At 68.3% G+C, this 56,426-nt stretch carries 52 protein-coding genes (2 of these 52 running past the window's edge); 25 read left to right on the top strand and 27 right to left on the bottom strand.

Annotated elements, in window-relative coordinates:
- Positions 1-495: the 3' end of a 3-phosphoshikimate 1-carboxyvinyltransferase gene (gene aroA / locus ACGFH6_RS41730; protein WP_393396339.1), read on the top strand. It extends 777 nt beyond the left edge of the window; the window shows 495 of its 1,272 coding nt (coding positions 778-1,272); its start codon lies beyond the left edge, outside the window; its stop codon occupies positions 493-495.
- Positions 495-1,496 carry a ribosome small subunit-dependent GTPase A gene (gene rsgA / locus ACGFH6_RS41725; protein ID WP_393396337.1) on the top strand — a complete coding sequence of 334 codons (1,002 nt, stop codon included), beginning with the start codon at positions 495-497 and terminating at the stop codon, positions 1,494-1,496. The genes aroA and rsgA overlap by 1 nt, the downstream gene beginning before the upstream one ends.
- Here the strand turns inward: rsgA and ACGFH6_RS41720 are convergent.
- A complete protein-coding gene (locus tag ACGFH6_RS41720) occupies positions 1,489-1,983 on the bottom strand; it encodes a DUF2231 domain-containing protein (RefSeq protein WP_393396335.1) in 495 nt (164 codons plus the stop codon). The two genes, rsgA and ACGFH6_RS41720, sit on opposite strands and share 8 nt — an antisense overlap.
- A gap of 164 nt (positions 1,984-2,147) precedes the next feature.
- Here ACGFH6_RS41720 and hisN point away from each other — a divergent pair, with 164 nt between their 5' ends.
- Positions 2,148-2,927, top strand: coding sequence for a histidinol-phosphatase (hisN, locus tag ACGFH6_RS41715; protein ID WP_393396333.1), 780 nt, complete (start codon positions 2,148-2,150; stop codon positions 2,925-2,927).
- Here the strand turns inward: hisN and ACGFH6_RS41710 are convergent.
- Together ACGFH6_RS41710 and ACGFH6_RS41705 are read right to left on the bottom strand one after the other, a co-directional pair.
- Entirely contained in the window at positions 2,911-4,125 is a 1,215-nt protein-coding gene (locus ACGFH6_RS41710; RefSeq protein WP_393396331.1) for an RNA polymerase sigma factor, read from the bottom strand. The genes hisN and ACGFH6_RS41710 overlap by 17 nt on opposite strands.
- Positions 4,118-4,474: a YciI family protein gene (locus ACGFH6_RS41705; protein ID WP_393396329.1), complete on the bottom strand. Its 357-nt coding sequence runs from the start codon at positions 4,472-4,474 to the stop codon at positions 4,118-4,120. The genes ACGFH6_RS41710 and ACGFH6_RS41705 overlap by 8 nt, the downstream gene beginning before the upstream one ends.
- A gap of 104 nt (positions 4,475-4,578) precedes the next feature.
- On the opposite strand from ACGFH6_RS41705, the gene ACGFH6_RS41700 reads away from it, so the two are divergent.
- From ACGFH6_RS41700 to ACGFH6_RS41690, 3 genes are read left to right on the top strand one after another with little or no spacing between them, the layout of a single operon-like run.
- Positions 4,579-5,865 carry a M16 family metallopeptidase gene (locus tag ACGFH6_RS41700; protein WP_393396327.1) on the top strand — a complete coding sequence of 429 codons (1,287 nt, stop codon included), beginning with the start codon at positions 4,579-4,581 and terminating at the stop codon, positions 5,863-5,865.
- A complete protein-coding gene (locus ACGFH6_RS41695; RefSeq protein ID WP_393396325.1) occupies positions 5,862-7,211 on the top strand; it encodes a M16 family metallopeptidase in 1,350 nt (449 codons plus the stop codon). Before ACGFH6_RS41700 ends, ACGFH6_RS41695 begins: the two co-directional genes overlap by 4 nt.
- A gap of 54 nt (positions 7,212-7,265) precedes the next feature.
- Entirely contained in the window at positions 7,266-7,628 is a 363-nt protein-coding gene (locus tag ACGFH6_RS41690) for a DUF4190 domain-containing protein (RefSeq protein ID WP_393396323.1), read from the top strand.
- A gap of 1 nt (position 7,629) precedes the next feature.
- Here ACGFH6_RS41690 and ACGFH6_RS41685 read toward each other — a convergent pair whose 3' ends face one another.
- From ACGFH6_RS41685 to ACGFH6_RS41670, 4 genes are read right to left on the bottom strand one after another with little or no spacing between them, the layout of a single operon-like run.
- The gene (locus tag ACGFH6_RS41685) at positions 7,630-8,307 is read right to left on the bottom strand and encodes a hypothetical protein (RefSeq protein ID WP_393396321.1); all 678 of its coding nucleotides are present in this window, start codon (positions 8,305-8,307) and stop codon (positions 7,630-7,632) included.
- A 28-nt stretch (positions 8,308-8,335) separates the two neighbouring features.
- Complete coding sequence (locus ACGFH6_RS41680; RefSeq protein WP_393396319.1) at positions 8,336-9,046, bottom strand: septum formation family protein; 711 nt, start codon at positions 9,044-9,046, stop codon at positions 8,336-8,338.
- A gap of 25 nt (positions 9,047-9,071) precedes the next feature.
- Complete coding sequence (locus tag ACGFH6_RS41675; RefSeq protein WP_393396317.1) at positions 9,072-9,875, bottom strand: DUF4190 domain-containing protein; 804 nt, start codon at positions 9,873-9,875, stop codon at positions 9,072-9,074.
- A gap of 39 nt (positions 9,876-9,914) precedes the next feature.
- Positions 9,915-10,340, bottom strand: coding sequence for a CBS domain-containing protein (locus ACGFH6_RS41670; RefSeq protein ID WP_131516222.1), 426 nt, complete (start codon positions 10,338-10,340; stop codon positions 9,915-9,917).
- A gap of 154 nt (positions 10,341-10,494) precedes the next feature.
- Here ACGFH6_RS41670 and ACGFH6_RS41665 point away from each other — a divergent pair, with 154 nt between their 5' ends.
- A complete protein-coding gene (locus ACGFH6_RS41665; protein WP_393396314.1) occupies positions 10,495-11,502 on the top strand; it encodes a hypothetical protein in 1,008 nt (335 codons plus the stop codon).
- Here the strand turns inward: ACGFH6_RS41665 and ACGFH6_RS41660 are convergent.
- Together ACGFH6_RS41660 and ACGFH6_RS41655 are read right to left on the bottom strand one after the other, a co-directional pair.
- Positions 11,492-12,304, bottom strand: coding sequence for an aldo/keto reductase (locus ACGFH6_RS41660; RefSeq protein ID WP_393396312.1), 813 nt, complete (start codon positions 12,302-12,304; stop codon positions 11,492-11,494). The genes ACGFH6_RS41665 and ACGFH6_RS41660 overlap by 11 nt on opposite strands.
- Before the next feature lie 53 nt (positions 12,305-12,357).
- Positions 12,358-13,353, bottom strand: coding sequence for an aldo/keto reductase (locus tag ACGFH6_RS41655; protein ID WP_393396310.1), 996 nt, complete (start codon positions 13,351-13,353; stop codon positions 12,358-12,360).
- A gap of 151 nt (positions 13,354-13,504) precedes the next feature.
- Here ACGFH6_RS41655 and ACGFH6_RS41650 point away from each other — a divergent pair, with 151 nt between their 5' ends.
- Positions 13,505-14,401, top strand: a complete 897-nt coding sequence (locus tag ACGFH6_RS41650) for a helix-turn-helix domain-containing protein (protein WP_393396308.1) — start codon at positions 13,505-13,507, stop codon at positions 14,399-14,401.
- A gap of 12 nt (positions 14,402-14,413) precedes the next feature.
- Here ACGFH6_RS41650 and ACGFH6_RS41645 read toward each other — a convergent pair whose 3' ends face one another.
- The 5 genes from ACGFH6_RS41645 to ACGFH6_RS41625 all read right to left on the bottom strand — a co-directional run bounded on the left by ACGFH6_RS41645 (position 14,414) and on the right by ACGFH6_RS41625 (position 20,611).
- Positions 14,414-15,922: a carboxylesterase/lipase family protein gene (locus ACGFH6_RS41645; protein WP_393396306.1), complete on the bottom strand. Its 1,509-nt coding sequence runs from the start codon at positions 15,920-15,922 to the stop codon at positions 14,414-14,416.
- Positions 15,923-16,250: 328 nt separating this feature from the next.
- Positions 16,251-17,078, bottom strand: a complete 828-nt coding sequence (locus tag ACGFH6_RS41640) for a carbohydrate ABC transporter permease (RefSeq protein ID WP_393396304.1) — start codon at positions 17,076-17,078, stop codon at positions 16,251-16,253.
- Entirely contained in the window at positions 17,075-18,016 is a 942-nt protein-coding gene (locus tag ACGFH6_RS41635; protein WP_360444609.1) for a sugar ABC transporter permease, read from the bottom strand. Before ACGFH6_RS41635 ends, ACGFH6_RS41640 begins: the two co-directional genes overlap by 4 nt.
- A gap of 27 nt (positions 18,017-18,043) precedes the next feature.
- On the bottom strand, positions 18,044-19,432 hold the full coding sequence (locus tag ACGFH6_RS41630) for an extracellular solute-binding protein (protein ID WP_393396301.1): 1,389 nt from the start codon (positions 19,430-19,432) through the stop codon (positions 18,044-18,046).
- Positions 19,433-19,615: 183 nt separating this feature from the next.
- A complete protein-coding gene (locus tag ACGFH6_RS41625) occupies positions 19,616-20,611 on the bottom strand; it encodes a hypothetical protein (RefSeq protein WP_393396299.1) in 996 nt (331 codons plus the stop codon).
- Positions 20,612-20,717: 106 nt separating this feature from the next.
- Between ACGFH6_RS41625 and ACGFH6_RS41620 the strand changes: the two genes are divergently transcribed.
- The 3 genes from ACGFH6_RS41620 (at position 20,718) to ACGFH6_RS41610 (ending at position 24,680) form a co-directional block, all read left to right on the top strand.
- The gene (locus ACGFH6_RS41620) at positions 20,718-21,314 is read left to right on the top strand and encodes a TetR/AcrR family transcriptional regulator (protein ID WP_393396297.1); all 597 of its coding nucleotides are present in this window, start codon (positions 20,718-20,720) and stop codon (positions 21,312-21,314) included.
- A 100-nt stretch (positions 21,315-21,414) separates the two neighbouring features.
- Positions 21,415-22,197, top strand: coding sequence for an ABC transporter ATP-binding protein (locus tag ACGFH6_RS41615; protein ID WP_393396641.1), 783 nt, complete (start codon positions 21,415-21,417; stop codon positions 22,195-22,197).
- Positions 22,194-24,680: an ABC transporter permease gene (locus ACGFH6_RS41610; RefSeq protein ID WP_393396295.1), complete on the top strand. Its 2,487-nt coding sequence runs from the start codon at positions 22,194-22,196 to the stop codon at positions 24,678-24,680. The genes ACGFH6_RS41615 and ACGFH6_RS41610 overlap by 4 nt, the downstream gene beginning before the upstream one ends.
- 155 nt (positions 24,681-24,835) lie before the next feature.
- On the opposite strand, the gene ACGFH6_RS41605 is transcribed toward ACGFH6_RS41610, so the two are convergent.
- The 3 genes from ACGFH6_RS41605 to ACGFH6_RS41595 all read right to left on the bottom strand — a co-directional run bounded on the left by ACGFH6_RS41605 (position 24,836) and on the right by ACGFH6_RS41595 (position 27,028).
- Positions 24,836-25,441 (bottom strand): NADPH-dependent FMN reductase, encoded by a 606-nt coding sequence (locus ACGFH6_RS41605; RefSeq protein WP_393396293.1) that lies wholly within the window; start codon positions 25,439-25,441, stop codon positions 24,836-24,838.
- A gap of 57 nt (positions 25,442-25,498) precedes the next feature.
- Complete coding sequence (locus ACGFH6_RS41600; protein WP_393396291.1) at positions 25,499-26,176, bottom strand: DedA family protein; 678 nt, start codon at positions 26,174-26,176, stop codon at positions 25,499-25,501.
- A 102-nt stretch (positions 26,177-26,278) separates the two neighbouring features.
- The gene (locus tag ACGFH6_RS41595; RefSeq protein ID WP_393396289.1) at positions 26,279-27,028 is read right to left on the bottom strand and encodes an SDR family NAD(P)-dependent oxidoreductase; all 750 of its coding nucleotides are present in this window, start codon (positions 27,026-27,028) and stop codon (positions 26,279-26,281) included.
- 33 nt (positions 27,029-27,061) lie between these two features.
- Here ACGFH6_RS41595 and ACGFH6_RS41590 point away from each other — a divergent pair, with 33 nt between their 5' ends.
- Complete coding sequence (locus ACGFH6_RS41590; RefSeq protein WP_393396287.1) at positions 27,062-27,637, top strand: TetR/AcrR family transcriptional regulator; 576 nt, start codon at positions 27,062-27,064, stop codon at positions 27,635-27,637.
- Positions 27,638-27,663: 26 nt separating this feature from the next.
- Positions 27,664-27,969 carry an ArsR/SmtB family transcription factor gene (locus tag ACGFH6_RS41585; protein WP_393396285.1) on the top strand — a complete coding sequence of 102 codons (306 nt, stop codon included), beginning with the start codon at positions 27,664-27,666 and terminating at the stop codon, positions 27,967-27,969.
- Between the two features lies 1 nt (position 27,970).
- Here the strand turns inward: ACGFH6_RS41585 and ACGFH6_RS41580 are convergent, their stop codons facing one another.
- Entirely contained in the window at positions 27,971-28,591 is a 621-nt protein-coding gene (locus tag ACGFH6_RS41580; protein WP_393396283.1) for a hypothetical protein, read from the bottom strand.
- 108 nt (positions 28,592-28,699) lie between these two features.
- Here ACGFH6_RS41580 and ACGFH6_RS41575 point away from each other — a divergent pair, with 108 nt between their 5' ends.
- Positions 28,700-29,470, top strand: a complete 771-nt coding sequence (locus tag ACGFH6_RS41575) for a hypothetical protein (protein WP_393396281.1) — start codon at positions 28,700-28,702, stop codon at positions 29,468-29,470.
- Here ACGFH6_RS41575 and ACGFH6_RS41570 read toward each other — a convergent pair.
- From ACGFH6_RS41570 to ACGFH6_RS41555, 4 genes are all read right to left on the bottom strand, one after another.
- Complete coding sequence (locus ACGFH6_RS41570; RefSeq protein ID WP_393396279.1) at positions 29,467-29,817, bottom strand: VOC family protein; 351 nt, start codon at positions 29,815-29,817, stop codon at positions 29,467-29,469. The genes ACGFH6_RS41575 and ACGFH6_RS41570 overlap by 4 nt on opposite strands.
- A gap of 3 nt (positions 29,818-29,820) precedes the next feature.
- Entirely contained in the window at positions 29,821-30,651 is an 831-nt protein-coding gene (locus ACGFH6_RS41565) for a MerR family transcriptional regulator (protein ID WP_393396277.1), read from the bottom strand.
- A 92-nt stretch (positions 30,652-30,743) separates the two neighbouring features.
- Positions 30,744-32,114 carry a ricin-type beta-trefoil lectin domain protein gene (locus ACGFH6_RS41560; RefSeq protein WP_393396275.1) on the bottom strand — a complete coding sequence of 457 codons (1,371 nt, stop codon included), beginning with the start codon at positions 32,112-32,114 and terminating at the stop codon, positions 30,744-30,746.
- The gene (locus ACGFH6_RS41555) at positions 32,114-34,012 is read right to left on the bottom strand and encodes a ricin-type beta-trefoil lectin domain protein (protein ID WP_393396273.1); all 1,899 of its coding nucleotides are present in this window, start codon (positions 34,010-34,012) and stop codon (positions 32,114-32,116) included. Before ACGFH6_RS41555 ends, ACGFH6_RS41560 begins: the two co-directional genes overlap by 1 nt.
- Before the next feature lie 232 nt (positions 34,013-34,244).
- Between ACGFH6_RS41555 and ACGFH6_RS41550 the strand changes: the two genes are divergently transcribed.
- Positions 34,245-35,468: a ricin-type beta-trefoil lectin domain protein gene (locus tag ACGFH6_RS41550; RefSeq protein WP_393396271.1), complete on the top strand. Its 1,224-nt coding sequence runs from the start codon at positions 34,245-34,247 to the stop codon at positions 35,466-35,468.
- On the opposite strand, the gene ACGFH6_RS41545 is transcribed toward ACGFH6_RS41550, so the two are convergent.
- Complete coding sequence (locus ACGFH6_RS41545) at positions 35,465-36,658, bottom strand: ROK family protein (protein WP_393396269.1); 1,194 nt, start codon at positions 36,656-36,658, stop codon at positions 35,465-35,467. The genes ACGFH6_RS41550 and ACGFH6_RS41545 overlap by 4 nt on opposite strands.
- A 232-nt stretch (positions 36,659-36,890) precedes the next feature.
- Between ACGFH6_RS41545 and ACGFH6_RS41540 the strand changes: the two genes are divergently transcribed.
- The 9 genes from ACGFH6_RS41540 (at position 36,891) to ACGFH6_RS41500 (ending at position 47,202) form a co-directional block, all read left to right on the top strand.
- Positions 36,891-37,940, top strand: coding sequence for a LacI family DNA-binding transcriptional regulator (locus ACGFH6_RS41540; protein ID WP_393396267.1), 1,050 nt, complete (start codon positions 36,891-36,893; stop codon positions 37,938-37,940).
- A 163-nt stretch (positions 37,941-38,103) separates the two neighbouring features.
- Entirely contained in the window at positions 38,104-39,786 is a 1,683-nt protein-coding gene (locus tag ACGFH6_RS41535) for an ABC transporter substrate-binding protein (protein WP_393396265.1), read from the top strand.
- A 69-nt stretch (positions 39,787-39,855) separates the two neighbouring features.
- Positions 39,856-40,893, top strand: coding sequence for an ABC transporter ATP-binding protein (locus ACGFH6_RS41530; protein ID WP_393396263.1), 1,038 nt, complete (start codon positions 39,856-39,858; stop codon positions 40,891-40,893).
- Entirely contained in the window at positions 40,890-41,870 is a 981-nt protein-coding gene (locus tag ACGFH6_RS41525) for an ABC transporter permease (protein ID WP_393396260.1), read from the top strand. The genes ACGFH6_RS41530 and ACGFH6_RS41525 overlap by 4 nt, the downstream gene beginning before the upstream one ends.
- Before the next feature lie 3 nt (positions 41,871-41,873).
- On the top strand, positions 41,874-42,902 hold the full coding sequence (locus ACGFH6_RS41520; protein WP_393396258.1) for an ABC transporter permease: 1,029 nt from the start codon (positions 41,874-41,876) through the stop codon (positions 42,900-42,902).
- Positions 42,899-43,903, top strand: a complete 1,005-nt coding sequence (locus ACGFH6_RS41515; RefSeq protein WP_393396256.1) for an ABC transporter ATP-binding protein — start codon at positions 42,899-42,901, stop codon at positions 43,901-43,903. The genes ACGFH6_RS41520 and ACGFH6_RS41515 overlap by 4 nt, the downstream gene beginning before the upstream one ends.
- 25 nt (positions 43,904-43,928) lie before the next feature.
- Positions 43,929-45,326 (top strand): GH1 family beta-glucosidase, encoded by a 1,398-nt coding sequence (locus ACGFH6_RS41510; RefSeq protein WP_393396254.1) that lies wholly within the window; start codon positions 43,929-43,931, stop codon positions 45,324-45,326.
- Positions 45,327-45,449: 123 nt separating this feature from the next.
- Entirely contained in the window at positions 45,450-46,619 is a 1,170-nt protein-coding gene (locus ACGFH6_RS41505; protein ID WP_393396252.1) for an NAD(P)/FAD-dependent oxidoreductase, read from the top strand.
- A 13-nt stretch (positions 46,620-46,632) separates the two neighbouring features.
- Positions 46,633-47,202: an OsmC family protein gene (locus ACGFH6_RS41500; protein ID WP_393396250.1), complete on the top strand. Its 570-nt coding sequence runs from the start codon at positions 46,633-46,635 to the stop codon at positions 47,200-47,202.
- Positions 47,203-47,244: 42 nt separating this feature from the next.
- Here ACGFH6_RS41500 and ACGFH6_RS41495 read toward each other — a convergent pair whose 3' ends face one another.
- A complete protein-coding gene (locus ACGFH6_RS41495; RefSeq protein WP_393396248.1) occupies positions 47,245-48,783 on the bottom strand; it encodes an alpha/beta fold hydrolase in 1,539 nt (512 codons plus the stop codon).
- Between the two features lie 43 nt (positions 48,784-48,826).
- Positions 48,827-50,593 carry a bifunctional metallophosphatase/5'-nucleotidase gene (locus ACGFH6_RS41490; RefSeq protein ID WP_393396246.1) on the bottom strand — a complete coding sequence of 589 codons (1,767 nt, stop codon included), beginning with the start codon at positions 50,591-50,593 and terminating at the stop codon, positions 48,827-48,829.
- Positions 50,594-50,816: 223 nt separating this feature from the next.
- Between ACGFH6_RS41490 and ACGFH6_RS41485 the strand changes: the two genes are divergently transcribed.
- Positions 50,817-52,430 carry a beta-N-acetylhexosaminidase gene (locus tag ACGFH6_RS41485; protein ID WP_393396244.1) on the top strand — a complete coding sequence of 538 codons (1,614 nt, stop codon included), beginning with the start codon at positions 50,817-50,819 and terminating at the stop codon, positions 52,428-52,430.
- Positions 52,431-52,503: 73 nt separating this feature from the next.
- On the opposite strand, the gene ACGFH6_RS41480 is transcribed toward ACGFH6_RS41485, so the two are convergent.
- Together ACGFH6_RS41480 and ACGFH6_RS41475 are read right to left on the bottom strand one after the other, a co-directional pair.
- Positions 52,504-54,579: an NPCBM/NEW2 domain-containing protein gene (locus ACGFH6_RS41480; RefSeq protein ID WP_393396242.1), complete on the bottom strand. Its 2,076-nt coding sequence runs from the start codon at positions 54,577-54,579 to the stop codon at positions 52,504-52,506.
- A gap of 32 nt (positions 54,580-54,611) precedes the next feature.
- Positions 54,612-56,426, bottom strand: partial view of an alpha-galactosidase gene (locus ACGFH6_RS41475; protein ID WP_393396240.1) — the 3' portion only. It continues 189 nt past the right edge of the window; 1,815 of the gene's 2,004 nt are visible here — the last part of the coding sequence; its start codon lies beyond the right edge, outside the window; its stop codon occupies positions 54,612-54,614.

The raw sequence follows: 56,426 nt of genomic DNA, 5'->3' as shown, positions 1-56,426 counted from the left end.
GTGACCGGCTGGCCGGAGCAGACCACGCAGCCCGGCGGTCAACTCGGCGACATCTTCACCCGGTTCGGTGCCGAGGTGACTCGCACCGCCGACGGCCTCACCGTCCGGGGCACCGGCCGAGTGCAGGCCGTCGACCTCGACCTGAGCGAGGTCGGTGAGCTCAGCCCGGTCATCGCGGCGGTGGCCGCGTTCGCGGAAGGACCGTCGTACCTTCGGGGAATCGCGCATCTGCGCAACCACGAGACGGACCGGCTGGCGGGGCTCGAGCACGAGTTCAACGCGCTCGGTGGGGACGTGACGCAGACTGCGGACGGGCTGGAGATCCGGCCTCAGCGCTTGCAGGGTGGGCTTTTCGGGACCTACAACGACCATCGGATGGCCCACGCCGCCGCCGTGGTCGGATTGCTCGTGGACGGGCTGGAGATCGAGAACATCGGGACCACGGCGAAGACCCTGCCCGAGTTCCCCGACATGTGGTCGGGGCTCACGAGCTGATGTCGCGGTACGACGAGGAGGCCCGGTACGACCGGCCGAAGCGCCGGACCCGGCCGCGGACCAAGGACCGCCCCTCGTACGACGACGCCGTCACCGGCATCGTGATCACGCGTGACCGCGGCCGCTACACCTGCTGGGTCGACGACCGGCAGGTGACCGCGATGAAGGCGCGGCAGCTCGGCCGCACGGGCGTGATCGTCGGCGACCGGGTCAGGCTCGCCGGCGACGCGAGCGGTGACGAGGGCACGCTGGCCCGGATCGTCGAGGTTCTCCCCCGGACGACGCTGCTGCGCCGGTCGGCCGATGACGACGACCCGGTGGAGCGGCCGCTGGTGGCGAACGCGGACCAACTCGTCATCGTCGTCGCCGTCGCAAACCCGGAGCCGCGGACCGGCCTGATCGACCGCTTCCTGGTCGCGGCGTACGACGCGGGAATGCGGCCGCTGCTGTGCCTGACGAAGACCGACCTCGCCGACCCGGATCCGCTGCTGTCGATCTACCGCCCGCTCGGGGTCGAGTCGGTGGCCACGCGGCAAGGCGGCGACCTGGCTGAGCTACGTGAGCAACTCCAGGACCGGATCAGCGTCCTGGTCGGCCACTCCGGCGTCGGCAAGTCGACGCTGGTCAACGGGCTGATTCCCGGTGCCGACCGCGCGATCGGCGTCGTCAACGAGGTGACCGGCCGCGGGCGTCACACCTCGACGAACACCTTGGTCCTCCGTCTGCCGGACGGCGGCTGGCTGATCGACACGCCCGGCATTCGTTCCTTCGGCCTGGCCCACGTCGACCCGGGCAAAGTCATCGATGCCTTCCCCGACCTGGCCGAGGTCACCGAGTCCTGTCCACGGGGCTGCACCCACACCGAGTCCGCCCCCGACTGCGGCCTGGACGACGCAGTCGCCGAAGGTCGACTCGACCCCGACCGGGTGGCGTCCTTCCGCCGCCTCCTGGCCAGCCGCGAAGGCCGCACCCAGGCAGTACCGGAGCAGGACGTCACTTAGGCGGAAGCTGACCCGTCCAGACGGCCTTGGCGCCGGCGTCGCCGGTGCGGATCGTCTGGTAGATGACGAGAACGCCGATGACCACGACGGCGGCGCTGGTGACGAGCTCCAGCGGGCGGCTCTTGGTTGCCTTGGCACCCTTTCCGCTCGCCAGCGACGACGGCCCGCTCAGCACCAGGACCGCGATCACGGCGATCACCGCGAAGGCCAGGCAGAACCAGAACAGCAGATCACCCCGGTCCTCGTGCAGCTTGATCGGCTGCTGCAGCGACGGGACCGCGGCGACGAACGCCTCCCCGCTCTTCTTCGCCACGAACGCGCACACCAGCGCCCCGATCCCCAGCACCAACGCCGGCCAGCGCAGGAACCACCGCCACCGTGGCACCACCGCGAAGACGATCAGGGTCAGGGCCGCGATCGGTAGCGCCACCACGGCCAAATGGATCACGAGCACGTGTAGCGGCAGGTCCCCGAAGCGCTCGAACATTGACGCCTCCTGGCAGTCATAGAACGTGGTCCGACTCTAGTAGCCCGCACGGGCTACTTACTGCACGTTCAATCAACCGATTGGGTTCAATTCGCGTCGCAACCGATCCGCAACGTTTGCGGACAGCCCGCCCGCTGAGCGGGGGAACGGGCTAGCCTTCCGGCATGCCCTCGCACACGGATGACCTGCGGCTCGCCCACATCCTGGCCGACGACGCGGACTCGACCACGATGGACCGCTACAAGGCGCTCGACCTGCATGTGGCCACCAAGCCGGATCTGTCCCCGGTCAGCGAGTCCGACAGCAAGGTCGAGGACGTGATGCGCAAGACGCTGGCCCGGGCCCGGCCGCGGGACGCGTTCGTGGGCGAGGAGGAAGGCACCACCGGCTGGGGCGTACGGCGCTGGGTCGTCGACCCGATCGACGGCACCAAGAACTACATCCGTGGCGTCCCGGTCTGGGCGACGCTGATCAGCCTGATGATCGAGGACCAGGTGGTCGTCGGAGTGGTGTCCGCCCCGGCGCTGGGCAAGCGCTGGTGGGCGTCGTACGGCGATGGCGCCTGGACCGGCCGCGCGCTGATGTCCGCGCAGCCGTGCCGGGTCAGCGACGTGAGCCGGATCGAGGACGCGTCGCTGTCGTACGCCTCGCTCAAGGGCTGGGAGAAGATCGGCCGGAAGAACCAGTGGGCCGAGCTGATGGAGTCCTGCTGGCGCACCCGCGCGTACGGCGACTTCTGGTCGTACATGCTGGTCGCCGAAGGCGCGGTCGACATCGCCGCCGAGCCCGAGCTCAACCTGTACGACATGGCCGCACTGGCGATCATCGTCGACGAGGCCGGCGGCAAGTTCACCTCGGTCGACGGCACCCCCGGTCCGAACGGCGCGAACGCCGTCGCCACCAACGGCCGCCTGCACGACGAGGTCCTCAAGCGCCTCGAGTGATGCGCCCTTGCAGGAACTCGGCCTCCACGGCGTTGCTGGTGAACGCCAGCGCCTCCTCGTACGCCGCTCGCGCCTCCTCCACGCGCCCCGTCCGCCACAACAGCTCCGCCCGCGTCGACGCCAGATAGGGGTACGTCGCCAACGCCGGATCATCGGCCAGCTCCGCCAGGGCCGCCTCGGGGCCGGACACGTAGCTGAGCGCAACCACCCGGTTCAGCGCGACCACCGGAGACGGCCAGCGCGCCAGCAACACGTCGTACAACCCGAGGATCTCCGCCCAGTCGGTGTCCTCCCAGCGCTGAGCCTCGGCATGGACGGCAGCGATCGCCGCCATCAGCCCGAACCGTCCGACCGACCGGCTCAGCGCCTCCCGCACCAGCGCCAGCCCCTCATCGATCAGCTCCCGGTCCCACAGCGAGCGATCCTGGTCCTCCATCAGCACCAACCGCCCGGCCTCGTCGACCCGCGCTGCCTGCCTGGCCTCCGTCAGCACAAGCAGCGCGAGCAGACCCGACGCCTCCCCGCTGTCCGGCAGCAGCAACCGCATCATCCGAGCGAGATCGATCCCCCGCCGCGCCAGGTCCGGCCGCGTCAGCCCTTCCCCGTCCGCCGCCGTGTGGCCGGCCGTGTAGACCAGATGGACGACGTCCAGCACCGCGTCGATGCGCTCCGGCAGGTCCGCCCGCCGCGGGATCCGGTACGGGATCCCCGACCGCGAGATCTTGTGCTTGGCCCGGGTGATCCGGGCCTGCATCGTGGCTTCCTTCACCAGGAACGCCCTCGCGATCTCGGCCGACGACAACCCGCACACCAGCCGCAGCGTCAACGCGATCTGCGCCTCCTGAGCCAGCGCCGGGTGACAGCAGGTGAACACGAGCCGCAACCGATCGTCCGGGAACACCTCGGCCGAGAAGTCGTCGTCCACCGGGTCCGGCATCAACAGCGGGAGCTTCCGCTGCGCGACGTCGGCCCGCCGCCGCAACTCCAGCGCGCGCCGCGTCGCGACCGTCGTCAGCCACGCCCCCGGCCGCCGCGGCACGCCCTGCTCACGCCAGTGCACCAACGCCTTGGCGTACGCGTCCTGCACGCAGTCCTCGGCCAGATCCAGATCGGCCGCGACGCGTGCGGTGGCAGCGAGGACGAAGGCCCACTCGCTCGAGTGGGCCTCCGCCACCGCCGCGGAGACCGAGTCAGCCACCGTTGATGATCGGGCGTACCTCGACGCCACCCATCGGGGACGGGACCTGCTTGGCGATCGCGAGCGCCTCGTCCAGGTCGGCCGCCTCGATGATGTAGTAGCCGCCCATCACCTCCTTGGTCTCCGCGAACGTCCCGTCGGTGACGACGTACCCGCCGCTGCCGTCAGTCCGGATCGACGTCGCCGTGGTGCTTCCGTCCAGCTGCCCGCCGCCGCGCAGGGCCGGACCGTTGGCCTCCGCGAAGGCCTGGTGGTTCTTGTGGTTCTGCTCCATCACCGACGGGTCGGCCGCGTCCCACTTGGCCTCGTCGTCGTAGATCATCACCAGGTACTTGCCCACTGATGTCACCTCTCTCATGGTCTGCCGGTTCCAGCATTCACCACTCCGATGCGCGACCCCTGCGCGGATCGACACCACCGGCGGAGAATTTCCGGACCACGTAGGGTGGCGGCATGCCCTTGACCTACCCCATCGCGGAGCAGACGCTGGACAACGGCTTACGCGTCGTCGTCAGCTCGGACCGCGCCGTCCCGATCGTCGCGGTGAACCTCTGGTACGACGTCGGATCGCGCCACGAGCCGACGGGGCTGACCGGGTTCGCGCACCTGTTCGAGCACTTGATGTTCCAGGGATCGCGCAACGTCGCCTCCGGTCAGCACTTCAGCCTGCTGGAGAACGCCGGTGCCAGTCTGAACGCGAGCACGTTCTTCGACCGGACGAACTACTTCGAGTCACTGCCCAGCGGCGGCCTGGACCTCGCCCTGTGGCTCGAGGCGGACCGGATGGGTTACCTGCTCGACGCGGTCAACCAGGAGAACCTGGACAACCAGCGCGACGTGGTCAAGGAGGAGAAGCGGCAGAGCTACGACAACCGCCCGTACGGCGACTCGTACGAGCGGCTGGTCCGGCTCGCCTTCCCCGCGGACCACCCGTACGCGCACATGACGATCGGCTCGATGGCCGACCTGGACGCGGCGTCGGTGGAGGACGTGCACGCGTTCTTCCGCAAGTACTACGGCCCGAACAACGCGGTCCTGACGATCGTCGGCGACGTCTCGGTGGAGGACGCGTTCGACGCCGCCAAGCGGTACTTCGGCCACCTGCCGGCGATCCCGCGGCCGCCGGCCGCCCCGGACGGCACGATCGGGCCGCTCACCGAGGTCCACCGCGACGACGTCGTCTCCGACGTACCGTCCGACCTGATCACGATGATGTTCCGGGTGCCCATGGACGGGACGCCGGAGCTGGACGCGGCCGGGCTCGCGCTCGACGTCCTCGCCGCCGGGCAGAGCGGCCGGCTGAACCGGCGGCTCGTCCGCGACGAGCAGATCGCGCAGTCGGTCTCGGGCGGTGCGCTGCCGCTGATCGGCGGGGTGTCGTTCGGTACGCTGACCGGCATCGCCTCCGACGGCGTGGACCTGCAGAAGGTCGAGGACGCGCTGCTCGAGGAGGTCGAGAAGCTCGCCGAGAACGGCGTCACCGAGGACGAACTGGCGACCGTGCAGGCACAGGCGGAGCGGGACTGGCTGGAGCAGTTGTCCACCTGCGCCGGGCGGGCCGACGAGATCTCCCACCACGCGCTGCTGTTCGGCGACCCGAACCGGATCAACACCCGGATCGATCAGGTCCGTGCAGTGACCGTGGAGCAGGTGCAGGCGGCCGCGGCGCAGTGGATCCGCGCCGCCGGACGTGTGCAGGTCGCTTACCGCCGGTCGGAGAACGCAGGAGAGCAGGCATGAACCAGGTTCTGACCACCCCACCGGCCGTCGGTGCGCCGCGCCCGTGGACGTTCCCCGAGGCCACCACGACGACGACCAGCTCCGGCTCACCGGTGCACGTCTTCGATCGCCCCGGCCAGTACGTCGCCACGGTCCGCGTGACGATCGCGATGCCGCTGATCGCCGAACCGCGGGAGCTCGAGGGCGTCGCCACGATCATGTCCCGCACCCTCGACGAGGGCACCGAACTGCGTTCGGCCAACGAGTTCGCGGCCGCCCTGGAGCGGCACGGAGCGGCGTACGGCGTAGATGTCAGCTCGGACGCTCTGCACGTGGAGATCTCGGTCCCGGTGTCGCACCTGGCGCCGGCGGTCCAGCTGCTCGCGGAGGCGGTCACCCGGCCCGCGTTCAATCAGGCCGACGTCGGCCGGCACGTGACGATCCGGCTCGGCGAGATCAACCAGGAGCGCGCGAACGCCGGCTACCGGGCCCGTGAGGCCTTCTCGGGCCACCTGTTCGACCCGTCGACGCGGCGGTCCCGGCCGACCGCGGGCACCCCGGACACGATCCGCCCACTGACCAACACGCAGGTCGCCGACTTCTACCGCCGCAACATCGGCCCGGAGCGCGCGCAGCTGCTGTTCGCGGGCGACGCGACCGGCGTCGACGTGGCCGGCATCGTCGACGAGGCCTTCGGTGGCTGGACGTCGACCGCCGGTCCCGCGCTGGAGACGCCGGAGCCGCTGTACCTCGTGGGCAACCGCGTCGTGCTGGTCGACCGGCCTGGATCGGTCCAGAGCCAGCTGCTGATCGGCTGCGCCGGACCGGACCGTCGCGACCCCGCGTGGGGTGCGGCCGCGGTCGCGAACCACGTCGTCGGCGGCACGATCACCTCCCGGGTGGACACCGTGCTGCGCGAGGAGAAGGGCTACACCTACGGCACGCGGACCAGCTTCGCGGCGCCGCGCAAGGGTGGGACCTTCAGCCTCGGTGGCGCCGTCCGCACCGAGGTGACCGGTGCCGCGATCAGTGACGCACTGCGGATCCTGCGGGAGGCCCGCGACGGGCTGACCGAGCAGGAGGTCCAGGAGGCGAAGGACAGCCTGATCCGGACCGCCCCGCTGCGGTACGAGCAGGCCGATTCCGTCGCCCAGCAGGTCGGCAGCAACATCGCGAACGGCGTACCGATCGACTTCGCCGACACCTACCTGACCCAGATCGCCGCCACCACCGCGGCTGAGGCCACCGAGGCGTACCGGCGGTATGTGGGAACCGACGGGCTACTGGTCGTCGTCGTAGGGGAAGCCAAGGAAGTTCGTCCCCAGCTCGCCGGGCTGGACCTGGGTGAACTGATCGACGTGAGCTGAGGAGGACCGTTGCTCCTCTGCTCAGCGCCCGGCCCTGAGTAGAGGAGCACGATGATGTCGTTCGCCGAACGTCCCACCGACGCGACGGACCGCACGCACACCTTCTGGCCGGCGTACCCGGTCCAGCCTGGTTTCCCGGACCGGCCGGCGTACGGCATCCTGCAGGACCACTCGCAGGCCACCGTCTCGCTGGTCCTCGGCGCGATCGCGCTCTGCACCGGCTTCGTGTTCCTCTCGCCGGTGGCCTGGTGGCTCGGCAACCAGGCCCTTGCCGAGATCGACGCCTCCCCTGGCGTCTACAACAACCGGGGCATGGCCCAGGCCGGCCAGGTCTGCGGCATGATCGGCACCGCTCTCCTGGCCATCGGCCTGCTGTTCCTGGTGGCCATGGTCATCATGGTCCTGGCCGCCGCCTGACTCACTGCGGCACGATCAGACAGGTGACAGTCCGGTCGCCCTTCTGCCAGCCGTCCTGACTCGGCCGCAGGACGTAGACGTGCGACGGCCGATCGACCTGTTCCTTCGAGGCGATCCACCGGTTCCAGCATCCGTCCTCCGCCGGCTTGCTCATCGCCTCGTCGCTGAGCCACGGACCGTCCGGCACCGCGAACCGGGCGAACACCCGGCCGCCGTTGGGCTCGTCGCACGGCTTCACGACAACGTCCTTGACCTCTCCCTGCGGCAGGTCCTCGACACAGTCACCGACCTCGAGCTTGCTCCCCGGCCCAACCGGCTCACGCGCCGTGTGCGCCGCTGAGTCCGGATCGATCCGGTCCAGGAAATGATTGAGGATCCTCAGGTCCACGGACGTCCAGACGGCAGCGATCACGAACCCGGTGATCGCGATCCGCGCACCCTGCTCGCCTCTCTTCTTCGCCTGGTCGATCGCCTTGATCCCGAGCGGGATGCTGACCGGGACAAGCCCGAGGACGGCGAGGACGAGCGACAGCACCGCCTTCCGGTTGGTCGGCCTGAGCCCCGCCGAGACCGGCGGCATGGTCGGGAACGGCTGTGGCGGGCCGGGTTCCGGTTCCGGGTTCCCGGCCGGCGGCCGGGCACTGTATTCGGGGAACTTCGGCTCTCGCGGATGATTCATGGTCTCCCCCCAGGAGTTTGTTGTGTTCCTACCTCGGTGTGAGCAGACAGGTGACGCCTCGGTCCCCCAACCGCCAGGTCTGCTCAGTCGGTCCCAGGACGAAGATGTTCGACAGCTGATCGGCCTGCCCCGTCGAAGCGGACCATCGATCCCAGCACCCGTCCTTCACCTTCTGCTGGACTGGCTCCTGCCCGGGCCACGGCCCCGCCGGCAAGACGAACAGGGCGAACACCCGCCCACCGTTCGGCTGATCGCAGGGCGCCACGGTGACCTGCTTGACGGACCCTTCCTCCAGGTTCGCCACGCAGTCGCCGACCTTGAGCTCCTGCGGTCGCGTGGTCCGAGCCGTCGTCACCGGCCCCGACGCCACATCCCGATCCGGCGACTCGCCGTCGGTTTCGGCAACCCACACCACGATGCCCACGATCCACAGCCCGGACACCGCCAAGGCGGCGATCGCCTTGCCCCTCCCGGCCTGGTTACGGCCCGCGATCCGAACCAGCGCGGCGATCGCCATCGGGATGCTGAGCAGGACAGCGCCGAGGCAGCCGAAGACCAGCGCCACGATCGCCAACGTGCTGCTCCCACCCGGAGGTAGCCCTTCGATCGGCCGCATGTTCAGCAGGGGGCCGTCCCCGCCGCGCTTGCGTCGCGGACCGCGGTCCCACTTCGCGCCGCCGGTCTCGGCCGGCGGTCGGGCGGCGTACTCCGGGAACTTCGGCTCTCGCGGATCACTCATGTCTCCCCCCAGGAGCGTGTTGTTCCTACTTCGGTGTGAGCAGGCAGGTGGTGCCGCGGTCGCCCAGGCTCCAGCCGTCCTCGGTCGGGTGCAGGTAGAAGATGCTGGAATCCGCGGAAGCCTGCTGCTTCGACGCCTTCCAGCGGGTGGTGCAGCCGTTCTCGGCCGCCGTCTGGACCGCGGTCAGTCCCGGCCAGTCCCCCGCCGGCAGGTCGAAGACGGCGAACACCTTGCCGCCGTTCGGCTGATCGCACGGGACGACCTTGATGTTCGCGACCTCGCCCTCGTTGATCTCGCTCACGCAGTCGCCGACCCGGAGCTTGTCCGGTCGGGTGTTCTGCGTCGTGGTGACCTGTCCGGAGGCGTCCCGATCCGGCTCACCGTCACCGAACACGGCGATCGCGACCACGATGCCGACCAGCCAGAGACCGGAGACCGCCAGCCCGGCGATCGCCAGACCTTTGCCCTTCTGGCCTTTCTTCGGGATCTGGGTCAGCGCGACGATGCCGAGAATGACGCTGATCAGGATGCCGCCGAGCACCCCGAAGATCAGCGACAGGATCGCCGGCACACTCGTCTTCTGCGGCTGCCCCGGGTACGGCCCGGGACCGGGCATGCCGGGGTACGGCGGCTGCCCGCCGTACTGGGGTCCGGGGTATGGCTGGCCCTGGTACGGCGGTTGGCCCGGGTAGCCGGGCTGCTGCGGTGTGCCGTACGGGTTCCGCTGCGGTGATCCGCCGTACGGGGGTTGTTGCGGTGTGCCGCCGTGCGGGGGCTGCCCGGAGGACGGCGTACCGGAGTCACCGTCCGTGGGATGTCTCGGATCCATGCACGGACTGTAGTCCCCCGCCGGGGGCTTCCCGGTCGATCAGCTGGAGATGTAGTTGGACAGCTGCTCCCGCTCGAACTCGAGCTCGCCGATCCGGGACTTCACCACGTCACCGATGCTGACCAGTCCGGACAGGGCCCCGTCGACCACGACCGGCACGTGCCGGATCCGGTGCTCGGTCATCAGCCGCATCAGGTTGTCGATCAGTTCGTCCGGCGTACAGGTGCGGACCTCGGCGGTCATGATCGCGCTGACCCGGACGTCGCCCGCCTCCGGGGTGCCGTTCCACAGCCGGACGATGTCGCGCTCGGAGACGATGCCGGCCACCGACGACCCGTCCGGGCTGACCACGACCGCGCCGATGTTGTGTTCGGCCAGCAGTGCGAGCAGTTCGGTGACAGTGGCTTCTGGGGAGATGGTGACGACCTGGTTGCCCTTGCCGCGCAGTACGTCGTTGATCTTCACGGAGCCTCCTGCAGGATCGAAGGACCAATACCCCAAGGTAGCGAAATCCACCTCGATCCGGCAGCCCTCGCCTGTCACGCCCCGTGACAACGATGGACAACCGGTAACAGGAATCTGCCCCGGCGTGAGCTGCCCGCGCACGTAAGGTTGGGGGGTGAGCTTCATCGTGCCGGGCCAGGGGAAGAGGAACGAAGAGGTTGGGCGCTCCGAGGCCGGTGCGCCACCTTTTGTTCCTGGGGCAACGGACTTGCCGGCGTTCGAGGAGCCGCCGGAGGTTGCGGTCGCCGGGTGGCCGGAGGAGCTGCAGCAGGTGGTGCAGGACGACTTCCGGCGTACGAGCGCACTCGCCAGCTACCGCTGGAAAACGGCGGACACCGCGCTGCAGGATGTCGTCCGGGGGCTGGACGACCTGCTCGACCTCGTAGCCGAACGGATCGAGGCCGGCGAGCCGAAGCGGTCCCGGCGTCAGACCAAGAAGGCCACTCAGGGGACGGCCGCGGCCGCGTTGCTGGCCGAGCTGCCGTTCGCGGACGTGGCGGATCTGCTCGGCATCCCGGCCGACGAGATCGACGACATCCTCGTGCTCGCCACCCGCCGGTCGCGCGCGGATCGTCGTACGGCGCTGCGAGCCATCAAGCAGCTCCGTGCGCAGCTGCAGCACATCGAGATCACCAAGGACCACTCGCGCCTCAGCCGGCTGTTCAGCTTCATCGTCAGACTCTTCCTGGTGCTCGGCACCGCCGTCGGGTCGCAGTCGGTGTCCGAGTTGGTCGCGGGCGACCCGCAACTGGACGCGATGATTCAGACCGGGGTCGGCGCGCTGGTCGCGTTCGCGCTCGAACGCTCAACGGCGGCGCTGCGCGACGCCTGGCACGAACGCGAGCCCGCCACGGTCGCGGCCGAGGCCCACAAGGGTGTGCTCAAGGCGCTCGCGGATGCGGCGCCGGCCGACGACAACGAACGCATGGTCTGGGCCTTCCGGATCCTCGTGTGTTCGGCCCGCGCCTGGGTCGCGTGCTTCCAACTGGAATGGACCTTCACCGACAAACTCGAGTACTGGCAGGTGCTCGACGAAATCCCCGAAGCGATCCGCACCGACTCCGCCGACACCCTCCGGACCCTGCACCAACGCCTGGAGGCGCTCACACCGCCTAAGCCGTGATCGCAAGGTCTTCGTCGTAGGCGGTCTGGAGGTCTTCGTCCCAAGGCTCGGACTCGGCGGCGAGCGAATCGAGGACGGTCTCGGGGCGGGTTGCGCCCGAGATCACCGACAGGACGGGAGACGATGCGAGCAGGGCGCGCAGTTGCAGGCGTTGCCGGGAGACGCCGCGTGCGGCTGCCATCGCCGCCAGCCGTGGCGCAGTGGCCGACGAGCGCAGCGGCGAGTAGGCGAAGAACGGCACCTGGCCGGCTTCGCACCACGCGAGGACCTCGGCGGACTCGCGTCCCATCGCACTGTGCAGGTTCTGTACGGCGTCAACCCGAGCGATCGCGGTCGCGCGTTCGAGATCGGCCACGGTGACGTTCGACAGACCGATCCTTGCCAGCTTGCCTTCGTCGCGAAGGGCCGCCAGAGCCGACATGCCCTCTTCGACAGGCTGTTCGGCGAGGTCGACCCTGTGCAGGTAGTACAGCTCGAGACGCTCGCCTCCGAACACCCGCAGACTCGTCTCCACGTCCGACCGGATCCGGCCGGCGCTGATGTCCGCGTCCCACGTGCTCGCGCCCGTCCGCGAATGGCCGCCCTTCGTCCCGACGATCACGCCCGTACCGCGAGCCGCTTCCGCCGCCAGCTCCTCGCCGTACAACGGCGCATCGACCTGGGCGTACGCCCGCGCGGTGTCGAGAATCGCCGTACCTGCAGCGATCCCGGCCCGGATCATCGCAAGGTCAGCGGCCCGATCCCGAGCAACCATCGACACCCCGGCGACCCCAAGCCCAACCCGCCCGACAAGCTCCACCACCGCGCCTCCAACCAACCATGTCGTCTGCCGAGAGCGACAGTACGACGGATCGGCTACAGGTTGGTCTGGGCCTCGAGTTCGTCCGGGTAGCGGCCACCCTCGATCTCGATCTGCGCCGACGCCTCGGTGAGCTGAGCCAACTCGTCGGTGGACAGTGTGACGTCGGCGGCGGCGATGTTCTCCTCCATCCGATGCAGCTTGGTCGTGCCGGGAATCGGGACGATCCACGGCTCCTGCGCGAGCAGCCACGCGAGCGCGATCTGCGCAGGCGTCACCTCCTTCGCGGTCGCGAAGGATCGCACGAGCTCGACCATGGCGATGTTGTGCTGCAGGGCGTCGGCCCCGAAGCGCGGAATGCGTGCCCGCAGGTCGTTGTCCTTGTCGAAACTGCTCGACGGACTGAGGGTTCCGGTGAGGAATCCCTTGCCGAGTGGGCTGAAAGGCACGAACCCGATGCCGAGTTCTTCGCACGTGGCCAGGACCTCCTGCTCAGGACGTCGCCACCACAGTGAGTACTCGCTCTGGACCGCTGTCACCGGCTGTACGGCGTGGGCGCGACGGATCGTGCCGGCCGCTGCCTCGGACATCCCGTAACGCTTGACCTTGCCGGCCTCGATCAGCTCCTTCACCGCCCCGGCGAACTCCTCGATCGGAACGTCCGGATTGACCCGATGCTGGTAGTAGAGGTCGATCGCGTCGACTCCGAGCCGCCGCAGCGAGCCCTCGACGACGCCGGCGAGCTCCTCGGGGCGCAGCATCCGGCCTCGCGGCTTGCGTTCCACCGGGTCGATGTCGGACGCGAACTTCGTCGCGATGGTCACGCGGTCCAGGTACGGCGCGAGCGCCTCGCCGACGAGCTCCTCGTTCGCGTGCGGGCCGTAGATCTCCGCGGTGTCGAAGAAGGTGACACCGCGATCCACGGCGGCGTGCAGCAGTCTGATCATCTCCGGCCGGTCGGGCCGGCCGGAGTAGCCGCCGGTCATCGTCATACAACCGAGCCCAACGGCCGAGACCGTCAGGCCGCCAGTGCCAAGGGTGCGTTCGTGCATGGTCTGTTCTCCTGATGTGCTGGTTGGCTGCCCGGGACCTGCGCCGTACGGCGTTCAGTCAACGCGGATCGATCGCTGCGCGGGAGGTCGGGCTGAACCGGGTTCCGACAGAACCCCCCTCACCGGCCACCGGGTTCGTACGCTGGAAGGCATGGGCACCGAGAACCGGAAGCAGGCGCGCGACTTCCTCGTCAGCCGGCGGGGGAAGGTCACCCCGGAGCAGGCTGGCCTGCAGCACTACGGGGGCAATCGGCGCGTGCCGGGCCTGCGTCGCGAGGAAGTGGCGCTGCTGGCCGGACTCAGCGTCGACTACTACGCGCGGATCGAGAAGGGCAACATCTCCGGTGTCTCCGAGAGTGTGCTGCACTCCATCTCCGACGCCCTTCAGCTCGACGAAGCCGAACGTACGTACCTGTTCGATCTCGCCCGCACCGCGAACTCCAGCAGCCGGACTCCTCGCCGGGAACCCGCACGGCGAGTCCGGCCCGCCGTTCAGCGGATCCTCGACGGCATGGCGGCCACCCCCGCGCTCGTCCGCAACGGCCGCCTCGACATCCTCGCCGCCAACGCACTCGGCCGGGCTCTGTTCGCACCGGTCTTCGACAGCGCCGTCAACGCTCCCGGCCAAGCACCGAACTTCGCCCGATTCGGCTTCCTCGACCCCGGCGCCCGCGATTTCTACCCCGACTGGGCCTTGTCCGCCAACACCAACGTCGCCATCCTGCGCACCGAGGCCGGGCGCGATCCGTACAACAAGGACCTCACCGACCTGATCGGCGAACTCAGCACCCGCAGCGACGACTTCCGCACCCGCTGGGCCGACCAGAACGTCCGCCTCCACCGCACCGGCACCAAGTCCTTCCGCCACCCCGTCGTCGGCGAACTCACCGTCGACTTCGAAGCCATGGAACTGTCCGCCGATGCCGGCCTCACCCTGACCGCTTACACCCCCGAACCAGTCTCACCATCCGCCGACGCCCTCAACCTCCTCGGCAGCTGGATTTCGAGCGCTACCGCACGAGAGCAACCGGCTTCCGGTACTGCGTGAAGCCTTCGATCGTCACCGGTCGATCAGTGGGAGGGCTGGGAAAGTGTGGTGCTGCCACAGGAGGCGGGAGGCTTCCTCCGGGTAGGTGGTGACTGCTGGTTCGGTGTCGAGGAGTTGGACGAGCCGCTGGTCGTCGTACGTCGGCCAGCCGGGGTCGCCGTCGGTGGCGAACGCCGTCCAGGCGGCGCGGATCCGTGCGGACAGCGCCTCCGCCTCCGCGGACGGGGGATCGCCGATCAGGAAGGCGGGCTGGCCGCTGCTCAGGTTGCCGAAGACGAGGGGTACGTCGAGGCCGTGGCAGGCACCGAGTCCGCCGCCCAAGCCTGGCGCGGGCCAGGTCAGCTCGTAGAGGTGGGTGCGTCCACCCGAGGCGGCGTGCGCCTGGGCGAGGTGGAGCGTCGGCATGCGAAACAGCCAGTCGGAGTTGACCAATTCATAGAGCTCCTCCGGGCCGGCGACCGGGAACGCCTCGCGGTAGCTGCGTGCGCCGTCCGGGGCGAGGGTGCGCAGCGCGGTCTCGGCCTGTTCCTCGGTCACCTGGCCCAGCACGCCCTCGATCAGGCTGAACAGCCGGTGCTCGTCACGGACATGCCCGATCAGCAGATCGACGTCCCGGCCGGCACCGTTGGCCAAAGCCTCCCACGGCGTCGCCGGGAGTACGTCGCCGTCGACCACGGGAGCGTACGGGATCCGCCGGTAGGTGATCGGGCCCCAACGGTCCTTCCACTCATCCATCTTCGCGAACACGGCGTCGCCCGCGGCGGACAACAGAGACGGATCCACGGCGGACAGATCGGCCATCGTTGGCCGCACCTCCAATTCGGCGGCGCAGGCGACGGCGATGTCGGCGGCGAGCTCGGGCGAGAAGAACGTCCCGGGCACGCTCTGTGCGACGGCCCGACGGAACAGCCCGGCCGCTCGCGGCATGGCCAGCAGCGCGGCGACCGATCCGCCACCCGCCGACTGGCCGAAGACCGTCACCCGATCCGGGTCGCCGCCGAAGCCCCGGATGTTGTCGCGCACCCACTCCAGCGCGGCAACCTGGTCGAGCAGACCCCGGTTGGCAGGCGCGCCGTCGATCTGCACGAACCCTTCGACGCCCAGCCGATAGTTGAGCGTCACCACGACCACACCGCCGGCAGCCAGCCGACCACCATCGAACTCCGGAAGACTCGACGTCCCCACCGCATACCCGCCGCCAGGAATCCACACCAGCACAGGCAAACCGGCCCCCGGCGCCGGATCCGGCGACCACACGTTCACCGAAAGCCAGTCGTCGCCCGCACCCTCCTCCGGGCGCGCACCCATCGCCAGCACACCGGCCTGCGGAGGCGGCGGCCCGTACGAGTCCGCCGCCCGCACCCCCGTCCAACCACCCACAGCCCGCGGCGCCGCAAACCGAAGCTCCCCCACAGGCGGCTCGGCATACGGCACACCCCGAAAGACCGCCACCCCCGCCGCCCACCCACCACGCAGCACCCCAGCCCTCGCACGAACTTCAGGCCCCGCGCCGACTGTCACGACGGTCTCCCTCCGAAGAACCGGGCAGAGCACACAACCACCCGATTCGCGGATCGTCCCACCACGTCAAGACACCGGCCAACCATTTACAACGCACCCGGGCTCCACCGCGATGCCGCACTCTTGTAGCGCCCGGAAGATGGCGCGCGCCACGCCGATCGGCTGTCACCCCGGCAGTTGCCCTCCGGATCCAAGGAGCTCGGCGAACCGACACACACAACCACACCACCCGCGCCAACCACACCAGCACGTGACCCCACTCCGCACACGCCGCCGAAGGCGGCCAAAGGACAGCCGCCGCGAAGCGGGGTCCTTTGCGCGCGGTGTTTTAGCCCTTGATGGCGCCGCCGAGGGCGAATGCGCCGCCTAGCTTCTTGCTGAGGAGGAGGTACAGGAGGAGGACCGGCATCGTGTAGATGAGGGAGTACGCCGCCAGTTGCCCGTAGTTCGGCTCGCCGTACTGCCCGAAGAACGTGAAGATGCTGACCGAGGCCGGCAAGCGTTCGGGCGACAGCAACAACATGAACGGGACGAAGAAGTTCCCCCACATGCCGATGAAGGTGAAGATCAGCACCACCGCGATCCCGGGCCACATCAGCGGCAGCACGATCCGTGCCAGCGCCTGCATGTTGCCGGCACCGTCCACCCAGGCCGCTTCCTCGAGCGAGATCGGTACGCCGTCCATGAACGTCTTGGTCAGCCAGATCGCGAACGGCAGCGAAGCCGTCGCCATGAACATGATCGTGCCGCCGAGCGTGTCCACCAGGTTCAGCTGCACGAACAGGCCGTAGACCGGCACCATGACGGCGGTGATCGGCAGCCCGGTGCAGAACAGGACGGTCAGCAGGAACGGCCGGTTGAACTTCGACTTGAAGCGGGACAGCGGGTACGCCGCCAGTACCGCACAGATCATCGTCAGCAGGGCCGCACCACCACACAGCACGATGCCGTTGAGCACCGGCCGGTACGTCGTGTCTGTGTTCAGCACCGCCTTGAAGTTGCCGAGCGTCGGATGCGTCGGGAACTCGACCCGCAGACCCGCGGTCCGGTTGATCGACGCGAACAGCACCCACAGCAACGGCAGTACGAACAGCACGCCGATCGCCAGCAACACCAGGTTGGCGGCCAGCTTGCTGATCCGGTCGCGGGCTATCACGCTGCCTCCGAGTTGAGTCCACGCAGGTAGATCAGCGAGAAGACCGCGCCGATCGCGAGCATCACCAGAGCGATCGCCGTACCGTAGCCGATCTGGGAGAAGCTGAACGCCTGCTCGTACATGTACAGCGGCAACGTCTGGCTCTTCGTGCCCGGGCCGCCGCGGGTCATCGCGTAGATCAGGCCGAAGACGCTCAGCGTCTGCAGCGTGATCAGCATCAGGTTGGTCATGACCGCCCGGCTGATCATCGGCAGCGTGACGAACAGCAGCCGCCGCCAGCCGGAGGCGCCGTCCATCTCGGCGGACTCCTCGATCTCCTTGGGTACTTCGCTCAACGCGGCGGAGTACACGAGCATCGAGAACGCCGTACCGCGCCAGATGTTGGCCAGCGACACCGCGATGATCGGTGCCGCGTACAACCAGTCCTGGCCGGGCAGGCCGACCGCGTGCAGCATCACGTTCAGCGTGCCCTCGTCGTTGAAGAACGCGCTGAGCAGGTACGCCGCCACCACCTCGGGCAGCACCCACGCACCGATGACCGCGGTCCCGACGAAGTTGCGGACCACCTTCGTGGACCGGCGCATCAGCAGCGACAGGCCGAGCCCGAGTGTGTTCTGGCCGATGATCGCGGAGATCAGCGTGAACACCAGGGTCAGCCAGATCGCGTTCGTGAACGCGCCGCTGCCGAAGGCCTTACGGAAGTTGTCCAGGCCGACGAACTTCACGTTCGCCGCGCCTGTGCCGGTCAACGCCATGTTGGTGAACGCGGCGTACAGGCAGTAGATGATCGGGCCGGCCAGGAAGACCAGCATCAACCCGATCGCCGGGCTCAGTGGCAACATCCGGAACAGCTTCGCGGCCTTCGGCCGCCCGCTCTTCCCGGCGGACTTGCCGGGAGGAGCGGACGCGGCCGAAGTGGGAGCGACAGTCGTCGTCACAGGGGAGATTCCTTCGCCGGGCCGGGGTTACTGGCCCTGAGTGGTCTTGTCCTTGCCGACGATGCCTTCGACTGCTTCGTCGTACGTCTTCGCGGCATCATCCGGCGAGGACTGGCCGGTCATCACCGCCTCCATCGCGGTGATGATCTCGTTGGAGACCTTCGGGTACTCGGCGTACGCCGGGCGGTACACGGTGACGGAGACCAGGTCGGTGAAGAACTGGGTGCTCTTCGAGGAGCTCTTGTACCCGGCGTCGCTGGCGACGTCCTTGCGGACCGCGATCTGCGCGCCGTCGGTGGCGTACTTGGCCGCGTTCTTCTGGGTCTGCAGGGTCTTGATCAGGTTCCAGGCCGCGTCGGGGTTCTTCGACTTGGCCGGGATCGCCCAGGTCCAGCCGCCGGAGAGGCTGACCTTGCCCTTGCCGCTGCCGTCCTGGGTCGGCATCGCGGTCTGGCCGAGCACCTCGGTCCACTGCGGCCACGGCTTCGCACCGGTCTTCTGCCAGTTGCCGTAGATCCAGGAGCCGTCCAGCGCGATCGCCAGCTTGCCGCCCGGCAGCAGTTCGGTGCCGACCTTGCTGCCCATGTTCGGGTCGAGCGCCTGCTTCGGCGACGGGCCGAGGCCCTCGGAGTAGACGGTCTTGACGAAGTTCAGCGAGTCCTTGAAGCCCTGGCTGCCGACGACCCACTTCTGCTGGTCGTTGTTGTACAGCGTGTCCTTGGTGCCGTACAGCAGCATCTCGAAGCCCTGCATGGCCGAGGCTTCACCCATCGGCTTGCCGGAGTACACGTTCATCGGGATGACGCCGGGGACCTTCTGCTTGATGGTCCGAGCAGCCGACAGGACGTCGTCCCAGCTCTTAGGCTGCCAGTCGGCGGGGAGCCCGGCCTTCGCGAAGAGTTGTTTGTTGTACCACAGTGCGCGCGTGTCGGTGCCGTCCGGAATGCCGTACGTCTTGCCGTCCAGCGCCTTCGCGGCGCCCTTGGCGGTGTCCTCGAACTGGCCCCACTGGTCCCAGTTCTTGATGTAGTCGTCGAGCGGCCGCAGGTAGCCCGCGGTGATGTCGGAGTTGATCAGGAAGGTGTCTTCGTACACCACGTCCGGGGCGGTGTTCGGCGACCGCATCATCAGCTGGAGCTTGGTGTAGTAGTCGTTCTCGCTGGCAACGATCGGCAGGATCTCGACCGTCGAACCAGGGTTGGCCGACTCGTACTCGGCCTTGACGCCGGTGAGGAAGTTCTTCATCACCACGCCCGGGCCCCACTGCTGGTACGCGATCTTGATGTGCGCCGGGCCGGCGCTCTGCGAGCCGCCCGCCTCCGGCTGCTTGGTCGTCGACCCCTGGCTGCAGGCCGAGACCGCCAGCAGCAGCAACGCGCTCACAGCGGCCGCTGCCTTGAAACGTTTCCTTGTCATCACGTCCACCTTCGGGCAATCGTTGTCATCCCGGTACCCCGACCGAAACCCAGCGGTCAATGTCGCGACGGTAGGAGGCCCGGGGCCGGGAAGTCAATGCTTGACAGACAACGTTGTCGCCGCCCCTACGCCTCGACGCGGCCACCGGACCGTAACAATCCGATCACCGCGCCGGGGCTTTGTTCAGACAGTCACGGGCTTTGCCTCGCGACGGGCGTGTACGACGCGCTGCGACCTCATCGCGCCGAGTGAACAGAACAGCAGCCCGGCGACCACCCAGCAACCCAGGACGAGCAGCGGCCGGCCGACTCCGGCGCCGTCGAAGAAGCTCACCGAACGTAGCGCCGTACCCGCGGCACCTGGCGGCAAGAGCTGACCCAGAGCGCCCCATCCGCTCGGCAGCATCTCGGGTGCACTCGTCAGACCTGACAGCGGGTTACCGAGCAACATCATCACCGCGGCCCCGAGCGCGAGCCCCGCCGTACCGAGCAGCCACTCCAGACCGAGCAGCGTCAAGCTGACGCCCGCGATCGACAAGGCGATCACGCCGGAGTTGGCCAGATAGCTGCCTTCGAACGAGCCGAGCCAGTACTGCAGTACGGCGGCCAGCGCGAGACCGCCTGTGATCGAGAACACGAGGGCACCGACCATGCGCCGCCGACCCGATCGCACCAACTGGGTCAGCGCGCCGGCCGCGATGATCCCACCGAGCACGAGAGGCAATGCACCCGCAGCCAGACCGGCACCCCGCGGGTCGTCCTTCGGCAGCGGTACGACGTCGGTCACCCTTGGCGGGTTGTCCGGCGACAAGCGGCCCGACATCTGCGTGAGGATCTGCGCCACCGCGGGAGCACCGGCTGACGCGGTCAGCAGCTCGGGCTGCTGCGGGTCGAGCACGATCGCGCCGTACACGTCCCGATCCTGGATCTTCTGCACCGCGGTGGCCCGATCCGGTACGGCGGTGACCTCGAAACCACCGGGCATCGCCTGCTCGAGACCGTTCTCGACCTGGGCGACGGCCGGCGCGGGACCGGCCACGGCGAGCGGGACGTTGCGCGGTTCGGACCGTGCGGCCGGCCAGGCGAACGCGATCAGCAGGACAGTGAGCAGTGCGGTCAGCATGAGTACGACCGCGACCACAGGCGGCCGACGGCGGTCGCCCTGCACCTCAGCGGACATGAGGAGGACTCCTTCATTAAAACCGAATGATCGTTCTTTATTGATTCGAGCCTGGAACACCGAGGGGCGGCTTGTCAAGAACGGACATTCGTTTTATGTTCGCGCTATGCCGAAGGTCACTGAGGAACACCGCCTGGCGCGCCGGGCGCAGATCGTCGCCGCGGCCCGTACCTGCGTGGTCGAGCAGGGTTTCCACAAGACGACGATGGCCGACGTGATCCGTGAGTCCGGCCTGTCCGCCGGTGCGGTCTACGGCTACTTCAAGAGCAAGGAGGAGATCGTCGCCGCCATCGCCGAGGAAGCCCTCGGCACCGTCGACGAACTTTTCGAGAAGATCCTCACGACCGAGCACCCGCTGACCCCGCTGGCCGCGCTGGAGGCGGCGCTCAACCACGCGGTCACCATCGCCGAACGGCCCGGCGGCGACGTCACCAGGGTCGCGGTCCAGGCGTGGGCCGAGGCGCTGCACAACCCCGCCATCCTGGATATCGCCGGCGGCAAGTACCTGCTGCTCCGGGAGCACTTCGAGGACGTCGTACGCCGGGCCCAGGCCGACGGCACCGTCGACCCGGACACCGATCCCAAGTACATCGCCCAGGTCATGTTCGGCATGCTGCCGGGTTTCGTGCTCCAGCGCCTGCTCATCGGCGACGTCACCCCGGACACCTACGCCGCCGGGCTGAAGGCTCTGTTCCGCCCCTAGCAGGGGTGGACTTTCACCCACCCTGAGCGGCGGTCCAGCACCCTGGGGAGACCGGTCCCGGCTCCGTAGCGTCAACGGCATGACGAAGACGACGCGACGGATGAGGCGCGCGCAGGAAGCGGCCGCCACGAGCGAGCACTCGGTGCTCCTGCAGGACGTACGACGGGTCTACGGTCGCGGCGGCAACGCGGTCACCGCCCTCAACGGCATCTCCATCGGCTTTGCCCGCGGCACCTTCACCGCGGTGATGGGACCGTCCGGCTCCGGCAAGAGCACGTTCCTGCACTGCGCCGCCGGTCTCGACCGGCCGACGTCGGGCAGCGTGCTGATCGACGGCCAGCCGCTGGCCGACCTGAACGAGCGCAAGCTCACCGAGCTGCGCCGCGACCGGATCGGCTTCGTGTTCCAGTCGTTCAACCTGCTGCCCGCGCTGACGGTCTGGCAGAACGTCTGCCTGCCGCTGGAACTGGACGGCCGCCGCCCGAACCGCGCCGCGGTCCGTCAGGTCCTCGACCGCGTCGGCCTCGGTGATCGCCACAAGCACCGCCCCGGCGAACTGTCCGGTGGTCAGCAGCAGCGCGTCGCGATCGCCCGCGCGCTGGTCGCCCGCCCGGCGGTGATCTTCGCCGACGAGCCGACCGGCGCCCTGGACACCCAGACCGCGGCCGACGTCCTTCAACTGCTGCGCGAGCCCGTCCGCACGCAGGGCCAGACGGTGGTGATGGTCACCCACGACCCGGTCGCCGCCTCGTACGCCGACCAGGTCGTGTTCCTGGCCGACGGCGTACTGGCCGGCAGTCTGTTCGCGCCGACGGCCGAGGCCGTGGCGGACCGGATGACCCACCTCGGTGCGCGGTCCAACCTGCAGGTCGTGGCCCGATGATGCGCCTGGCCGTCCGCACTCTGCGCTTCCGCAAGGGCGGCTTCATCGCCACTTTCGTGGCGGTCGTGTTCGGTACCGCGATCGTGATGGCCTGCGGCGGTCTGATGGAGACCGGGATCCGCTCCAACGTCTCCCCCGAACGTCTCGCCGCCGCCCCTATCGTTGTCACCGGCAAGCAGTCGCACCTGCGGCCGGGCGCCGAGGACGCGACAGCGTTGCCCGAGCGTGTCGGCGTGCCGGCCGACCTTGTTTCCAAGATTCGTTCTGTCGAAGGGGTTTCGGACGCGATCGGCGACCTGACCTTCCCCGCTTCGGTGATCGGATCCAGTGGTCTCACGGTTGCTGAAGGCCACAACTGGTCCTCCGCAACACTGGCGCCGTACAAGCTGACCTCCGGTCGTGCGCCGACCGCTGGTCAGGTGGTCAGCACGACAGCGGGTACGAAGGTCGGTGATCGGGTCACCTACGTCATCGACGGGAATCCTGAAACTTTCACGGTCAGCGGTGTGGCGCGGGGTCCTGCCGGGGATGCGTTCTTCTCCGATCATGAGGCCCGGGAGTTGGCCGGTAATCCCGCGCGGTTCGCGGACGTCGGCGTACTGCTTGCTCCTGGCACCGATGTCGACGCGGTGAAGGACCGGATCAAGGCGATCGACGCTGGCATCACTGTGAGCACCGGTATCGACCGTGGTCTGGCCGAGCACCCCGGCACCGACGCGCAGCGTGTCGCGCTGATCTCGATCGCCGGCTCCTTCGGCGGCATCGCGGCGATGACGATGATGTTCGTGGTCGCGTCCACGCTGGCGCTGTCGGCACAGCACCGCGAGCGCGAGTTCGCCCTGCTGCGCGGCATCGGTACGACGCCCGGCCAGGTTCGCCGGATGATCCTTGGCGAGTCCATGCTGGTGTCGATCCCGGCGGTCCTGGTCGGCGTGGTGCCTGGCGTCTTCCTGGGCCGGTTCCTCTTCGAGGAGTTGGGCTCGCACGGCGTCGCGTCGCCGGTGATCGAGTTCTCCCAGGGCATGATCCCGTTCGCGGCCGGCGCGGGCGCCGCCATCCTCGCGGCCATCGGTGCGGCCCTGATCGCGGCCCGCAAGTCGGCGAAGATCAAGCCGGTCGAGGCGCTGGTCGAGGCGTCGCTGCAGCGGAAGTGGTTCGGCTGGATCCGTCTGCTCTTCGGCCTGCTGGCCCTCGGCGGTGGACTGGCGCTGCTGATCGTCACCGCAGCCGTGATGACCGGTCCACTCGCCGGTGCCACCGCCGGACCGTCCGTCCTCTGCTGGGCAATCGGTGTCGCCTTGCTCGGGCCCTTCTGGACCAAGGCCGTGCTCGCGATCTGGCGCTGGCCAGTGCAACTGCTGACCCGGGTGAACGGGCGGCTGGCGATCCGCAACGTCACCGCACGATCTGTCGCGATGTCGGCCGCGGTCATGCCGGTGATGCTTGCCGTCGGCATCTCGACCGCCAACCTCTATATGCAGACCACTCAGATGGATGCGGCGTCCCAGGCCTTCACCCGTGATCTGAAGGCCGACACCGTGCTGGTTTCCGAGGCCGGTATGTCGACCGCCCTGGTCGACCAGGTCCGTGCGGTTCCCGGTGTGGCGAGTGCCTCGGCGTTCGTCCGCAGTACCGGCGTGATCGACGAGCCTCGCAACGCTCCGTTCGACGAGGACGGTGCGCCGCTGCTGGGCGTCGATGCCCAGGGCAAGGACGGTACGGCGCCGGTGCAGTTGACCAGCGGATCGCTTGCCGGCCTGACCGGATCGACCGTGGCGCTGCCCGACTACGTCGCGGGCAAGATGGACCGTGGAGTCGGCTCCGAGATCACCATGACACTCGGCGACGGGACGTCGGTGAAGCTGCGGGTGGTCGCGACGTTCGCGGCCGAGCGCGGCTACGAGAGCATCATCCTGCCCGCCACGCTGGTCGCCGCGCACACCACCGACGGTTTGACCCGGCAGATCCTGGTTCGCTCCGCAGCAGGTGCCGACGTACGGCCGGCGCTCGCGAAGGTGGCTGCCGCGCATCCCGGCGTACAGGTTGCCGATCGGGACACCCTGGTCGCCGCGAACGCCGAGGATCTGCAGACGCAGGCGTGGGTCAACTACATGCTGGTCGGCATGCTGATCGCGTACACCGCGGTCTCGGTCGTCAACACGCTGGTCTCCACCACGTTGCGACGCCGCCGCGAGTTCGCTCTGCAGCGGCTCACCGGTTCGACCCGCATGCAAGTCCTCCGCATGCTTACCACCGAGAGCACGCTGGTCACCCTGGCCGGCATCACTCTCGGCACCCTGGTCGCCATGGCCTGCTTGCTCCCGTTCTCGGCCGCCGTCTCTACCAGCGCGATCCCCACCGGACCACTGTGGATCTTCCTGGTGATCATCGGCGCCGCCGCCGTACTCACCTTCGGCTCAACGCTCCTCCCAGCCACCGCCGCCCTCCGCCACTCCCCCACCCAACCCACCCACGCCGACTGACCAAGCCAGCCAGGTCAGCAGAAGAGGAATCGGATCGCCCGCCAGCTCCTCGCCGGTCCATTGCTCGGAAACTTTTCGCCGCCTGAGGGCAACTTGTTTCCGCGTTGTGCACCGATCAACCACCCCAGGCTCGCTCAGGTGGCTGGCGAGTGGATCTAGCGGTCGGGTGTGGGCTCGGCGACTGGTTGGAGGGCGAGGGTGGTGGCTTGGATGATGGCTGCGTTGGTGCGGATCCAAGTCGAGAGGACGACCTGCAGGTCCTCGAGATCGCGTTCCTCCAGGATCACGCCAGGGACCGGAACACTGGCGCCCAGCTCGGCCAGGACCGGGCGCAGGTGCTGGTCGGCGAGGAGTTTGTGGCTGGGCGCAGCAGACACAGTGACCGGTACCACGACCGCTCCCGCCAGTGCCTGCGGAGGTAGTACGTCGAGGAAGCTCTTCAGCAAGCCGGTGTAACTCCCCTTGTACACAGGCGTCGCCAACACCAGCACCGACGCCGACGTGACCAGATCGATCGCACTCTCCAACGCCGCCCGCTCGACCGCCTCCCGCTCGAAGATCGCCGGCGCGAACGTCACCAGGTCGACCAGTTCGTCGATCCGGTACGGCGTACCGAGCTCGGAGGCGAGCAACTCCGCAACCGACGCCGCGGCCGCGGCCGTCCGCGAGCCCGGTCTCGGGTTGCCGACCACGGTGACGACTGACTGCGGCCAGACCGGTGGATCCGGAACGACCTGCGGTTCGAACGCGACTGAAGGCATCTGATCCAGCTCCTGAACTCGGTGGTGATGGATCGAGCCTAGTCAAAGTCGAGCGCTCTACTTGACTTTCTCAGATACCGAACGCCGGCCGCGGAGCTTCACCACCACGAACCACATCACCGCCGCGACCGCACCGGCGATCACGACCCACTGGAAGACGCCCACCGACGACTCCACGACATGCCACCGCTCACCGAGCTGGTAGCCGGCGACGATCAGCAACGAGTTCCAGATCAGGCTCCCCAGTGCGGTCAGCAACAGGAACAACGCCACCGGCATCCGCTCCACACCGGCCGGAACCGAGATCAGGCTGCGCACCACCGGCACCAATCGACCGATCAGCACTGCCTTCGACCCGTGCCGGGTGAACCAGGTCTCGGCCTTGTCCACGTCCTCGAGTTTCACCAGCGGCAACTTCCGCGCCACCGCTCTGGTGCGATCACGGCCGAGCCCCGCACCCACGCCGTACAGGGCGAGCGCGCCGACGATCGATCCGAGCGTGGTGAACACGATCGCGCTGACCAAGCCGAGATCGCCGCGACTGGCCGCGAACCCTGCCAGCGGCAGGATGACCTCACTCGGCAACGGTGGAAAGAGATTCTCCAGCGCCACCGCAAGGCCGGCACCTGGCGCACCGAGCCGCTCCATCAGGTCGATGGCCCAGCCGGCCACTCCTCCGGTCGGTTCGTGGGTCGCCTGCAGCGCGGTCATCATCACCTGATTCGTCGTGAACATGCGGACGACGGTAGGTGCGCGAACACCCTCCACACACTGGGGCCAACCGCCGTCCCGGGCCGGGTTTTCCACCGTACCGACCGGGGGAAAACCCCACCCCGCTCAGCCGAACCGTGGCCCGAGGAACAGCCCGCCGGTGGCGTCCAAGGTCTGCCCGGTGATCCAGCGAGCATCGTCGGAGGCGAGGAAGGCGACCACCTCGGCGACGTCCTCGCCGCGACCGAGCCGGCCGAGTGAGGTGTTCTGCGTGACGAAGTCGACGAGCCCCGGGGTCTCGAAGAACGCGCCGTTCGCCTCGGTCCGGGTCGCGCCCGGCGACACCGCGTTGACAGTGATGTTCCGGGGACCAAGCGCATGCGCCAGCGTCATGGTCATCGTCTCCACCGCACCCTTCGTCATCGCGAACGACGTCTGGATCGGGTTCGCGAAGCGAGTGGCACCCGACGAGAGCGAGATGATCCGGCCACCATCGCGCAGTACCGGAAGCAGCCGCTGGATCAGGAAGTACGGCGCTCTGACATTGACGGCGAACAGTCCGTCGAACGCCGCCTCGGTGTCGGTCTCGATCGGACCGGCCGGAGGCGCCGCCGCGTTGTTGACCAGCACATCCAAGGACCGGCCGGCCAAGCCGTCCGAGAGCTGCCCGAACACCTCGTCGACATCACCCGGGACGCCGAGCTCAGCCCCGATCAGAAAGCCACGACCCCCGATCCGTTCAAGCGTTTCCTCAGCGCCCGCCTTGTCGCGGTGATAGTGCACCGCCACCTCGGCACCCGCCGCAGCCAGCCGCTCCGCGATCGCACGACCGATCCCGCGCGAGGCGCCGGTCACCAACGCCACCCTCTGGTTCATGTTAGAAACTATCATGTTGTTAGTATCTACCACATGAGTCTGAGGGACCGCCAGCGAGCCGAGACCAGGCACCGGATCCAGCGACAGGCGATCAGGTTGTTCGTCGACCGCGGGTACGACGCCACGACTGTGAACGACGTCGCCGCCGCGGCCGGTGTCTCCGCGATGACGGTCTACCGGCACTTCCCCACCAAGGAAGACCTCGTGCTGTACGACGACTTCGACCAACTGGCCGCGGCGACGATCAGCGAACTTCCCGCGACCGGCTCACTGGCGGACCGGATCGGCCGCACGGTGCTGGCGACGTTCGACCTGGCCGGCACGCACGATCGGGAGATCCTGCTCGACCGGCTGCGGCTGATGATCTCGACACCGGCCCTGCAGGCCCGCCACCTGGACAGCCAGTACCGCCTCCAGGAGGCCTTCGTCACCGGAATCGGCGCCGGCTCCGACGACCCCACCGCCGAGTTCCAGACCCGCGCGGCCGCCGGAGCCGTCCTCGGTGTCGCCTACACCGCCCTGCTCCGCTGGGCCGCCGAGGACGGGAAGAGCAGCCTGCCCGAACTCTTCCGCGAAGCCTTCACCAGCACCTTCGGGCAATCGCTCTGAGTGGACCGCCGACGTATATTCCTCACATGGCAACTACGTTCGAGGTGCTGGCGGAACCGCGGCGGCGGGAGATCCTCGACCTGTTGCGGACCGGCGAGCGGCCGGTCGGGGAACTCGTGGAGCAACTGGAGCTGAGCCAGCCCGCGGTGTCGAAGCATCTGAAGGTCCTGCGCGACGCCGGGCTGGTGGAGGTCCGCCAGGACGCACAACGCCGCTGGTACCGCCTCCGCCCCGCGCCGCTCGCCGAGATCGACGCCTGGCTCGAGCCGTACCGCGACCTGTGGCACAACCGCCTCGACGCCCTCGAGGCTCACCTCGACAGGATGGACTGAATCAGGTCAGCTCGGGGACTCGCAGATGGGCGATGACGAGTTCGAACTCACCCGTGTCGAGCACCTGTGCGCCGGCATCCTTGCTGGTGGCGGCGCGCATCGAGGCCGCGGCCTCGCCGTTGGCGTCCATCGCCTCCCGGCTGTCATAGGTCACCGACGAGACGGCGCTGCCGGACGCGCGGTCGACCAGCAGGCTGGCGCTGCAGAACCCGGCCAGGTCCTCGAGCCGCGGCAGCGAGGCCAACCGGTAGACGTCGATCGCCCGCTCCAGCTTCGCCGGGTCGACCTTCACCCACGTCGCCCGGATGCACGCACCGGCGACCGAGCGGTGATCCCGATGCAGTACGGCGATCTCCCACTCCTGAACCTGCGGACTGCCACCGAGGGTCCGCGCGAGCCGCTCCCGGACCGGCCGCAACTCTTCGTCGGTCGCACGCATCGCCTGCTCCGACCGCCACGCGGTGGTGGTGATGCACCGGCCGGACTCCCGGTCGGCCATCATCGACAGGCCGATACAGCCCTCCATCTCCAGGAGAGTGGGCATCACGTCGTCGCGCACCTGTGCGACGCCCGCGTCGATCGACATCAGCATCGCATTGATCGTGGTGGAACGCGCGTACATGCTCCACCCCCTTACCGTCAGGGCGGCACCCCGGGCAGTGCCACCGGTCTGATCCCACAGTCCTCCGCCTGCACCACCAGCACAAGGGACGGATGGTTGACTGGCCCGATGGGAATCCCCGGCACCTCCGACGCCGAGCTCGGCCAGGCGCGCGCCACCCGCTGGTGGGTCCGCGGACGACGGATCGGATCGATCGAGCGGGCCGCGAAGTTCGTCGACGACGTCGGTTTCGCGCTGCTCTTCCCGGCGCCGCGCACCGTCGTGCCCTCGTTGTGGGAGGCGGTCGCCGGCGAGGACGAGGAGCCGTTCGGCAGCGGCATGGGCACGAACGAGCAGCGCGTCTGGACCTGGAAGGACGAACTGCCCCGGCGCGGCCTCGCCTGGTACGGCGCCTTCCTCGGCAGCCGCGGGTCCTTCCTGTCGCCGGAGCTGCTGAGGGCGCTCTACCCAGCGCCGGGCGACCCCAGCGACCACCTGTTCCTGGAACTGTCGCCGACGGCCCACGAGATCGCCGACGCGATCGCGGCCGAGCCGTTGCCGAGTGCCACCCTGCGGGCCCTGATCGGCAACAAGAGCCGCTATCAACGGGCGATCACCGAGCTGCAGCGCAATCTGCTGGTGACCACCGCGGGTGTCCACGAGACCGGATCCGGCTGGCCGGCGGCGCTGATCGCGCTCACCTGTCATCAGTTCGACGTCGGTGGCGCCACCGATCACATGCTGGCCGCCGGACGATTCCTGGACACCATGGTCGCCACCACGCCAGGCGAGCTCGCCCGCGCCTTCCGGTGGCCGGTGGCGCAGGCGCGAGCCCTCCTGGAAGAGCAGGTCGACGCCGGTCAGGCGACCTTCGACGGCGTCCGGTACGTGGCCGGTTAGCGGACCTCGGCCAGGTCGAAGACGTTGCCCTCGGGATCGGCGAGCGTGATCCAGTGGGTGCCGTACTCGTCGTGTTCGTCGTGACGCTTCGCGCCGAGTGCGATCAGCCGGTCGACCTCGGCGGACCAGTCGGCAGTGGCCAGGTCGAGGTGCAGCCGGTTCTTGCCGACGCGCGGCTCGGGGACCTGGAGGAACATCAGCGTCGGACCGCCCGCCGCCTTGTTCACGGTGGCGAAGAACTCGTTGCCGCCGGCATCGACCTCCGACGACAGCACGCCGGCCCAGAAGGTGGCGAGCGCGGTGGCGTCGGAGCTGTCGAAGACGACGTTCTCGAGAGCGATGGGCATGGATCAGCCTTTCGTGACAGGGGATGTGGGGATCTGCCGGATCGGCCAGCAGATCTCGGTGCGGTAGCTCGCCGGGTCGGGGCCGTCCCCCGGGCCGACGACGTACAACTCACGGATCGGGCCCGGCGCGACCTCACAGTGCTCCGCGACATGGCTGCCGAGAGCGCCGTAGCTGCGGTCGAAGTCGGTGAACGGCCCGCTGTGGACGGCGATCGCGAAGAACCCGCCGGGAAGATCGACCAGTTCGACACCTTCGGCCGGCGCCTGGTCCGGCGCGACCGGCAGGAACGCGACAACCTGACCGGAATCCTCGGTGAAGAACTCATCGCTGTACGTCGCTCCCGACGTCGCGACGATGCCGTCGCGGGCGGCGATCGCGCCGAGCCGCCCGAACGCGAACTCACACCATGGCCCGATCCCCTCCCGCTCGACGTGACCGGAGACGCCGTACGCGCGGAACGCGGGGATGAACCGGTACTCGACGGCGAGCTCGGCCGGCTCGAGGGTCAGCATCTCGCGGAGCGAGGTGACCACGTCACGGGTGTGGGCGAGCTCCCGCTCCATCCGGTCCAGGTGCGCGCGGAGCGTCTCCTCCCGGGTGCCACCGTCGGCCGCGTCGACGACCGCCCGGACCTCCGGCAGCGGCATCCGGAGCTCGCGCAGTCGCCGGATCAGCTGGGCGACTTCGACCTGGGTCGTCTCGTACCGCCGGTAGCCGGACGACGGGTCGACCGACGCCGGCGCGAGCAGGCCGATCTCGTGGTAGTGATGCAGGGTCTTCACACTCAGATGGGTCAGGCGGGAGAACTCGCCGACCGTCACCGTTGCCGTCATGACCCCACCATCCACCCTCCGGTAACCGGAGAGTCAAACCGAAGCCGGCGCCGCCTGGGGACGAGGCGACGCCGGCTCAGGGTTGGTAAGGATCAGCCGCGGTAGCGACCGATCACCTTGGTGTAGTCCCAGGCCTGCTGCGGTACGCCGGAGCAGGTGTCCGCGCCACCGCCGTTGCACGGCCGGTCGCGGTTGACCGACCAGAACGTGAACCGGGCGAGGTGGTGCTCGCTCGCGTACGACAGCATCGACTCGAAGTCGGACAGGTTGACCCGCTCACCGGCGACGTCGGTGATCCCGTTCATCGACGAGATGCCGATCTTGCGGTACGCCGCGTCGTCGCTCAGGCCGTACGCCGACTTGACCTGGTTCTTCAGCCCGTCAGCCGCCTGCCGGGTCAGCGTGCCCATGTTGGTCGAGCCACCGCCGAAGTCGAACGGCATGATCACCCAGCCGTCGAGGTTCAGCCCGGAGGCCGCACCGCGCCGGATCAGGTCCTGGCCGTTGCCGTCCGGCCCGGACGTCGTCGTACCGAAGGTCAGGTACGTCGCGATGCCGGGGTTGTTCTGCTCGACGATCTTCAGCGCGTCGATCACCTTCTGCCGCACCGCGGCGCCGGCGATCTCCTGGTCCTCGATGTCGATGTCGATCGCCTTCAGCGACAGCGCGTTGATCACCTTCTGGTACGCGCCCGCCAGCTCGCTCGCCGACCCACAGCTCTGCCCGAGCTTGTTGCCGGACCAGCCACCGATCGACACGACGGCGTCGCCACCGTTGGACCGGATCGTGTTGAGCGCCTGCTGGTCGACTCCGCCCGTCAGCGGCCGGTTCCCGTCCCATTGAGGGTTGCAGTAGCCGTTGGACAGGATGAACGCCATCGTGAACCACTTGACACCGGTCGCGTTCATCACGGTCGCCGGGCTGGGCGGACTACCCCAGCCCTGGTAGAGGTACGGCGCTGCCGCCATCGGAGCACCGCCCGCCGGTGGCGGACCATCGTCTGCCGCCGGGACGTTCCACTTCTGGTTCGCCGCTCCGGTGCACGTCCACAGTTGCAGCGGAGTGCCGTTGGCAGAGTTGTTGCCCGTGACATCGAGGCACTTGTTCGCCTGCGGGTTCACCAGGTCCCGGCCAGACGTGTACGACCACTGCTGGGCGGCACTGCCGTTGCAGGTCCACAGCTGCACCTTGGCGCCGTTGGCAACCGACCCGCCGCTGACATCCAGACACTTACCCAATGCGGTCAGCGTCCCGTTCGAGTTCCGGCTCCAGCTCTGCGCACTGGTCCCGTTGCAGTCGTACAGCTGGACCTGAGTGCCGTCCGCGCTGCTCGCCGCAGCGATGTCCGCGCACTTGCCGGCCAGGCCGGTGATCGTCCCGGTCGCCGCCTGTGCGGGCGCGGCCGACATCAGTAGGCCGGCACCCAGCACCAGAGCCGCGGCGACTGCCGCTACCCGGCGCATCAGACGTTCCACTTCTGATTCGCGGCGCCGGTGCAGCTCCACAGCTGCAGCGGCGTGGCGTTCGCCGAGTTGTTGCCAGTGACATCAAGACACTTGTTCGCCTGGGGATTCACCAGATCTCTCCCACTTGTATAGGTCCATTGCTGGGCGGCACTTCCGTTGCACGAATAGAGCTGAACCTTCGCTCCGTTGGCGACCGAGCCGGCGTTCACGTCGAGGCACTTGCCGAGGGCACGGATCGTCCCGTCACCCGGGCGCTCCCACTGCTGCGCGTTCGAACCGTTGCAGTCGTAGAGCTGCACCGCCGTACCGTCCGCCGAGTTGGCACCGGCGACGTCGATGCACTTGCCGGCCAGGCCGGTGATCGCGGAACCGGTGCCGCCCCCGCCACCCTGTGTGCCGGACCAGGTGAAGGTCGCCGAGGTCTTGGTCGGCAGCGTGTAGACGAAGGACTGGCTGCCCCAGTTCACCCGCACCGACTGCGAGCTGCCGGTGGTGTTGAACGCGATCAGCGCCTTCGAGCCGTCCGGGTTCTTCCACGCCACGTTCTTCACCGAGTTGTTGGCACTCGAGTCGATCCGCAGCGCACCCGGCTTCACGAACTTGGTCAGGTGACCCATCGTGTAGTACTCGACGGTCTTGGTGACCTGACCGCGCTGGCTGTCGTTGCGGTGCACGGTGACGAGGCCGGTGCAGACGTTGCACCCGGCACCGACGTACGGGAGCATGTTCTCGTCCTGCGCGAGGCTCCACTTCACCCACGACTTGTCCCAGTTGCGGGTGTAGTCGATCAGGTTGTTCATGTCCTCGACCTGCTGGTTCGGGATCCAGGTCCCGCCGGAGTGCTCGGTCATGTACGCGTTCACGGTCGGGTACTGGTTGTGGATCTGCGTCTGCAGGTTCACGTCACCGCCGTACCCGTGCCAGGCGATGCCACCGAACAGCGGGTCGTTGCGCAGGCCGGCGTCGGCCAGCGGGACCGAACCGAGGTCGTTGTAGTTGCCCCAGTTGTAGTCCAGGACCAGCACCTTGGTGGTGATCCCGGCCGCCCGGAACGCCGGGAACAGGTGGTTCTTGGTGAAGTTCAGCAGGCCCGCGCCGTTCCAGTTCATCGACGCGTAGCCGGTGTCGTCGGTGCCGCAGCAGGTCGGCTCGTTCTGCACCGAGACGTAGTCGATGTGGTTGCCCTGGGCCTCGTTCTGCTGGATGTACTTGACGAAGTACTGCGCGTACATCGGGTAGTACTCGGCCTTCAGCCAGCCGCGGTTGGTGAACTTGTTGTTGTCCTTCATCCAGGCCGGCGCGCTCCAGGGCGCACCCTTCACCTTCAGCGCCGGGTTCAGCTGCCTGGCCTGCTTGGTCAGCGGTACGACGTCCGCGAGGTCGTGCTGGATGCTGAAGTCGTTGAGATCGCAGCAGGTGTCGTCGTACGAATAGTTGAAGCGGGCCAGGTCCGAGGCGCCCATCGGGTTGCGGGTGAAGGCCAGGCCGATCCCGTTGACCGGGTCGAACAGGTCCTTCATCACCTGGTCGCGAGTCGCCGTGGAGATCGTGTTGCTGCTGTTCAGTAGCCAGGCGGCGCTGTCGGTGAACGACGCGCCACCCCCTTCGAACGACTGGTACGTCGTGTTCTCGTTGACCGTGATCGTCTGGTTGGCCGAGCCGCCGGCCGGGCCGAAGTTCACCGGCGTCTGCTGCTGCAGACCGCGGGTCACGTTGCGGCCGGCCGAGTCGTTGGTGGTGGTCAGCCAGATGTTGACCTGCTCACCGGCGGCCTGGGCGGGTGGGGCGGTGCCGAATCCGAGTCCGGTAGCGGCGACGCAGACTGCGGCCAGCGCCACCGGCAGGATGCGTCGTCGCCTGGGGCGGGCGCGACGAAGTGTCCCGTTCGCGGGCATGGGGCGGTTCTCCCTTGTTCAGAAGGGTTCTGGAGACATCAGGGAGTTGTCGGCGTCTGCCCGCGCCGCAACAGGTGGTCACCATGAGGTAACCATCGGTGCATGCCGGTGTCAACGGGATGCCGAGACTTTTTTCATGTCTTTTATTTAGTCCCGGCCTTGACGTGAGAGCGTTCCCACACCAAGCTGCGGCCATCTCTTCTCCGACCGCCCCCGCGAGAAATGAGGCGTCATGAAGCGTTCCCGCATGGCTGCGTTCGTCGCGATCGGTGCCGCTCTGGTCGGCACCACCCTGCTCCAAGCACCTGCCGAGGCCCGTCCGCAGGCCGCCGCCGCGCCCACGGCGACGATCTGGGAGGACAACTTCGACGGCCCGGCCGGCCAGGCCCCCGATCCCGGCAAGTGGCGCTACGACATCGGTGGCTCCGGCTGGGGCAACGACGAACGGCAGTACTACACCAACAGCACCCGGAACTCCGCGCTCGACGGCCAGGGCAACCTGGTGATCACGGCCCGCCAGGAGAACGGCGGCTTCCAGTGTCACTACGGCCCGTGCCAGTACACGTCGGCCCGGTTGCTCACCGCCCAGACCTTCACCCAGACGTACGGCCGCTTCGAGGCCAGGATCAAGATCCCTGGCACACAAGGGGTCTGGCCCGCGTTCTGGATGCTGGGCGGCGGCAACTGGCCGAACGACGGTGAGATCGACATCATGGAGAACATCGGCCGCGAGCCGAACATCGTGCACGGCACGATCCACGGCCCGGGCTACTCCGGTGCCGACGGCATCGGCGCGGCGTACAACTCTCCGGACGGACAGCCGTTCCGCAACGGGTTCCACACCTACCGGGTCGACTGGGAACCGAACTCGATCACCTGGTACGTCGACGGCCTCCAGTACCAGCGCCGCACGCCGGCCGACCTGAACGGCAAGACCTGGGTCTACAACCACCCGTTCTTCATGATCATGAACGTCGCGGTCGGCGGCTACTGGCCGGGCTACCCCGACGGTTCGACCGTGATGCCGCAGACGATGACGGTCGACTACGTCCGCGTCTCCGACGTCGGCAGCAGCTCCGGCGGTTCGCGGATCACAGGCCTGGCCGGGAAGTGCCTGGACGTCGCCGCCGCCAACACTGCCGACGGCACGCCGGTCCAGCTCTACGACTGCAACGGGACCGGGGCGCAGCAGTGGACCCGTCCCGGCGACGGCACGATCCGTGCCCTGGGCAAGTGCCTCGACGTCAACGCCGGATCGGTTGCCGACGGCGCCAAAGTCCAGCTCTGGACCTGCAACGGCTCCGGCGCCCAGCAATGGACGTACTCCGCCGCGCACGACCTGGTGAACCCGCAGGCCAACAAGTGCCTCGATGTCACCGGCAACAACTCGGCCAACGCGACCCCGGTCCAGACCTGGACCTGCACCGGCGCCGCCAACCAGAAGTGGACGGTCTAGCGGCGCGGAGGTACGACGCCTCCGTCGCGCAGTAACCGCAGTACAGGAAGGGTCGCGGCGCCGAGAGCCACGGCGTCGCGGCCCAACTCGCACAGGACGATCGAGACCTGCGAGTACGGCTGCTGCAACGCGTGCCGGCCGACTTCCTCCCGCAGTTGCGGCAGATAGCGCTCCCCCAGCAGCAATCCGGCCCAGCCCCCGAGGACGATGCGCTCGGGATTGACCAGGTTGACCAGGTTGGCGAACCCCGCTGCGAGGTAGCCGACGGTGTCCGTCACGACAGTTGCCGCGGCCTCTGAGGTGCTCACCGCATCGAGGACCCCGACGAACGCCGTCTCCTCGTCGCCGGACAGTCCCGGCCCGTCGAGTTCACGGTAGCGGCCGAGCACGCCCTCCGCACCGACGTACGCCTCCAGGCAACCTTGCGCACCACAGCGGCACCGGCGGCCGCCGTACGCGATCGTCATGTGGCCCCATTCGCCCGCGCTGCTGCGCGTTCCGCGGTAGCTCGACCCGTCCGCGACCAGGGCCGCGCCGACGCCGGATCCGACCAGCGCCACCACGGCGTCCGTCGCGCCCCGGCCGGCCCCGAACCACATCTCCGCCTGGCCGAGCGTGTTCGCGCCGTTGTCCACCTGGATCGGGATATCGGTGCCCTCGGCAAGCATCCCGCCGAGCGGTACGGCGTCCCACCCGAGCGTCTGCGCATGCACGACGGCATCGCCCTCGACGATCCCGGCCACCGCGACGCCGAGACCGAGGACCTGCTCCGGCCGGACACCGGCCTCGGCAAGCACCGCACCGAGGCCCGCCAGCACGTGTTTCACGACCATCGCCGGTGTCGGCGAGTGGATCGGGTGGTCGGCGCGGGCGAGTACTCGCATCGCGAGGTCGAACAGTTCGACCCGTACGCGGGTCTCGCCGACCTCGGCGCCGACGACATACCGGAACGTCGGGGACACTCGCAGCAGGACGCGTGGCCGACCGCCTTCGGACTCGACCGAGCCGGCCTCCTCGACCACGCCTTCGGCGATCAGTTCGGAGACCAGGTTGCTGACACTGGCCGCGCTCAACGACGTTCGGGTACTCAACTCCTGACGGCTGAGCGGGCCGTCGCGGAAGATGCCGGTGAGGATCACCGACCGGTTGGACCGGCGCATGTCGCGCACAGTGGTCCGCCGAACGTCCATGCCCTGCCCCTACCTGGTCCGGCCCCAGGCAGGCCGCTCGCCCCGAGTCCATCACGCCGTACCGGCGGCCCGGAAGAGGCGCCTTCCTCCAAGTTGTGAATTAAGCCGCGATTCGTTACCACCCTGTGATTGACGACCCCGCGTCGTCTCCGCTTCACTCTACGGAACCGCTTCCGAAACCGGTTCCGTCACCGGTCCCGGACTGGACCCCGACCGCCCGAGGGGAGTCAGCATGTCGATCACCATCGCCGATGTCGCGGCGCGTGCCGGTGTCAGCAAGACCACCGTGTCGCGCGTGCTCAACGGCAAGGGCGAGCTCGATCTGCGGACCGCAGAGCGGGTCCGCCAGGTGATCGCCGAGCTCGGCTACGTGCCGAGCGCCCGCGCGGTCGGCCTGGCCCGTGGCCGGACCCGGATCGTCGGCATGCTGGTCCCTTCGCTCACCTGGCCCTGGATGGGCGAGGTGCTGCAGGGCGCCGTCGACGTGGTCGAGAGCGAGGGCTACGGACTGCTGCTGTTCACCTTCAACCGGGGTGAGGAGTCGATGCACCAGTTCGCCTCGCAGGTCTCGGCCCAGTCGTTCGACGGCCTGCTGGTGATCGAGCCGGAAGGCACCCTCACCTACATCGAGCAGTTGCACGCGCGCGGCCTCCCGGTGGTCCTGATCGACGACCGTGCCAAGCGCCCGCAGTTCCCGTCCGTCGCCACCACCAACTACGCCGGCGGTGAGTGCGCCGCCCGGCACCTGCTGGAGCTCGGCCGGCACCGGCCGCTGGTGATCACCGGTGTCGAGCGGTTCGGCTGCACCCACGAACGCCTGGACGGCTTCCGCGACACCTACGCCGAAGCCGGTATCGAGCTCGATCCGAGACTCGTGTTCGAAGGCGATTTCACCCACGAGAGCGGACGCCGCGGCATCCAGCACGCGTTCGACCAGCGTCTCGAGTTCGACGCCGTCTTCGCCCACAACGACCTGTCCGCCGGCGGTGCCATCCAGGCCGTCCGCGAGACCGGGCGGAACGTGCCGAACGACGTGTCGGTGATCGGCTTCGACGACATCCCGTACGCCGAACACACCGAACCGCCGCTGACCACGGTGCATCAGCCGATGCGCCAGATGGGCCAGGCGTCCGCCCGGATGCTGATGGGCTACTTCGGCGGCACCCCGCTGCCCGACGAACCCCAAGTGCTGCCGACGACCCTGATCGTCCGCAGCTCAACCGCCCCGAAAGCCGCCCCGCGGACCGCGTCCAGTCCCGCCCCCAGGGCCCGGTCCCACTGAGACTCCGGTGGCGGGGCAGCTGCCCCTGTCCCGCCGCCGGCGTACCCCCCGATATCGATCCGTTAAGGCGTCAGCTCTTCCCATGAGAGCGTTCCCACGCCACCATGCACTGGCCCACCGGCTCAGGGTGGGCCATCCGCCAACAGAAGCACAGGAGGAACCGATGCGAGCACGACGCACTGTCGCGCTGGCCCTGTCGGGCTTGCTCGCGGCAGCCGCACTGGCTGCCTGCAGTAACGGGGACGGGAAGACCAACAGCAGCGCTTCCGGCAGTACCGCGACCGTCCTGAATGTCGGTATGCCGAACGGCCCGCAGACCGAGAACCACAACCCGTTCCTCGGCTCCTCCTCGGGCGCCTCGCTGGGCTACCGCTGGATGATCTTCGAGCCGCTGGTGATGATCAACGGCATCAAGCCGACCGAGGCGGGCAAACCCTGGCTGGCCACCGAGTGGAAGTTCGACGCGAACTACACCAAGTTGTCGCTGACCGTCCGCGACGGCGTGAAGTGGTCCGACGGCCAGCCGATGACCGCCGAGGACGTCGCGTACTCCTTCCAGATCCGCAAGGACAACGAGGCCCTGAACCCGGAGGCGATCCCGTACGGGACCATCACCACCTCCGGCAACAAGGTCGACCTGACCTTCACCCGGTCCCAGTTCGTCAACCAGAACAAGATCCTGACCGCTTTCGTGGTTCCGAAGCACCAGTGGTCCACGCTGAAGGACCCGACCCAGGACACGCTGAAGAGCCCCATCGGCACCGGCCCGTACACGGTCAAGTCGTTCACCCCACAGACCACCACGCTGGTGCTGCGTGACTCGTACTGGCAGGACCTCCCGAAGGTGAAGGAACTGCGGTACACGTCGTACAACGACAACAACGCGCAGACCACCGCGCTGGCCAACGGCGCCTCGGAGTGGAGCTTCGTCTTCGTCCCGAACGTGAAGGCCGTCTACCAGGACAAGGACCCGAAGAACCACAAGCTGTGGTTCCCGGCGAACCTCGGCATCCACGGCCTGTGGATCAACACCACCCGCAAGCCGTTCGACAACCCGGCGCTGCGGCGGGCGATGGACAAGGTGATCAACCGCGACGACATCTTCATGCAGGGTGAGGCCGGCTACTTCTACCCGAAGGTCGAGTCCGTCACCGGCATCCCGACGCCGGCCGGTGAGTCGTTCATCGCCCCGGACTTCAAGGACAAGAAGCACTCGGTCGATGTCGAGGCCGCCAAGAAGGAGCTGACCGACGCCGGCTTCAAGCTCGAGGGCGACGTCCTCAAGGACCCGACCGGCAAGCCGGTGACGATCACGCTGACCGACCCGGCGGGCTGGTCGGACTACATCACCGACCTGGAGATCATCAAGGACAACCTGTCCACGATCGGGATCAAGGCCACCGTGGACAAGGCCAACCAGGACGCCTGGTTCAAGAACATCGACGAGGGCAACTTCGACGCCGCGATGCACTGGACCAACGGCGGCGCGACGCCGTACGACATCTACCAGAACATCATGGACGGCAAGATCCTGAAGCCGGTCGGCAAGGGCGGCGTCAGCGGCAACTACGGGCGGTTCAACAGCCCGGAGGCGACCACGGCGCTGGACCAGTACGCCAACGCGACCGACGACGCCACCAGGACCACCGCGCTGAACACGCTGCAGAAGATCATGGTCGAGCAGATGCCGGTGATCCCCACCTCGGCCTCCAACGTCGGTGGTCTCTACAGCACGAAGAACTGGGTCGGCTGGCCCGACGAGCAGAACCAGTACGGGCCGGCCCAGCCGACCCAGCAGAACGCTCTGCAGATCGTCCTGAACCTGAAGCCCGCCGGCGCCCAGTGAGGCGCGGCCCGCGGCGCCAGGCCTGACCGCCTGGCGCCGCGGCGCCATGAACCGAGGAGTCCCGATTCCATGACGGTGACCGACACCGAGGTGGTCCTCGAGGCCGAGGGCCTCACCAAGCACTTCCCGGTACGGCGGGGGATCCGCGACCTGCTCACCCGGGATCGCAAGGCAGTCCACGCCGTGGACGACATCAGGCTCACGTTGCGCCGGGGACGGGTCACCGCACTCGTCGGCGAGTCCGGCTCGGGCAAGTCGACCGTTGCCCGGCTGCTCGCCCAGCTGTACGGCCGTACGTCGGGTGACATCCGGCTGCACGGCGAGTCCGTCACGGTGAAGGGCGGCCGCAGGTTCCGCGCGTACTGCCGCCAGGTCCAGATGATCTTCCAGGACCCGTTCGCCTCGCTGAATCCGACGCACACCGTGCGGTACCACCTGACCCGCGCGCTGCGGATCCACGGCCGGGCCGGCACCAACGCGGCCGAGCTCGAGGAGAACCTGCGCGACCTGCTGCTGCGGGTCCAGCTCACTCCCCCGGAGCGCTACCTGGACAAGTTCCCGCACGAACTGTCCGGCGGTCAGCGCCAGCGCGTCTCCATCGCCCGTGCCCTCGGTGCCGACCCGGAGGCGCTGCTCGCCGACGAGCCGGTGTCGATGCTCGACGTGTCGATCCGGCTCGGCGTACTGAATCTCCTGCGTGACCTGAAGGAACGGCTCAACCTCGCCATCCTCTACATCACCCACGACATCGCCTCGGCCCGGTACTTCGCCGACGAGACCCTGGTGATGTACGCCGGGCGCATGGTCGAGGGCGGCGACTCCGAAACCGTCACCCAGCACCCGGCCCACCCGTACACGCGGCTGCTGATCGAGAGCGCGCCGGACCCTGATCGCCTCGACCGCGTCGGCGATCCGCGCGCCCCGGAGGACCAGGGCAGCGGTGAGCCGCCGAGCCTGATCGCGCCGCCCAGCGGCTGCCGGTTCCACCCGCGCTGTGTGCACGCGATGCCGAAGTGCTCGACCGATCTTCCGCCCCGCTTCGAACTGCCCGCCAACGACGGTCATTGGGCGGCCTGCTGGCTCTACGAGGAAGGGGTCGCGAAGTGAAGTACCTGCTGCAGCGGATCGCCTTCTACCTGTTCACCGCGTGGGCCGCGCTCACGATCAACTTCTTCATCCCCCGGCTGATCCCGGGCGATCCGGTCACCTCGCTGATCAACAAGTACCAGGGCCAGCTGAGCACGGACGCGATCCAGTCGCTGTACGTGCTGTTCGGCCTGGACAAGAACGCCAGTCTGTGGAGTCAGTACGTCGACTACTGGGGCCAGATCTTCCACGGCGACCTCGGGTTGTCGTTCACCTTCTTCCCGACACCGGTCTCGGAGATCCTCCGGCAGAGCCTGCCGTGGACGATCGCGCTGGTCGGCATCACGACGTTCGCCAGCTTCATGATCGGTACGTCGCTCGGCGTACTGGCCGGCTGGCGACGCGGTTCGTGGCTGGACGGACTGTTGCCAGTGACAACGTTCCTGTCGTCGATCCCGTACTTCTGGCTCGGCCTCCTGGCCATCACGCTGCTGGCCGGACCGGACAGTATCTTCCCGTCGTCGGGCGGCTACGAGCCCGGCCTGGTGCCGTCCTGGAACGGCGAGTTCATCGGCAGCGCGATCCAGCACAGCCTGCTGCCGGCCGTCACCATCCTGATCTCGTCGGTCAGCGGCTGGATCCTCAGCATGCGCAACATGATGGTCACGGTCGCGTCCGAGGACTACATCACCGTCGCGCACGCCAAGGGCCTGCCCGAGCGCCGGGTGATGGTCAGCTACGCGGCCCGCAACGCTCTGCTGCCGAACGTGTCCGGCTTCGCGCTGGCGCTCGGCTTCATCGTCGGTGGCACGCTGCTGGTCGAGATCGTCTTCTCCTATCCAGGCATCGGTTACAACCTGTTCCAGGCCGTCGGTTCCAAGGACTATCCGCTGATGCAGGGCGTGTTCCTGGTGATCACGCTGTCGGTGCTGGTCGCGAACCTGATGGCCGACATCGCCTACCTGCTCCTCGACCCGCGTACCCGGAAGGAAGGCTGACCCGTGTCCGCACCAGCCACCACCATCACCGCGGTCACGCCCGGGGGCCCGGAGGTCGCGGCCACACCGGCCAAGCGCCGCCGGCTGCGGTTCGTCGCCAATCCGAAGGCCGCGACCGGTCTGATCGTGCTCGGGTTCTTCTGCCTGATCGCGATCATCGGACCGTGGATCGCGCCGTACGATCCGTCCGCCCGCAGCAGTGACCTGATCCAGGCGCCGTCCGGCAAGCACTGGTTCGGTACGACGCACCTCGGCCAGGACATCTTCAGCCAGGTCCTGGTCGGCACCCGCGGCGTGATGTTCGTCGGCCTGCTGGCCGGCATCGTCGCGACCGCGCTGTCGATCCTGATCGGCGTCAGCGCCGGCTTCCTCGGCGGCGCCGCGGACGAGAGCCTGTCCGCGCTGTCGAACGTGTTCCTGGTGATCCCCGCACTGCCGCTGATCATCATCGTCGCCTCGACCATCCCCGCCGCCGGCGACCTGATGGTTGCCCTGGTCATCGGTTTGACGTCGTGGGCCTGGGGCGCCCGGGTGCTGCGGGCGCAGACCCTGTCGCTGCGCCGGCGCGACTACGTCGAGGCGGCCCGGGCGACCGGTGAGAGCACCTGGCGGATCATCACCGCCGAGATCATGCCGAACCTGACCGCGATCATCGCCTCCGGCTTCGTCGGCACGGTGATCTTCGCGGTGATGTCGGAGATCACGCTCGCGTTCATCGGCATCTCGACGATCTCCGAGTGGAACTGGGGCACCATCTTGTTCTGGGCGCAGAGCCAGCAGGCGCTGGCCCAGGGCGCGTGGTGGTGGTTCGTCCCGGCCGGTCTGGCGATCGCCCTGCTCGGTACGGCGCTGTCGCTGATCAACTTCGGCATCGACGAGTTCGTCAGTCCGCGGTTGCGCAGCAGCGGCCACACCAAGGTGAAGACCAAGGACGGTCACTCGGTCCGGATGCGGGTCGGCTTCACGCCGGTCCTGGGTGCCAAGGATGCCCCCGCGACTCCCGTCGTACGGCGTAAGGAGGAGGCCGCATGAACGAGCCGGTGCTGGAGATCAAGAACTTCCACGTCGACTACGGCCTCGGCGACCAGGCGGTCCAGGCGGTTCGCGACGTCACGCTGACCTTGCACCGCGGCGAAGTACTCGGACTGGCCGGCGAGAGCGGGAGCGGCAAGTCGACCCTCGCGTACGGCGTCACGCGGCTGCTGCCACCACCCGGCGTGATCAGCGGCGGATCGGTCGTCTACCACCCGCCGAACGGCGATGCGTACGACGTGATGGCGCTGACCGACCCGGAGTTGCGGGCCTTCCGCTGGGCCGAGACGTCGATCGTGTTCCAGGGCGCGATGAACTCGCTCAACCCGGTGCACAAGGTCTCGACCCAGATGCTCGACGTGATCAAGGCACACGAGCCCGGCCTGTCGCCGTCCGCGCGGACCAGCCGGGCACACGAGATGCTGAAGCTGGTCGGCATCTCCGCCGACCGGATGGACGCGTACCCGCACCAACTGTCCGGCGGTATGCGGCAGCGGGTGATGATCGGGATGGCGCTCGTACTCGAACCGCAGATCGTCATCATGGACGAGCCGACCACCGCGCTCGACGTGGTGATGCAGCGGCAGATCCTGGCCCAGTTGGTCGAACTGCGCGAGCGGCTCGGGTTCTCGGTGCTGTTCATCACCCACGACCTGTCGCTGCTGGTCGAGTTCTCGGACCGGATCGCGATCATGTACGGCGGCCGGATCGTCGAGGAGGCCCGCTCCGCCGACCTGTACACCGACTCCCTGCACCCGTACAGCGAGGGACTGCTGAAGTCCTTCCCGGCGCTGCGCGGCCCGCGCCGGGAACTCGCCGGGATCCCGGGCTCACCACCCGACCTGCGCGGAATGCCGTCGGGCTGTTCGTTCCATCCGCGCTGCCCGCACGCGTTCGACCGTTGCTCGACGGAGATCCCGGTCCTCGGTGTCCCGTCGTCGCGCAACGATCCCAGCCGTGCCGTTGCCTGCTGGCTCCCCGGCCGCGTGCCGGTCGCCTGATCTCTCCGACATCCGAAAGGCCACAATGAGCACAACTTCTGTCTCGGGGGACGCCGACCTGATCACGGGACTTCCGGCCGGCTTCCGGTGGGGGGTCGCAACGTCGGCGTACCAGATCGAGGGTGCGGTGAACGTCGACGGCCGGACGCCCTCGATCTGGGACACGTACTGCCGGGTGCCCGGTGCCATCGACAACGACGACACCGGTGACATCGCCTGCGACCACTACCATCGGATGCCGGCGGACGTTGCCCTGATCAAGGATCTCGGCCTGGACACCTACCGGTTCTCGGTGGCGTGGCCGCGGGTCCAGCCGCGCGGCAAGGGCCCGGTGAACCGGGCCGGGCTCGCGTTCTACGACCGGCTCGTCGACGAGTTGCTGACGCAGGGCATCGATCCGTGGGTGACGTTGTACCACTGGGATCTTCCGCAGGAGCTCGAGGACGCGGGCGGCTGGCCGGTGCGCGACACGGCGTACCGGTTCGCCGACTACGCGATGCTCGTGTTCGAGGCCTTGAGCGACCGGGTGAACACCTGGACCACGCTCAACGAGCCGTGGTGTTCGGCGATGCTGGGCTATGCGTACGGCGCTCATGCTCCGGGGCGGCGTGAATACCCGGCAGCGTTGGCTGCTGTGCATCATCTGCTGCTCGCGCATGGCCTTGCCACGGGCCGGATGCGTGAGGCGTCACCACGCAAGCTCGACATCGGGATCACGTTGAACGTTGCTACGGCGTACCCGGCCTCGGACGCCCAGCCGGACGTCGACGCAGCCCGGCGGGCGGACGGAATGGGGCGGCGGATCTACCTCGATCCTTTGGTGCACGGTCGTTATCCGGCCGATGTGGTTGCCGACCTGACTGCCGAAGGCGTCGAGCTGCCGGTACTCGACGGCGATCTCGAGATCATCGCGGCGCCGATCGACGTACTCGGAGTGAACTACTACTTCAGCCAGAAGTTCACCGGGTACGCCGAGGACGGCAGCACGGTCGACTCCAGCGGCCTGCCGGTCAGCCGGACGCTTCCGCTGAACAAGCCGCGCACCGCGATGGACTGGGAGATCGTGCCGGAGGGCTTCACTGATCTGCTGGTCGGCATCAGCCGCGACTACCCCGGTCTCCCGATGGTCGTCACCGAGAACGGCTCCGCCTTCGACGACGTACCCGACTCCACCGGCTTCGTCGCCGACGCGGACCGGACGGCGTACTTCACGTCCCACCTGGCCGCTGTCGCTGCCGCGATCAACCAGGGCGCCGACATCCGCGGCTACCTGGCCTGGTCCCTGATGGACAACTTCGAATGGGCCTACGGTTACGCCAAACGCTTCGGCATCGTCCGGGTCGACTACGAGACCCAGGCCCGCATCCCCAAGGCCAGCGCCCTCTACCTGAAGGATCTCGCGGAGCAGCACCGCTCCCGCTGACGCGCCGTACCGCGGCTCGGGCAATTGTGGAGGATTCGTGACGATCGGATCCTCCACCTGGTCTCCAAGCTTCCGGCGGCGTACCCCGCGCAGAGTCGTCTCATCGGAGATGGGGGCGGGGAGATGTACGACGTTGTGGTGGTTGGGGCTCGGTGTGCGGGGGCGGCGACTGCTCGGTTGGTGGCTGGGATGGGGCACGACGTCCTCATGGTCGACAAGACGCGGCTGCCGAGTGACACGTTGTCGACGCACGGACTCATTCGCGGCGGCGTCGTCCAGCTCGCCCGGTGGGGGCTTCTCGATCGCGTCCTGGCCGGCGGTGCGCCGGCGATCACGCACGTTCTGTTCGGCATCGAGGGGGAGCCGAAGGTACGGCGGATCAAGGAGCGCGCCGGCGTGGACGTCCTGGTCGCGCCACGTCGCCGGATCCTCGACGGTCTGCTGGTGGACGCGGCGGTGGAATCGGGGGCGGAGCTCCGGACCGAGGTGACCGCGACCGGCCTGCTGCGATCGGACGACGGCCGGGTCGCCGGCATCGTCGGCCGGTCCGCGGACGGCGACCGCGTCGAACTGCCGGCCCGCATGGTCGTCGGCGCAGACGGCCGTGGCTCCCGGATGGCCGGGTACTTCGGCGCCGGGACCTACGAGCAGTTCACGTCGCCGTGCGCGGTCTTCTACACCTACGTGACCGGGCTCAGGTCGGACACGTACGAGTTCCACATCGCGCCGGACACGTTCGCCGGCGTGTTCCCGACACATGACGGCGCGGCGTGTGTCTGGCTGATCCGGCCGACTCCGCTGCTCGAACCGATCCGTACGGCGGGCTCCGGACGGACCGCCGCGTTCGTCCAGCAGCTCGAGCTGCTGGTGCCCGACCTCGGCCACCGAGTCCGCGCCGGACGTGTCACCGCACGGCTGCGTGGAATCGCGGATCTCCCGAACTACCTTCGTCAGTCCCACGGCCCGGGGTGGGCGCTCGTCGGCGACGCCGGGTACCACCGGGATCCGATCACCGGGCACGGCATCACCGACGCGTTCCGTGACGCGGAGCTGCTCGCGACCGCGATCGACCGCAGCCTCGACGATCCCACGCTCGAACGGGCCGCGATGACGTCGTACCAGCGGACGCGGGACGCCATGCTGCGCGAGGTGTTCGACCTGACCCGCGCCCTGACCGCCTTCCCACCACCGGACCGCTTCGTCGAGCTGCAACTCCAACTCAGTGAGGCGCTCGAACGCGAGGCCGACGAGCTCGCCTCGTTTCCCGGATTCACAGCGCATCTGGCCGCTTGAAAGGAACAGCATCATGACCGCAGCCACGACCGACAGCCGCCGCAACGGTGTCGACACCGCCACGTTGTTCGCGACGCTCGACGCCGTCAAGGCACAGCCCGAGATCGCCCGCTTCCAGTTCCGCGCCACCAATCGGTGGATCAGCGGCACGCACAACCGCGGCACGATCAACGCGTTCTACGGCGCCGGGCAGGAGAACACCCGGCCCGCGGACTTCACGTTCGACGCGGACCACCCGCCGGTGCTGGTCGGCAACGACAACGGCCCCACACCGGCCGAGCACCTGCTGCACGCACTGGCCGCCTGCCTCACGTCCGGCCTGGCGAACATCGCCGCGGCCCGGGGCATCGACCTCGAGGAGGTCACCTCGACGGTCGAGGGCGACATCAACCTGCTCGGCATCCTCGGACTCGACCCCGAGGTACGCAACGGCTACGAGGCGATCCGCGTCGTCTTCCACGTCAAGGGCGACGCCGGGGCCGAGAAGCTGCGGGGTCTGGTCGAGCAGTCGATGAACCGCTCGGCGGTGTACGACGTGATCACGCACGGCGTCCCGGTGTCGATCGACGTCGCCACCGCCTAGTGCCCTGCGTCGGAGATCCTTGAGCGATTGCGGCGCAGGGCACTAGTTGCATCGCGCCGCGCGGTACATCCCGTCGTCGACCGGCTCGGTCGCGATCCCCGAACCAGCGAGCAGATCACGCACCCCGGGAGTCAGCCACACCGACCCCGGAGGTGCCTGGTCGGCGAGTTCGATCGCGACCCGTACGCCGTACGCGTCGAGCTCGGTCTCGTCCCGCGGTACCTCGGCGATCGCGACACCGAGCTTGCCGGCGCCCTGCAGGTTGGCGAGTCCGGCACGCACCGCGGTGGCGGGACCGTCGAACAGCACCACCGCCCGGCCGCCCGGACCCGCGCACCGACGGCCGCCCGCGCCTGCCAGGCTCGTTGCCAGATCATCGGCACCCGATCCGGCCGGCGCGATCACCGCCGCCAACGCCGGCGCGTGCCCCGCCGGATCCGGGAGCTCCCGCACGAACTGCTCGATCGGGTCGAGGATCTGGTCCGGGTTCCCCGAGACGAAGTGGTCAGCGCCGTCGAGCAGTTCCAGCCGCGCCCCAGGAATGCGCTCGGCGATGTACCGCGAGCCGCCGACATCGACGAGCGCGTCGCCAAGTCGATGCAGCACCAGCGTCGGGACCCGTACCGCAGGCAACGCGTCTCGCACGTCCACGAGCGAGTTCATGTCCAGCAGCGCCCGCACGGTCGACGGTGTCGCGGACGCTCGCATGCGCTGTGCCCACCACCGCTGCATCGGTACGTCGGCCGACGGGCAGCGCAACCGCATGTCCGACTCCCAGTCCCACCGGTTCACCAGTTGATCGGTGTAGAGGCTCCACTCTTCCTTGGTCTGCGCCCAGGGATAGTCCGTTGTCGAGATCCGCTTGGCGTAGGCGCCGTACAGGACCAGGCCCACGACCCGCTCCGGGTGAGTGGCAGCGCACAGGATCGCCATCGGGCCGCCCTCGGAGTACCCGATCAGCACGGCTCGCTGGGAGCCGACCGCATCCATCACGGCGAGGACGTCGTGCATCCGCGTCTCGACGTCCGGCAGACCTGACGGGCGGTCCGACATCCCCGTGCCCCGCTTGTCGAACCGGATCAGCCGGCCGAACGTCCCCAGCCGATGCAGGAAGTGGGCGTGCCGGGGATCGCCCCAGTCCTGCTCGAGGTGGGAGACGAACCCGGAGATCAGCACGATGTCGAGGTCACCGCCGCCGGTCACCTGATACGCGATGTGGAGACCGTCGCTGACGGTGTAGCGGACCGGCTCGATCGGCCGCGGCTCGGTCCGCGCGTCGGCCGGCGCGACGAAACGGTACCCCCGGCCGTGCAGAGTCCGGATCATCCGCTGACTGTGACCGTCGTCGCCGAGCGCGCGCCGTACCTGCTTGATCCGGCTGGTGACGGCCGCCTCGGTGACGAAGCGGCCGCCCCAGACCCGGTCCATCAACTCCTCTTTCGCCACCACCCGGTCACGGTGAGAGACGAGATAGGCCAGAACATCAAACGCTTGCGGCTCCAGTGGCACCGGCACTCCGGCCCGGCGAATCTCGAACAACGCCGGGTCGAACTCCAGATCCCCATCGAACGTGAGCACCACATACCGACTATGCCACCGGAAACCGCACGCGTCGTCGGACGGACTAGTTCTTCTGGGTCACCCGCGTCAGTGGCGCCGGAGTCAAGGTCTTGTGGGTCTTGAGGAACGCCGCGAAGGTTTCGTGGTCGGTGTTGTTGCGGACCGGGTCGGTGTAGCTCTTGAACGCCGCGTACCCGTCGGCGCCGATCACGGTGTAGGCGAGTGCGGCCACCCGGTAGGTCTTGGCCGGGTCGAGTGCGGCGCCGCCGATCTTCACGTCTGCGGGATCGACACGGTCGCCGACCGGCCGGCTCGCGTCGAACGAGTAGCCGACGTTGCCCGACACCGCGAGCGGCGCGAACTTCACCGTACCGTCGGTCTGCGTCTGCCACTGCTGCTCGAGTACGGCGTCCAGTTGCGCACCGGTGAGGCTCACGGTCAGGACCGGGTTGCCGTACCCGTACGCGTCCCACGACTCACCGAGCATCACCCGGCCGTCGGCATCGCCCGGCTTGTTGCTGTTGGCAACCAGGAGGTCGGCGCGCAACGCCGTACTTCCGACGGCGGGCTTGGCGGCGATGATGCCGAGGTCGGCCGTGCCGTTCTGCCGGGCGGTCCACAGGTGGACGTCGGCAGCCAGGTCGGCCAGGGTGCTCTCACCGGCGGAGTTCGCGGTGCGGGTGAAGTCGCCGGTGATGGTCGCGACCGGTTCGGCGTACTTGCGATCTCCGGCGGCGGCCCAGTAGTCGACGATCTTCTGGATCTTCGGGTCGGGCGTGACGTCGCGGGTGACGGCGTGGTTGGCCGACGTGGTCTTGTCGCGGAGCACCTCGCCGGTGCGGCCGTCGAGCTGGAGGTTGATCTCGTTGATCAGCCGGCCGTGGTTCGCGGCCTCGACGACCGGGCGGGGGTTGCCGTCCGGGTCCGGGATGCTGCAGTTGAACGCGGCGTGCCAGTGACCGGTGACGATCGCGTCGATCTGCGACGTCACCTTGCGCGCGAGTTCGACCGCCGGACCGGTCGGATTCACGCAGTCGTCGTACGTCGCGGACGCGTCGGTACCGCCGTCGTGCATGTTCAGCACGATCGCCTTCACGCCCTTGCGGGTCAGCTCCGCCGCGGCACGGTTCGCCGACTCGACCGGGTCGAGTGCGGTCAGATCCGGCTGGTACGAGGTCGAGCCGACAGGAGTGTCCGGGACCGTCATCCCGATGAAGCCGATCGGGTAGCTGCGGCCGTGGTCACGCACCCAGCGGATCGTGTACGGCGCGACGATCGTACGGCCCTTGGCATCGACGATGTTGGCCGACTGGAACTCGAAGTCCGCGCCGTGGAACCGGCGGCCGGTGGAGTCGGTGAAGCAACTGTCGACGCCGACCTTGCCGAAGCACTTGCCCTTGGTCATATGGTCGACCAGGAAGCTCTTCGAGATGTCGAGTTCGTGGTTGCCGACGCTGGAGAACTCGACGCCGAGCGCGTTCAGCACCTCGAGCGTCGGCTCGTCCGCGTGCGCGTCCACCTCGAACGGCCAGCCGGAGAAGTTGTCACCGTCGGCGAAGAAGATCGAGTTCGGGTGGCCGGCCTGGATGCTCTGCAGATGCGTGGCCAGGTACGCCGCCCCGCCGACGACCTGGGTGGTCCCGCCGGGGCCGGCGATGGTCCCGCCGTCGGCCGGCGACGGAGGCCGCAGGTAGCCGTGGAAATCGGTGATCGAGACCAGTTGCACCGGTACCGATGTGGTAACGGCCTGAGCGGCGGGCGGGGCGAGGCCGGCGGTCAGCAGGACCGCGAGTCCGGCGGCGAGGGTGCGTGGGCGGCGTACTCTGCGCACAATTGTCTCCTCAAATGTCGAAACGAGCACTTCCCGACAGAAGGAGACTGCCTCACCATGAACAGGATGTCACCATCAAACGGCGAGTCTCCGAACCTCGAAGGAATCCACCCGGCCCGACGGGACCCCCCTGCCCGCCGGCCGGAAGATCTGATCCAATACCAACGTGGTGGCCGGTGGTCCCGCGAAGCCTCCGGCCACCACCCTGCCTGTCAGGAGCCTGATGAATCTCCCGCTGATCCCCGCCCCGGCCGCGACGACGACGCCGGACGGGATGTTCGTCATCAGGGACGGCCTGGGCGTCGCCGTACAGGCGGCTGACCTCACCGATCTCGCTGCGCGCTTCGTCGAGGACGTCCGGATCGACGCCGGCATCGAGCTGTCTGTCGGCGGCTCTCCCGGTGTCACTGTCCTCGTCGACAACTCCGGCATCGACGAGATCGCACCGGCCTCGGGTCTGCGGGCCGACGGCAACGAGAGCGCGGACGAACGCCACGGACTCGAGGTCACCAGTGCGGGCGTGCGCGTCTGGGGTCCGACGGCGGAGGCGGTGCATCGCGGCCTGACCTCGCTCCGGCAGCTCATCACGGCGTACGCGCAGGATGGCAGCTCGGAGTTGCCGGCACTCCGCGTGATCGACGGACCGCGATTCGCCTGGCGCGGGCTGTCGCTCGACGTCGCACGAACCTTCCACGGACCGGCAGAGGTCCGCCGTGTCATCGAGATGTGCTCGCTGTACAAGCTCAACGTGCTTCATCTCCACCTCACCGACGACCAGGGTTGGCGGATCGAAGTACCCTCACGCCCTGCTCTGACCGGTGTCGGCGCAGCGGCCGCGATTGGTGATCGTCCCGGTGGCTACTACACGCAGGCCGAGCTGGCGGAGCTGGTGGCGTACGCCGCCGAGCGCTTCGTGACTGTGGTCCCCGAGATCGACATGCCTGGTCACACGTCGGCTGTGTTCCGCGCGTGCCCTGAGCTTGCGCCGGCGGAGCTGCGTTCCATCGAGCTCGGCAACGGGGCCAGTCTCCAGCTGAGCACACTCGACCCCGACCGGCCCGAGACCTGGGCATTCGTGGAGGACGTGCTCGACGCGGTGATCCCGCAGTTCCCGCAGAGCGCGTACGTCCACATCGGCGGTGACGAAGCGTTCGGCATGTCCGACGAGGCGCATGCCGCGTTCGTCGAACGGGCCGTCGCCCTGGTCCGCGCCCGCGGGAAGCGCGTCGTCGGCTGGCAGGAGATCGCCCGTGCGTCGATCAGCCGGGACGAAGTGGTGCAGTACTGGATGGACGTCCATGAGGTCGACTCGATGGACGCCGACGCGATGAGCGCGATGATTCCGGCCGAACTGCTGCCGATCCTCGTCGAGGGCCTGAAGAAGGCGGCGTACGACGCTCCGCGCGCGATCGCCCAGGGTTCGCCGCTGCTCGTCTCCCCGACCAGTTGGCTGTACTTCGACCGCCCGCACGCCGACGCATCATCCGACCCCGCACAGGACGAGCTGCGACAGCGCGTCGGCCTGCCGTTCTACCCCGCGACGTCGATCCGCGACGGCATCGAATGGGACCCGGTCGAGAACACCCCCGGCGTCGAGTCGGACGCGCAGATCGCCGGCGTGGAAGCAGCCATCTGGTGCGAGACCATCGCCACCGCCGAAGAACTCGAACTCATGCTCCTCCCCCGCCTCCCCGGAGCCGCCGAGAAGTCCTGGACCCGCCAAACGCCCACGGACTGGTCCGACTACAGCACCCGCCTGGCCCACCAGTCCGCCACCTGGCACCGCCGCACCTGGACCTTCCTCCGCTCCGACCAGATCCCCTGGCCCCGTCCCTAGCCCATCGAGTCGTGGATTTGCTCAGTCACCTAGGCGATTCCCGAGCAAGGATCCACGACTCGATGGATGGGCCTCAGCAGGTTGTGGTTGGAGCGGCCCAGTCGGCGCGGTCGTTGTAGCCGCCGTCGCCGGCGTCGCCGACGAACAGGTCGAGGACGCGGACTCCGGTGAGGTCGACGTCGACCGGCTTCGGGTGGTCCCGGTCCACGACGCCGCTGTCGTAGAGCACCTTGCCGTCGCCGATGACCTGGAAGGTCGCGGTGCCGCCTTCCGGCCCGACGTTGCGGACCGCGTCGTCGATGCCGACCGTCGCGGTCAGGTGGGAGCACGCCTTGCCCAGGTAGTAGCGAACCGTCGAAGGCGAAGCCACACCAATTCCAGTCGGGTACGTCGTACCGACCAGGCTGATCGGGGATCCGCCACCGACACTCTCGTCGACGGTCGGCGACATCCAGCCGCTGGTCGCACTGATCCACTCGTGGTGCGAGAGCGGAACCGTGCCCGTCGGCGGAGCCGGAGCAACCACCACCGGCGACACAGTCGACTGCCGCTGTACGCCGTACCCGATCGTGTCGTACGACGTCGACGCGGTGAGGCTCGCGGATCCGGGGGCGGCGCCGGCGGGTAGCTTCACGGTGAAGCGGTACGTCGCCTGCTGACCACCAGCCAGCAGATTCGGAGCCTTGGTCAACGACTTGACGGTCCACCCGGTGCCACCGGCAACCGTCACGACCGGCTTGAGTACCGGCAGCAGACCGTCGTTGCGGACGGCAACCTGCACCGTCAGTTCGTCGCCACCGGCAACAACCGGAGCGACTCCATCGGGCTGCATGTCGGTGCCGACGTTCGTCACCTGCGGAATACCCGCAGTAACGTGCGGGATCCCCGGCACACCACGAGCAGGCTCGACCCGGAAGAGCGCTGTACCGTGCGCCGGAACCGCCGCGCTGATCGTGCCCGCGCTCTCGGTGACCTTGTTGGTCCACGCGTTCTTCAGGGTGAACCGCGCGCCGTCCAGACCGACCGCCGAAGCCGTCGTCGTGATCGTCTTCGCGCTGTCGCCGCGGTTGAGCAGCACCACCGCGCGGCTGCCGTCAGCGAGTCGCTTGACCCACGTCTCCGTCGTTCCCGCGGCGCCGACCCGGACGGCCTGAACCGCCGCCCGGTCCTGGTTGATCGCGAGTACGTCGGGATCGGTCAGCATCGAGATCGTCGTAGCGCTCAGCTTGCGGATGTCGCTGCCGACCACGAGCGGCGCCGCGGCCACCGCCCACAACGTGAGCTGGGAGCGGAACTCCTCGTCCGTCATGCCGAGTTCGGGCGCGAGGTAGTCGGGGTCGCTGAACGCACCCGGCTTGACCACCTCGGGATGCCGCGCATTCGCGTCGTAGTTACGCAGTACGTCCTTGAACTTGATGTCGCCCTGGAAGCCGACGTCGGTGTACGTCCGCCACGACTGGGCGATCCCTGGTGCGTACGACCAGGAGAAGATCGACTGCTGCGACTCGGGATAGTTGCCCCAGTCCGGTGAGGTGACCGGGTTGCAGAGGTTGAAGATCATCGGCCGGTGGCTGGCGTTGTTGCGCAACGCCTGCGCGAACTCGGTGAACACCGTCTTCGGGTCGAGGTTCGCCGCGATCCCGCACAGGTAGTCGACCTTGACCGCGTCGAAGCCCCACGCGGCGAACTGGTCCGCGTCGCGCTGGTAGTAGCCGCCGCTACCGAGCCCACACTTGCCAGGAATGTAGGGTCCGGCGTCGGTGTAGATGCCGGCCTTCAGGCCCTTGCTGTGGATGTAGTCGACGAGCGGCTTCAGTCCGTTCGGGAACTTGGCCGGGTTCGGGACCAGGTCGCCGGCGTCGCTGCGCGACTGATCGGCCTGCCAGCCACCGTCCAGCCAGACGATGTCGTAGCCGGCCTTGGCCAGCCCACGACTCACCAGCGAGTCGGCGACCGACCTGATCGTGTCCTCGGTGAAGTCACCACCGAGTCCGTAGTACGTGTTCCAGCCCATGTACGGCGTCGGGCTGAGCACGGGAGCTGGGGCCTGAGCTGTGGCCTGAGCCGCCACAGCCTGGGTTGTCGTGGGGATCGCGAACGCTCCGGCCACCAGGGCCGCCGCGATCACCCCACCAAGTAGTCGCTTCATCTGTTGTCCTTTGCTGCCGTTGAGCGGAACGGTCAGTCGAGGGCTTCGACGACCAGGCAGTTCGAGTCGGTCGAGCCGTCCCACCGGACGCCGACCTGCAGCAGATAGCTGCCCGGGTGGACCTCGTCGCCCACCCGGTAGTTCTTCGTGGGATCCAGGCCGGCCAGCGGCACTCTGCGCGGCCGGGTCGGCAGGGTGCCTCGCACGTTGCCGTCGCCGGTCTCCCACAGAAACACCACGGACCGGGTGGCGCTGGCGTACTGCACACCGGCGGACAGTCCGTAGACCTTGCTGTCGGCAACCAGCTCGCGGATGCCCTTGTATTGCTCGATGTACCGCGCCGCAGTGGCCAGTTGCTCGTCGTTCCAGCGCGACAGGTCGGCGCCGATCCCGAGTACGCCGGCCATGGCGACGTGGAACCGGAAGTCGAGGGATCGTTCGCGTCCGTCATGGGTGCCGACGGCATCGGTCACCCACGAGCTCATCAGGTGCGGCGCGAAGCCGGTGCGGAAGCCTTGCTGGATCCTGAGCCGATCCAGCGGGGCCGTGTTGTCACTCGGCCAGAGCGTGTCGACCCGCGCGGCCATCCCGAGGTCGACGCGGGCGCCGCCGCCCGCGCATCCCTCGACGTACACCTCGGGGTGCTCGACGCGAAGGCGGTCGAGGATTGCGTAGAGGTTGGTGCCGACGCGACCGTCGAGGTCTCGCCGCTGGTCGCCGGAGTCGAGCCGGGGGCGGTTGGCATCCCACTTCAGATACTTGATCTGGTACGTCGACAGCAGGCGGTCGAGCGTGGTCCAGATGAAGTCGGCGACGTCGTCCCGACTCAGATCGAGGAGGAGCTGGTTGCGGATCAGGACCGGGTCGCGGCCGGGAGTGCGGAGGATCCATTCGGGGTGTTTCGCGGCGAGCTCGGACTTCGGGCTCACCGATTCGGGCTCGACCCACAGACCGAAGTCGAGGCCGATGTCGTTCAGTTCGGTGATGAATCCGTCGAGGCCGTTCGGGAACTTGGCGGGGTCGACCTCCCAGTCGCCGAGGCCGCCGGTGTCGTCGGAACGTCCGACGAACCAGCCGTCGTCGACCACGAACGTCTCGACGCCGATGCTCTTGGCGCGTCGGGCGAGCTCGAGCTGGTGGTCGGCGCGGATGTCGAACTCGGTCGCGAACCAGGAGTTGTACAGCACCTTCGGCGTGAGCTTCCTCGACAGCGACCGCTCGTACGCGTGGTAGACGCGAGCCAGTCCGTCGGCACCCTCCGCACTACACGCCCCGACCGCCTTCGGCGAAACCCACGTCTCCCCCAGCCTCAACGCGATCCCGAGGCTCGGTGACACTCGTCCGGCCTGGATCCGCAATTGCCCGGTGGTGTCCACGTCGGCGCTCATCTCCCACGACCCACTCCATGCGAGCTGGACGCCGTACGCCGTACCTCCGTCCTCGACGGACAGGAACGGTGAGTAGGAATGCCCGGTGATCCCCTGCGCGCTGCCGATCGTGAACCGGCCGCGCTCGAGCGCGACCTCGGCCTGCTGGAACTCGCTGTTCCACTCACCCCACAAGTACTTCACCGTCGCGCCACCGGTCGTAGGCACGGTGAAACCCGCCGAGCCGTGCCGATGCAACCGCAGCTCGTCGGTGCCGTTGTTGTGGACCGCAACCCACCGCTCGGTGACGTCCCCGACCACGCGGTAGTGCAAGACGATTGCCACCGCCCGCACCTCATCCACGAACTCCAACGCCAGGGTGTTCTCACCTGCAGTGGCTTGGGTGAAGACCGGGCGGAGCTCGTCTGAGCCGTCTGGGCCGCTCACCTCCAGATCCACCGGGGATGCGTAGCGCACACC

Source organism: Kribbella sp. NPDC049227 (genome assembly GCF_043197265.1).
Lineage (GTDB): Bacteria > Actinomycetota > Actinomycetes > Propionibacteriales > Kribbellaceae > Kribbella.
The sequence above is the reverse complement of the archived record's forward strand: the minus strand, read 5'-3'. Positions and strand labels throughout refer to the sequence as shown.

What these genes read in the sequence shown, in the direction of transcription:
- rsgA (WP_393396337.1), top strand. Translation starts at nt 495, where the DNA reads ATGTCGCGGTACGACGAGGAGGCCCGGTACGACCGGCCGAAGCGCCGG.
- ACGFH6_RS41720 (WP_393396335.1), bottom strand. Translation starts at nt 1,983, where the DNA reads ATGTTCGAGCGCTTCGGGGACCTGCCGCTACACGTGCTCGTGATCCAT.
- hisN (WP_393396333.1), top strand. Translation starts at nt 2,148, where the DNA reads ATGCCCTCGCACACGGATGACCTGCGGCTCGCCCACATCCTGGCCGAC.
- ACGFH6_RS41700 (WP_393396327.1), top strand. Translation starts at nt 4,579, where the DNA reads ATGCCCTTGACCTACCCCATCGCGGAGCAGACGCTGGACAACGGCTTA.
- ACGFH6_RS41695 (WP_393396325.1), top strand. Translation starts at nt 5,862, where the DNA reads ATGAACCAGGTTCTGACCACCCCACCGGCCGTCGGTGCGCCGCGCCCG.
- ACGFH6_RS41690 (WP_393396323.1), top strand. Translation starts at nt 7,266, where the DNA reads ATGTCGTTCGCCGAACGTCCCACCGACGCGACGGACCGCACGCACACC.
- ACGFH6_RS41685 (WP_393396321.1), bottom strand. Translation starts at nt 8,307, where the DNA reads ATGAATCATCCGCGAGAGCCGAAGTTCCCCGAATACAGTGCCCGGCCG.
- ACGFH6_RS41680 (WP_393396319.1), bottom strand. Translation starts at nt 9,046, where the DNA reads ATGAGTGATCCGCGAGAGCCGAAGTTCCCGGAGTACGCCGCCCGACCG.
- ACGFH6_RS41675 (WP_393396317.1), bottom strand. Translation starts at nt 9,875, where the DNA reads ATGGATCCGAGACATCCCACGGACGGTGACTCCGGTACGCCGTCCTCC.
- ACGFH6_RS41655 (WP_393396310.1), bottom strand. Translation starts at nt 13,353, where the DNA reads ATGCACGAACGCACCCTTGGCACTGGCGGCCTGACGGTCTCGGCCGTT.
- ACGFH6_RS41650 (WP_393396308.1), top strand. Translation starts at nt 13,505, where the DNA reads ATGGGCACCGAGAACCGGAAGCAGGCGCGCGACTTCCTCGTCAGCCGG.
- ACGFH6_RS41630 (WP_393396301.1), bottom strand. Translation starts at nt 19,432, where the DNA reads ATGACAAGGAAACGTTTCAAGGCAGCGGCCGCTGTGAGCGCGTTGCTG.
- ACGFH6_RS41625 (WP_393396299.1), bottom strand. Translation starts at nt 20,611, where the DNA reads ATGTCCGCTGAGGTGCAGGGCGACCGCCGTCGGCCGCCTGTGGTCGCG.
- ACGFH6_RS41620 (WP_393396297.1), top strand. Translation starts at nt 20,718, where the DNA reads ATGCCGAAGGTCACTGAGGAACACCGCCTGGCGCGCCGGGCGCAGATC.
- ACGFH6_RS41615 (WP_393396641.1), top strand. Translation starts at nt 21,415, where the DNA reads ATGAGGCGCGCGCAGGAAGCGGCCGCCACGAGCGAGCACTCGGTGCTC.
- ACGFH6_RS41610 (WP_393396295.1), top strand. Translation starts at nt 22,194, where the DNA reads ATGATGCGCCTGGCCGTCCGCACTCTGCGCTTCCGCAAGGGCGGCTTC.
- ACGFH6_RS41605 (WP_393396293.1), bottom strand. Translation starts at nt 25,441, where the DNA reads ATGCCTTCAGTCGCGTTCGAACCGCAGGTCGTTCCGGATCCACCGGTC.
- ACGFH6_RS41600 (WP_393396291.1), bottom strand. Translation starts at nt 26,176, where the DNA reads ATGTTCACGACGAATCAGGTGATGATGACCGCGCTGCAGGCGACCCAC.
- ACGFH6_RS41595 (WP_393396289.1), bottom strand. Translation starts at nt 27,028, where the DNA reads ATGAACCAGAGGGTGGCGTTGGTGACCGGCGCCTCGCGCGGGATCGGT.
- ACGFH6_RS41590 (WP_393396287.1), top strand. Translation starts at nt 27,062, where the DNA reads ATGAGTCTGAGGGACCGCCAGCGAGCCGAGACCAGGCACCGGATCCAG.
- ACGFH6_RS41585 (WP_393396285.1), top strand. Translation starts at nt 27,664, where the DNA reads ATGGCAACTACGTTCGAGGTGCTGGCGGAACCGCGGCGGCGGGAGATC.
- ACGFH6_RS41580 (WP_393396283.1), bottom strand. Translation starts at nt 28,591, where the DNA reads ATGTACGCGCGTTCCACCACGATCAATGCGATGCTGATGTCGATCGAC.
- ACGFH6_RS41575 (WP_393396281.1), top strand. Translation starts at nt 28,700, where the DNA reads ATGGGAATCCCCGGCACCTCCGACGCCGAGCTCGGCCAGGCGCGCGCC.
- ACGFH6_RS41570 (WP_393396279.1), bottom strand. Translation starts at nt 29,817, where the DNA reads ATGCCCATCGCTCTCGAGAACGTCGTCTTCGACAGCTCCGACGCCACC.
- ACGFH6_RS41565 (WP_393396277.1), bottom strand. Translation starts at nt 30,651, where the DNA reads ATGACGGCAACGGTGACGGTCGGCGAGTTCTCCCGCCTGACCCATCTG.
- ACGFH6_RS41560 (WP_393396275.1), bottom strand. Translation starts at nt 32,114, where the DNA reads ATGCGCCGGGTAGCGGCAGTCGCCGCGGCTCTGGTGCTGGGTGCCGGC.
- ACGFH6_RS41555 (WP_393396273.1), bottom strand. Translation starts at nt 34,012, where the DNA reads ATGCCCGCGAACGGGACACTTCGTCGCGCCCGCCCCAGGCGACGACGC.
- ACGFH6_RS41550 (WP_393396271.1), top strand. Translation starts at nt 34,245, where the DNA reads ATGAAGCGTTCCCGCATGGCTGCGTTCGTCGCGATCGGTGCCGCTCTG.
- ACGFH6_RS41545 (WP_393396269.1), bottom strand. Translation starts at nt 36,658, where the DNA reads ATGGACGTTCGGCGGACCACTGTGCGCGACATGCGCCGGTCCAACCGG.
- ACGFH6_RS41540 (WP_393396267.1), top strand. Translation starts at nt 36,891, where the DNA reads ATGTCGATCACCATCGCCGATGTCGCGGCGCGTGCCGGTGTCAGCAAG.
- ACGFH6_RS41535 (WP_393396265.1), top strand. Translation starts at nt 38,104, where the DNA reads ATGCGAGCACGACGCACTGTCGCGCTGGCCCTGTCGGGCTTGCTCGCG.
- ACGFH6_RS41530 (WP_393396263.1), top strand. Translation starts at nt 39,856, where the DNA reads ATGACGGTGACCGACACCGAGGTGGTCCTCGAGGCCGAGGGCCTCACC.
- ACGFH6_RS41515 (WP_393396256.1), top strand. Translation starts at nt 42,899, where the DNA reads ATGAACGAGCCGGTGCTGGAGATCAAGAACTTCCACGTCGACTACGGC.
- ACGFH6_RS41510 (WP_393396254.1), top strand. Translation starts at nt 43,929, where the DNA reads ATGAGCACAACTTCTGTCTCGGGGGACGCCGACCTGATCACGGGACTT.
- ACGFH6_RS41505 (WP_393396252.1), top strand. Translation starts at nt 45,450, where the DNA reads ATGTACGACGTTGTGGTGGTTGGGGCTCGGTGTGCGGGGGCGGCGACT.
- ACGFH6_RS41500 (WP_393396250.1), top strand. Translation starts at nt 46,633, where the DNA reads ATGACCGCAGCCACGACCGACAGCCGCCGCAACGGTGTCGACACCGCC.
- ACGFH6_RS41485 (WP_393396244.1), top strand. Translation starts at nt 50,817, where the DNA reads ATGAATCTCCCGCTGATCCCCGCCCCGGCCGCGACGACGACGCCGGAC.
- ACGFH6_RS41480 (WP_393396242.1), bottom strand. Translation starts at nt 54,579, where the DNA reads ATGAAGCGACTACTTGGTGGGGTGATCGCGGCGGCCCTGGTGGCCGGA.